Here is a 57,671-nt window from a genome sequence, read left to right as displayed (position 1 = left end):
CTCTTCATGTTTTCCTTTGATTTCCATTTTGCGCTGAAGAACATTAAGCGCCATTTTTCTGATAAAAAGATCTTTGTCATTTAGTTTCCAATAAGAATCTTCATGAAGTTTTTTCGGCTGACGGATCAGATAGAATTCGGTTTCCCAGGTATCTGCATTATGATAGAATTCGATGATTCCACAATGTTCAGGGATAAGAGCTGCGTCTACCATTCCCATGGGGAGCAAAAAACTAAAGGAATTGCATACATAATCTCCGCAGGAAATTTTATCATGTTTCAGAAATTTTTCTCCGGTATCTTTGTTCAGGTAAGATTTTTTGAAATCATTTTTAAAATCACTTTTTGAAAACTTGATCTCAATTTCATGACTTCCGCCTTCTGAGTCTATGATTAATATATCCGCTTCCCAATCTGCCTGAAAATAGTTAGTCAGTACAATTTCTTTTTCAAAATCGCAGTGTGAATGGATGTAGGCATGTATAAGTTCTTCTATTTTGATCATGGGTAATATTGTAAACGCAAAGTTCACAAAGTTTTTATTTACTTGCTGTTTACTGTTCGCAAAGGCGTTTCACTCAGCTAAAGTCTCAACCTATTTTATTTATTGTGATTATACAAAAATTGACAAGCGAAGCGAATTGACTATTCACAATTGTACTCTTATGTCCAAAATCATCAACTCACCAGCAGGCTGCATCCTCGGATATCTGAATGATCTATTCTTCCCAATACCTGAAATTTATCACCTACCTTTTTCCCTAAGTCCTGGGTTGCAATAAATGAGCAGGAATGTGTATTGGCAAGGTCAATAATATTAATAGCCCCTGTTCGTCCTTCTTTTTCGTAAGCCAAAGGATCTTCTGCATTCCGAACCATAATTCTCATCCAGTTTGGACATTCATATTCATTATTTCCAAGAGAATAAGCCTGTGAAAGCAGTTCTGTCATGGAATATTCTGAATATATTTTGTTTGTCTTAAGACCTTCCTGCAATATTTTCAACAATTCATCCTTGGTCATTTCTTCCTTTCGTCCTTTCATTCCACCGGTTTCAATTACGATTAAGTTTTCAGGGAAGTTCAGGGATTCTTCGCTTTGTTTAGCATGACAGTAATCAAGAAAGTCTAATAAGGCAAAGGAAACTCCGAAAAGAATAACTTTTTTGCCCTGCAGTGTATTTAATAACTCAAAAAGCTCAGCATGATTATAAAGAAAATATCCGTTTTCCTGTTTGGCAGACTTCTTCATCAGATAGTCCACCATATAGATCAGTGATGAGTTTTGCCTCTCAAGATAGCTTGGAAGTAGTCCAAGAAAAATAAAGTCTTCCGGTTTTCCGATAAATTGTTCAAAACTTTTATAAATACTTTCTTCATAAAGTTCCGGATCTGCGATGAAATGTTTGGAAAGATTCATCTGGGTTGTTCCTGAACTTTGAAAGAAAAGATCAGTAGCCACATTTTTATCCAGGATCTGATGATTTTTAAACATTTCAATAGGAAGAAACGGAATTTTCGCCAGACTGTCGACATCATCGGGATTAACTTTAAGAAAATCAACAAATTTCCGGTATATTTCAACACTTTCATATTGATAACGAAATGTTTTCAATGATGCATTCAGAAAATCCTGTTCAGTCTGTATGTTGAATATATTTTTCAATTCCATAATTTTTGAATTTCTTAATCCCTTACTACAAAGCAATTACAGAGATAAAATATTGTTATTTAATAATTTTTTAATGTATAAAACCTATTTTGGTAGACTTATTGCAATGAGTTACTTGGAATATGGATTAAAAACAAGAGTGGGTTTTTCCACCCGTTCGAAAGTTACCTCTTTTTAGGGGTAATTTTTTTTGCTTTATTTCTCAAAAGTCTTGAGTTCAAAATCTTTTTCAAAAACCCCGTAAGTGAAATAGGAAATCCAGTCTCCAAGGTTGATATATTTTGCGTTTTGTTCCAAATCCAGTACCATTGGCAGGTGTCTGTGCCCATAGATGAAATAATCAATCTTCTGAGTTTTCAGTTTTTCTTTGGAATAAATAATAAGAAACTCTTTATCTTCTCCCAGAAACGCTTTGTCTTCTTCACCGGAGATCATTTTATTTTTTTGGGAAAGGTATAATGCAATTTTCATCGCAATATCTGGATGAAGCCATTTGAAGAACCACTGTGCTATCGGATTGGTGAATAGTTTCTTCATTCTTTTGTATCCTTTGTCTCCAGGTCCCAAACCATCTCCATGGGCCAGCAGAAACTGCTTCCCTCCCATTTCAAAATATTGTTTCTGATAGAATACAGTACATCCGATTTCTTCTTCCAGATAATCTTTCATCCAGAGATCATGATTTCCGACAAAGAAATAAATATGAATTCCTCTGTCTTTAAGTTCTGCAATTTTCCCCAGCACACGAACATATCCTTTGGGAATAACATGCTTCCATTCATGCCAGAAATCAAAAAGATCGCCCATTAAAAATAAAACCTGAGCATCTTCTTTGATCTCATCCATCCAGCGTATAAATCTCTCTTCACGCACCTTGCTCTCCTTGGGTGTAGGAGCACCAAAATGCTGATCTGAAGCGAAGTATACTTTTTTTCCAGGTTCTAAATTAATTGTCGTTTTTAACACCTTCTGATTTTTGTGAAAAATTATTGATTATCTTCTGCAAACCATTCTCCATAAGAGTTTTCTGTCTCGTGAAGTTTAAGATAAGCTAAAGAAATTCCTTCGGGAAGTCTTGATTTTACTTTAGCAGCAATAGCATACAACATGTTTTCACAAGTCGGCTGGAAACTGCAATAGATTACTTTATGTCCTTTCTGCTCAAGGTCATCTCCCAGTTCTTTGTGTGGAGACAGCGCATTCACAAGAACCGCATGGTCCCATACATCAACGATCTCAGATTTTACGATACTTTTGATATCTCCGAAATCGACCACCATTCCATTTTTAGGATTTTCAATATCATTAATCGGTTTTCCTTTCACTGTTACAAACAGCTTATAGGAATGTCCATGCATATTTTTACACTTCCCATCGTAGTTGTAAAGCACGTGAGCCGTTTCGAATGTAAAAATTTTTGTAATACGTATCATAGTACAAAGATAAGATAAAACAGCTTAATAGAGAAAAGACTGTTTCTATTACAGCGATTTTAAAATATTCTTTTCACAGGTTTTCAAAAGTGACATCTATTACTTCCTGAAAATTAATTGATCTGTTTCAAAACCTAATTGATTCAAATAGTCTAGTCCATCTTGAACCGCTATTGAATTAACTCCCGACCATCCATTTTTTAATCCAAGTAAAATAAATTGTCTGATATACTTCGGCTCATTCATATTAACCTCATCTTCAGAATTTGTTATTTTATTTATCAACTTAACACCTGATTTTAAAGGCTGACCTATAATATAATGATCAACTGTTATAAACTCAATAATCAAAGGAATCTGTTTCTGCCCGCTTAGAAAAACTTTCAATTGTAGAGTATTAGTTTCAGTTCCAGCGTTCAACTGATCCGTAACCAAATACAGATATTCATTATTATCGATGACTATCTTTCTTAATTTGTTTTTCATTACCTCTCTTTATCTGATCATTTTTTCAAATCTACTAATGACTTTATACTCCTTATTTTTAATAACAATCTCATATTCTCCTTTATCCAGGATTAAAAAACGGCTGTCTTGGGAAGTTTTGAGCTCAATGATATCAGCAGGAATTCCTTTCTGCTCAAACTCTCCTTTTCTGTAGGCTAAAACCATGGCCGGATATATTGAAACTTTAGAAGCTGGAACCTTATAAAGCTTTCTGTTTTTGTTCAACATCCAATTGGGTCTGCCTTCAATGTATTTTGTAACGGGATGAATGATTTTAATATCTGTATACAAATCTTTGTCTTCACCATTATATATTCCCTCATTTTCATCTTTTAAAACAACAGGAACAGTATTATTTGTCAATCTTAAAAGCGGTTCATTATACTTCAGTTTACTTTTTTCTGAAAATTGAGTCTGATCAATAGTAAAAGGATTCACACCTGTTAAGTCTGAAAGCCTTCCCGCCATTGTTTTCTCCCAGGATTTATGAATACCTTCATAAGCGTGCTGATAACCGCAGTAGATGAGATATTTTCCCGCCTTATTTTTCTGCATAAAATCGAAGATGTTTTTTGCTTCTCCAATTTCCCTTTCTTTGTTATTTCCTTCAGCTTCGTAGGGGAAAAGTTTAAATCCAATTCTCAAAGCATTGTAGATAAAATTTCCGAATTCCGTTTCTTTGGAGTAATATCCACTGTTAAGAGCAGCAAATTTTGTAGCGTTTAAAGAGTCACTCGCTAATGTTTCGAGCCCCAAATATCTGTAGCCTTTATCATATAATCCCTGAAGTAAGGAAGAGGCAAAATTTCTATGACTGGCATTATGATGAGCTTCGTTCATGATTATAATCTTTTCATTGACAGCTCTTTCCAAGATATAATCTTTTGCATTGACAGGCTGTAATTTTATGAATTTCAAACTATCTGCAGTACTCAACTTTTTTACACGTCCAAAAGTCTCATCCCAACTTTCCAATGCCAGTTTATATTGTCCGCTTATTGAGTAGTATGTTGCTGCCATCTGGCTTCTCCAGGATTGACTTTGGGTAGAGTCTGCCACCTTTTTTTTGATATCATCTGTAAACCAGTAAGGATTTTCCTGACCATAGCCTGCCATGCTTACCAACAGTAATGCCAGTGAATATAAGAGCTTCATGTGTATTTAGTTTTTGATTTAATGGTATGCTAAAAAAACTTCTCCAGCCAGTCGTTTTCCAGACGTTTTATTTTTTTGGTTTCAGGATCAAACAGAATCCAAAGCGTACTTGAATCTACCACAAGTTCATCATTACAATAGAATTCAACTTTTCTTGGCTGTTTGGCTCCTTCGGGAGTCAGAGGATAAGTTCTTACTGTAATGATATCCCCTAGATAAACCTGTTTTTTATATCGGATATGGTGATCCAGAAGCATCCAGGCATCGTTTGCATATTCTGTTTGCTGTTTCAGAAGATCCCAGTGTTCCGCTGCTATTTCTTCCACCCAGTGCACATACTGTACATTATTTACATGATTGTTCTGATCAATATGTTCTGCTGTTACCTTTATTTGTTTTTCGTGCATTAAATTCATTCTGCTGAAAGTTTACTCAAATGTATCATTTTAAAACAAAACTTTCTTCATTCAACCCCACACTTTTATGCACAAAAAAACGGAATCATAAGTTCTGATTCCGTTATAATATTCAGTATATTGAATTTCTTATTTAGATTTTCCAGCAGGTTTTGCAGGCGTTGCTGTAGCTCCTAATTTAGTTTTTACAAGTGCTGTGATATCTTCACTTCCATCCGTGTAAACCAAATTGTTAGATTCATGAAATGATGTATCGAAGATAAAATTCAATCCTCTTTCTTTAGCGACAGCAGAAATAACGCTCTTTACCTTTTGCTGTAAAGGTGTGTATAATTCACTTTGTTTAGCTGAAATATCTTTAGCCGCCTGTGCTCTTGAATCTTCTATTTTTTTACCTAAAGTCTGCAATTCTGTTTGTGCGGCCATCAGTTCTTTAGTTACAGCTTCTTTGTTGGCTTCACTAAGAGTCTTTTCTTTAGCCTGTGCTGCTTTCAATTTAGTCTGATAATCACCAATCATTTTTTCAATTTCAGCCTGCTTAGCTTTAGTCAGGTTATCAATAGTAGTTCCTATAGTGGTTACTTCAGATAAGCTTGCAAAAATATCCTCTGTGTTTACACTTCCAACCTTCTGTTGAGCATTCGCAGCATTTGCAGTAAGCGTTAATCCTAATGTAATAAAAAGTACTTTAATTAAATTCATTTTTAATAATATTTTTTCAGCCCCAAATATAATTCAAATTTCAATTACTTATCATGTAGTATCTATTTCTTTATTATTTTGAAATATTCATATTGTAAAAACAGGTTTAAATACTTTTAAATCAAAGAAAAACCTTCTCCGAATGAGAAGGTTTAACATCAAAAAAATATGGAAAATGATTAATGGAATTGTGCAGTTTCCGTAGAATCTTTCATCGCTACAGTAGCTGAGGAGCCGTTGGTCACAATATTCTGTACTTCATCAAAATATCCGGTTCCTACAAAAGACTGATGCTTCACTGCCCGGAATCCCTTCTGCTGTAAAGCAAACTCACGCTCCTGAAGTTCTGAATATCCTGCCATTCCTCTTTCTTTATAAGCTAGAGCCAATTCAAACATAGCTGTGTTCAAAGCATGGAATCCTGCAAGGGTAATAAACTGGAATTTGTATCCCATTTTAGCCAGCTCTTCACGGAAAGTAGACATTTCTTCTACACTCAGTCTCGCTGCCCAATTGAATGAAGGTGAACAGTTGTAAGCAAGCATTTTCCCTGGAAATTTTGCATGAATTCCTTCTGCAAACCTTTTGGCTTGTTCCAGGTCGGGATTTGAAGTTTCCATCCAGATAAGATCTGCATAGGGAGCATAAGACAGACCTCTGTCTATTCCCTGTTCTACCCCATTTTTTACTACATAAAACCCTTCAGAAATCCTTTCTCCCGTAACGAATTTTTTATCTCTGTCATCAATATCAGAAGTCAGTAAATCTGCTGCATCTGCATCCGTTCTTGCAATAATAAGACTCGGAACTCCAAGTACATCAGCGGCCAGACGTGCAGCAATAAGTTTATTGATTGCTTCCTGAGTAGGCACCAATACTTTTCCTCCTAAGTGTCCACATTTTTTGGCAGAAGAAAGCTGATCTTCAAAATGGACACCAGCTGCTCCTGCTTCAATCATCTGTTTCATCAGTTCAAAAGCATTCAGGTTACCTCCAAAACCCGCTTCTGCGTCGGCAATGATAGGCACTAGATATTCTTTATTTCCTGTTCCGCTTACAGACTGTACCTGATCTGCTCTCAATAAAGCATTATTAATTTTCTTTACCACAGAAGGCACTGAATTGGCCGGATACAATGACTGATCAGGATACATTTCCCCTGATAGATTAGCATCTGCAGCCACCTGCCACCCTGAAAGATATATTGCTTCCAGACCGGCATCTACTTCCTGCACTGCCTGATTACCGGTCAACGCACCAAGTCCTGCTACATAATCCTGAGTATTTAATTTATCCCAGAATTTTTTGGACATTTCCGTAGCAATGGTGTAATCTATGGTATAAGAACCACGAAGTTTTAAAACTTCTTCTGCTGTATAAGGTCTTTTTACACCGTTCCAACGTGGATTTGTCAGCCAATCTTGCTCCAGAACCTGGATTTGTTCTTGTCTTGTTTTCATAATATTTGGATTTTGTTTGATTAGATTTTGGATTTCGGGATACGAGGTGAGAGGTTCGGGGTGAGAGTATGATTCTCAAACTTTCGAACATTTACACTCTCAAACTAGATAAAAGGATATGCTTTAAGGGTCAGAAATTCTTCAAATTTTTCAGAGAAAATCAATTCATTGAAAAGTTCTTTGGCGAGGTTAAATTTTCCGTTTTGGAAACGGGTTTCTCCTACATACTTTTCAATATTGTCCATTTCTTCTTTTTCCCACTGCAATACCATGCTTCGGGTTAATGTTCTGTCGTCACTCAGAACCGCTTCGTTTTTCAGCCATTGCCAAATTTGTGTTCTTGAAATCTCAGCAGTAGCGGCATCTTCCATCAGATTATAAATGGCGGCAGCACCGGTTCCCATCAGCCAGCTTTCCAGATAAAGAATTCCTACATTGATATTTTTTCGGACTCCTTTTTCAGTAATATCTCCTTTAGGGATTTCCAGCAGCTGGCTTTCTGTTATATGATATTCAAATTTTTTATCGATCTGGTTTTTGGTTGGCATATACTCATCAAAAATTTCTTTTGCCACCGCTACTAATGCCGGATGTGCCACCCAAGTTCCGTCATGACCATTTTTCACTTCCCTTTCTTTATCATTTCTTACTTTTTCAAAAGCCTTTCTATTGGCTTCGTCATCGTCTTTTACAGGAATCTGAGCTGCCATTCCACCAATAGCATGTACATTTCTTTTATGACAGATTTCGATCACTCTTTTTGAATAAGCACTCATAAAGGGAGAAGTCATGGTTACCTGATCTCTGTCCGACACAATAAATTCGGGAAGGTTTCTGAATTTTTTAATGTAAGAGAAAATATAATCCCATCTTCCACAATTCAGTCCTGCGCTGTGTTCTTTTAATTCAAATAAAATTTCATCAATCTGAAATGAAGCAGTAATGGTTTCTATTAAAACAGTTGCTTTAATGGTTCCCTCCGGTATTACAAGATAGTTCTGGGCAAAAACAAAAACTTCATTCCACCATCGTGCTTCTTTATAATGTTCCAATTTCGGAAGGTAAAAATAAGGACCACTTCCATTTTCCAAAAGCTGTTTTGCATTTCTGAAAAAATAGATTCCAAAATCTGTCAGCGATCCGGAAGCTTTTTCTCCATTGATTTCAATATGTTTCTCCGGAAGATGAAGTCCCCTTGGACGAACCTGTAAAACGGCTGTTTTTTTATTAAGAGTATACGCTTTTCCTTTTTCGTTAACAAAATCAATATTCCGGTTAATGGCATCAGAAAGATTAATCTGACCCTGGATACAGTTTTCCCAAACCGGCGAACTGCTGTCTTCAAAATCAGCCATAAACGTAGATGCTCCGGAATTAAGGGCATTGATAATCATCTTGCGGTCAACAGGTCCGGTAATTTCTACTCTTCTATCCAACATATCTTCAGGAAGAGGAGCACATATCCAATTGCCCTTTCGGATCTCAGCTGTTTCTTTTAAGAACTCAGGAAGATTTCCTCTGTCAAAATTATGCTGTGTATTTTTTCTTTCTTCTAAAAGTTCAAGTCTTTTATGATTAAAGTTCTGATGAAGCGAAATCAGAAAATCTGCCAAATCAGGAGTAAATATTTCCTCAAACTGCTTCTCTGACTTTATTTCTAACTGAGTCTTGGTTTCCATAACGTATTGATTTTGTGATTTGATATTACAAACATAAATAAAAATTTTCACAAATAGCGAACGTTCGCTAAATTTATTTAAAATTTATTATGCGAATAATCGCATCTAATTATTTATATTTGAGTAATGAATTCAGAAAGCGACTTTATCAAAACAGTTTTCGGGCTAAAACTGAAACAGCAGAGACAAAAGAAAAACTGGTCTCTGCAGGACCTTGCCGTAAAGACAGGATTATCAAAATCTTACCTCAACGAAATTGAGAACGGAAAAAAATATCCCAAGCACGATAAAATCATTCAGCTTTCTGAAGCACTGAGTTGTACTTTCGATGATCTGGTTTCTACCAAGCTGGATAAAAGTCTGGCTCCTTTCAACGAAATTCTTCAGTCTGATTTCTTCAAAGAAGTTCCGTTGGAATTGTTTGGCATCAATAAAAACAACCTTATCAGCATCATTAGCGATGCACCCAAAAAAGTAACTGCTTTCATCAATGCACTGATTGAAATTTCGCAGAATTATAATCTTGGAAAGGAAAGATTTTATTTTGCCGTATTAAGGTCATTCCAGGAATTGTATGATAATTATTTCCCGGAAATTGAGGAAAAAGTAGAGCTGTTTACTGAAGAAAATCAATTACAGATAGAAAAAAACTTAAAGTCTGATGTTCTGGAGAAAATTCTTGAAGAAAAATTCAGCTATACCATTCAGTCTGAAAATTTTGAAAAATATGGAACACTGGATAACCTACGTTCTCTTTTTATTCCTGAAAAAAAGCTTTTACTTCTGAATCAAAAACTGGAAAAAGATCAGAAAACGTTCATCCTTGCAAAGGAAATCGGCTTCAATGTATTGGAATTAAAAAATCGCCCCAATACGTATTCATGGCTGGATTTCGGAAGTTTTGAAGAAATACTGAATAACTTTTACGCCTCTTATTTCGCAGGAGCTTTGCTCATTTCAAAAGAACCTGTGATTGACAAGACTTCAGAATTTTTCCAGCAAAATAAATGGGAACCTAAAAATTTCGAAAGTCTGATTAATAGCTTTACCCGATCACCGGAAACATTCTATTATCGCCTTACGAATATTCTTTCAGCTGAGATGGGAATCAAGGATCTTTTTTATTTATGTCTGGTAAAAAAGAAAAATTCGGATAAGATTCAGATTTTAAAAGAGCTTCACCTGAATCATCAGCAGGCGCCTCATGCCAATGCAACCAACGAGCATTATTGCAGAAGATGGATTGCTGTGAAAAATCTTGGTGATTTAAAAGAAAATGAAACCCTGACGGATGCTCAGATTTCTCATTATAAAGACCAGGGAATAAGCTATCTGGTTATTTCTACTTCACAAAAAAATCCTTTTTCGGATGGAAGTAACAGAAGTTATTGTCTGGGAATATTACTGAATTCTCAAACGATAAAAAAAATAGGGTTTATCAAATCTCCTTCTTTAAAAACCATCAATGTAGGAGTTACCTGCGAATCCTGTAGTATTGCAGATTGTGAAGTGAGGCAGGCACCTCCTGTGAGACTGGAAAAGGAGCATTTTAATATGAGTATGAAGAATGCTGTAGAGAAGATTAGGAAGACGTTTGAAGATGTTTAAAAGTGATGAGGTTCGGGATGCGAGATTCGGGTTTGTGAATAATAGATTTGTTGTTAAAATTTACAGGTAAGTTATTTATCTAAACGCAGAGTTCGCAAAATTTTTCTATACTATTTATAACTTTTCCGGTCGCTATGGCGTTTCACTCAGCAACGGAAAAGGTCTTCCCTCTTCTTAACGAAATATTCTTATGAACGATATATGAGATTAGCTGACAAACCTTTACGAAAGTCATCGTTAATAATAATTCACTATTGACTTTGCAACGCAAAAATTGACGATTATTTTATATCTTAGTAAAAACACACTATGATATTAGACTTATTGTTTCCAAACCGTTGCATTCATTGTAACAGAATCATTGATTCTGAACTTTTGGTTTGTGACCTTTGTTTTCATCAGATTCATTTTACACACTATGATTATTTTGAAAATAATCCGGTCAAGGAAAAATGCAGTTTATTTTTTCCGGTTGAAAACGCTTATTCTTTAATACAATTTGAAGAGGAAAGTTTAAGCCGGCAGATTATCCACGAACTGAAATACAGAAGCAGGGAAAAAACAGGAAAGATTCTGGCAGACTGGACTACAGAACGTCTTAATTTCAATAATAAAAAACCTGATTTACTAATAAATGTTCCTCTTCATCCAAGGAAACTCAAAGAGCGCGGATATAATCAACTTCATTTATTCACAGAAACTTTGTCTTCATTTTATAACATTCCTTTCAATCATCAATTAATTAAACGAAATTACTATTCAAAAGCTCAGGCTTTAAAAGACAAAAAACATAGGCTGGAAACCATTAATACATTTTCAGTCACCCAACCTGTTTCCGGAAAGCATATCCTCCTGATCGATGATGTTTTTACTACAGGAAATACTGTGTCATCGGTTGCATGGGAGATTTTGAACGCCGGAGACAATAAAGTAAGTGTATTGGTGATGGCTGTGGATATTTGATATGGGGTGCGAGGTACGAGTTTCGGGATGGTGAGATACGGGATACGAGTTTTGAGATACGAGGTGTGGAATTTTGGGCATGGATGATATTCAAAAATATTTCCAAACCTAAATGCATCTAAACTCTCTCAAACACCCACTTAATCTATTTTCATGATTCAATTCTTTTTCCTAATTTTCCGGAAACTAAACCACTATGCCAAATCTGCTTTTACTGCACGGAGCCTTAGGTCACAGCGACATTTTCAAACCTTATTTAAATACTTTATCCCAATATTTTACGGTACATACTCCTTTATTTTCAGGGCATGGAGATCAGGAACTTCCGGCAGATGGTATCACTATTGAAAAATATACTCAGGAATTATCTGAGTATTGTAAGGTGAACAATTTGACTGAAGTATCAATTTTCGGACATAGTATGGGTGGTTATGTTGCGCTTTGTTATGCAATGAGAAATCCTGACCGTGTAAATTCTATTATAACATTAGGAACAAAGTTCGACTGGACTGAGGAGCAGGCTTTAAAAGAAAGTAAGATGCTTAATCCTGATGTTATTCTTGAAAAAATTCCGCAGTATGCCCAACTTTTAGAATCACAGCACGGAACAAAATGGAAAGAACTTCTTCCGGCTATTGCTGATTTAATGATCGATCTGGGTAAAAATCCTCCTTTGGAAAATAATTTTGCCACGATTACTACCCCAACTCAAATTATGGTGGGAGATAAAGATAATATGGTCACTATTGAAGAGAGTATGAGAGTTTACAGAAGCCTTCCAAACGCAAAATTGGCCGTACTCCCTGATACAAAGCATCCTATGGATAAAGTACGACCTGATTTATTATTGAATTTAATAAAAGATTTCTGGAATCTTTCTTAAATTATCTCTGAAGTTTTTCTCCGTAGCTTAAATCTCCGGCATCTCCTAATCCTGGAGTGATATATCCTTTTGAAGTTAAATGTTCATCAATAGCTCCGACCCAGATGTGCGCTTCAGGATAAGCATTCTGAACCGTTTCAACTCCTTGTTTTGATGCAATGGCTGCTACAATATGAAGCTGGGTTGGATTTCCATTGGTTAGCAAATCTTTGATCGCTTCAATTAAAGAAGCACCTGTTGCCAACATGGGATCCGCTACGATCAAAGGTCTTCCTTCAATGCTTGGGCAGGTAAGATAATCCTGTTTGATTGAGAAATAATCATTGGCATCGTGTTTTCTGTAAGCTGCTACAAAACCGCAGTCCGCTCGGTCTAAATAGTTCAGAATTCCTTCAAACAAAGGAACACCGGCTCTTAAAATAGTTGTAATAACCGGCTGTACAGCAATTTCTCTGCTTTTTATTGTATCTAAAGGAGTTTGAATTTCAACTTCTCTGTACTCCAGTCCTTTACTGATTTCAAAAGCGGCAATCTCCCCGATTCTTTCCATATTCCTTCTGAATCTCATTCGGTCATGCTGGATAGTAACATTTCTAAGTTCGTTAATCCATTCGTTGACCAGAGAAAAGTGTTGCGATAAAATAGTAAGCATGAAAATTTTATTTTTAATTTCAGTTAATTGATATTAATTGCTGCAAAATTACAACTAAAAAACGAATTGAAAGATTGGGCTTAAAGAGAAAGTCTGCTCTGAAGATATAAAAAACTCCGGCAAGCAAAGCTTGCCGGAGTTTTTGTGAACAAAAGTTCTTATTATTTTTGTCTGAAATAAACTTCAATTGGAACTCCGGTAAACCCGAATTGTTTTCTCAACTGATTTTCAGTAAATCTCTTATATGGTTCTTTCACATATTGTGGAAGGTTACAGAAGAATACAAACTGTGGTGAAGGCGTAGGAAGCTGTACACAATATTTGATTTTAATGTATTTCCCTTTCAATGCCGGTGGTGGTGTCTGTTCGAAGATCGGAAGCATTACTTCATTCAGTTTTGAAGTTTTAATTTTCTTCTTACGGTCTTCATAAACCTCCATGGCTACTTCTACAGCTTTTAAGATTCTTTGCTTAGTTAAAGCTGAAACAAATAAGATTGGAATATCTTGGAACTGACCAATTTTATCTTTGATTGATTTTTCGAAATCACGCATCGTATTGGTCTCCTTATCCTCAATCAAATCCCACTTATTCACAAGGATTACAATTCCTTTTCTATTTTTCTGAGCCAATCCGAAGATATTCATATCCTGAGATTCCCATCCTTGTGTAGCATCAACCATGATGATAACGACGTCAGAATACTCAATAGAACGGATAGACCTCATTACCGAGTAAAATTCAAGATCTTCGTTTACCTTAGACTTTCTTCTCATCCCTGCCGTATCTACCAATACAAACTCATGTCCGAATTTGTTATATAAAGTCTGGATACTGTCTCTGGTAGTTCCTGCAATATCGGTTACAATATTTCTTTCAACATCCAATAAAGCATTGGTCATTGTAGACTTTCCTACGTTTGGACGACCTGCAATGGTAATTTTTGGAAGCCCTTCAAAAGGATCTTTATATTCTGTAGTAGGGAAATCTTTAACGATATCATCTAACAAGTCTCCTGTTCCTGAACCTGTAGCAGAAGAAAGTGTGTAATATTTATCAATTCCTAACTGATAGAATTCTGTTGCAGGAAGTTCTTCCTTTGCAGAATCTACTTTATTGATAACGATATAAATTGGTTTGTTGGATCTTCTAAGAAGTCTGTAGATTTCGTAGTCTGTGTCAGTAAGTCCTTCTTCTACATTCATCATAAAGATAATAGAAGTGGCTTCATCAACCGCTAATTGTACCTGTTTACGGATTTCCTCTTCGAAAATATCATCTGTACCTACATCATAACCTCCGGTATCAATTACCGTAAAGTCTACTCCATTCCAGTCTGATTTCCCGTAGTGACGGTCTCTGGTAACACCAGCTGTAGAATCTACAATAGCTTCTCTTCTTTCTAATAAACGATTAAAAAGCGTGGATTTTCCTACGTTGGGACGTCCAACGATTGCGACAATATTTGACATAAAAAATGTTTAATAATCCTTTTACTTTGCTCAAGGATATGTTATTAATGGGTTACTCCAACTTTTGGAGCCCAATTTTTTGCAAAGATAGGGTTTTATTATTTAACAGATGGAGGCCGGGAGAAGGAGGCTGGATTTTATTATCCATGGGAGAATTCATAATAATCACTCTCATTAAAATTAAACAGATAGTATCTATAATTCTCCTATTTTCCAGTAGAAGCAGATTATTTTAAAATTTTTATTGAAAAATAATTATTTGGATATCAATACATAAAGCGATCCACTCACCTATTATGTTAATTAATCTTTAATTTCGATTTTCATATTTAAAATAATTTCTATAATTTCGCGGCATAGAAACAGACCCATGGTGTAGCGGTAACACTACTGATTTTGGTTCAGTCATCTGGGGTTCGAATCCCTGTGGGTCTACATAGTAGGAGAAATGATTATTATTATCATTTCTCCTGTTTTTATTTTGTGACAATCCATTGTTGATCTGAAAAATATAGTGAGCTATAGCATTAATTCTTGTGGTTCGATAATGATTTTCGTCAAATTCAAGTTTTTCAGGAAAAATCGAACCGATAATTTGGCGCTTGACTGCAATATCCCCTTCTGTATAGACTTTCCAGATATTTGTAAGCGTTTCTAATGCTTTTTCCAGTAGCTTTGGTATATCTACTTTATTTTCTATCGGCTTATCATTTAATTGTGTTTCCAGTTTTTCAACCTGCTCTTTATATTCTTTTTTTATTTCAAGATATTCTTCATCGGTTATTACTTCGGAAAGAAGTTTATTTCTCGCCAGAGAAATCCTTGAATTCATCCTATCTATCTCATCAGATATCTTCTTTCTTTCATCTTGTGGAGTTTTTATAAACTTCTGATAGTTATCCAGAAATACTTTTTCCATAAGCTTTTTTGCAGGCTCAGTCATTTCCAATTGCTTTAATCCTTCTTCAAAAACTGAATTGACCAATTCTGCTCTATGGCGGAATCCACAAACTGCATTGCAATGATAATAGTAGTATTTGTTATTTCTCCCTTTTGAAGCGCTTGCCGTAATATTTTTTCCACATTTAGGACATACCAAAAACCCCCGTAATGGAAAATGCTCACCGGAAAGAATTTTAGTATTAGGCCGCTGGAGTCTCCTTTTACCATCCAGTATTTCTTGCACTCTGTTGAATAGCTCCTCACTGATTAAAGCTTCATGCTGACCATCTACAAAATGTGCTTCTTCATCTTTGTGTTTTTCTAAAAATACTTTCCCATAGTATATGGGATTTCTTATTGCCACATGAAAAGATGTTCTGCTCACCTTTTTAATTGTTAATTCATTTACCCTTTTTCTGATTTGATTAGAGGCTAATACCCCTTTTGAGATCTCATTAAAAGCCCAGCTCATTGCTGATGCTTCAGGTTCTTGCAGTACAATATATTTTTCACCATTTTCCCTACTTTTATTAGCATAGCCAAATGGTGCTTTTCCCATAACTCTTCCTTCTTTTTTTGCCCTACGCATTCCATAAAACACGTTAAGCGCCCTTCTGTCATTTTCGACTTCAGGCGCTGCCAAATAAATTGCGAGCATCATTTTATTTTCGGGAATAGAAAGGTCCAAAGGCTGGTCAACGGCCTGCGGTTCTATTCCCAATTTTGCAAGTGTACTTATCATTTGATATGCGTCCCCTGCATTACGGCTGAAGCGGTCCCATTTAGTAAATAGAATAAGGTTTGTCTTACAGCTTTTCTTTTTAAGTGTAGTTAAAAGTCTTATCCACCCGGGGCGGTTAAATGATTTTGCAGAATGGTCTTCGTAGATGATTTGTCCAATAGAGATATTGTTAGATGAACAATATCTTTTTAAACGATCCTCCTGATCTCTTTGTGAATATCCTTTGTCTGCCTGTTCATCAGTAGAAACACGGATGTATAAATCTGCTACCTTCATAATTTTCATGTTTAGTAAATATTAGAGGATAGCTTTAGAAATACATTATTCAGAACCGAAGTACTTTCTAATAACAGCCAAGGTAACAGAATAAAGAAAGTCCATGATTAATTCTGCCTCTTTCTCTGTTATTTCCATGCCTTCGTTTTGAAAGAATTCTATCACCTCCTCAATGGGTATTTTTTTTATTTTCTTATCCTCCAGCACTCTGTATAAATTTCAAATAAAATTATCAGCGAAATTGAATAATAATTTTATTCGGCTTTGAAGGAATGTCTATGTCTTTTAATGGCTTTATTGTAAAGCTCGTATTTTCCGCCCACAAAAGAATTGGAGGTTTCACCTTATCTACATTTCAATTGGATTATTATCCATCTACAGCCATAAAGAGATTTCATCAATCTATTCCTTTTCGAGCAAAGAGATTATTGTGATTGCAGTCATCACTTTGGTCAAGAATTAAAGCCTCTTGCTTTATTTCCAACATTTCTCTAAGGGGTTTTATGTTTATTGCCAGATGGATTTTTTCTTTCATATCAAGATAAAAAAAAGAAGCCCACGCCGTTGTATATTACTTCTAAAGTATTTAGTGAGTGCTTTTGACCTCACCCTGCGGGTGTACAAGCACCCTCATTATTTTTTTAGCTATCCAATGATTAATTCAATACCAGCTTTTTCCGCTTTATATTTTATTTTGGTCTGTAATTCATAGTAGCTCCAGTTGCGAAGCACAAATTCATTATCTTTTGCAATCCCAATCTTATCTTCCTGATTTTTAAGAATAAGTGTTCCCGCCTGTTGTTTGATGCAGAAATCGATAAGTTTCCGGCTGTACATATGAAGCCGATGGCTTACATATCTACTTTCAAGGTTCTCTGTTTTATACAATGCCTTCTGTTTGCGTTTGGCACCTTTTCCAGAGCGCGCATAGACTACACCGTCTTGAATCCTTTTTTGACTTGCCTGAATGGCAAGCCTGCGATATAAAAACTCTTCTTTTGAACCAATACTGATTCTCACATTGCCAGTTTTTGCTACGATAGGATGCTCCAAAGACAAGGAAGCTTCTGCGATTATTTCAGGTTGTAAAAAATGTTTTTCTTTTTCAAATTCAAATACTGCAAGCCAATAGATTTTTCCGTCTTTAAGTTGGATCTGTGATGTACAAAGCTTTATTTCACCTCTTAAAAGACGTTCCATTATAAGGCGCTTATCGGAGAAGTCTCTCCCTAAATACGTTTTAACCGGAATAGCAAACATGTTGAAACAAAATGCTTTCTTTTCAGGATCGTATCTCATTTTGCTGATGCATTTAACCGGGAGCGGAATAGGAATATCTTTTTTAAAGTTTCTCAAAGACTTTAAGCCTTGCCAGTAGTCGGCTTTTTCTTTAGAAAAAATAGCTTGAATCGTATTATTAACACATCCTAGAATATCAGTAGGAATTTCTCCTTTAAATCGGTCAAAAACCATGCGTGCAGTTGTGTTTGTTTTCGAACGGTCAAACATTCCCATCTGATCTTTTTTTTCATCAGCTAACTTGTATTGTATTTCTTCGGTGAGGTAAAAAAAATCTTTGATCATTTCCTGAACATACAAATGGGAAGCTATTAAGTTTGCCGCTCGGAAACATCTATTCTGATAACGGTAGAGCTTTCCCCACATTTCGTTTTTTTCATTGGAAGGAACGTCAATCAGCAGCTGAATTTTTCGGGTAAGGGTAATCGTTGATTTTTCCATTTCAAGTAGTTATTTCAGAGTTGTTTCGGTTCTGTAAATATTGATAAGCGTAAAGAAACTCCCGATGAACCTGCCTTTCAGAAAGTTTAAGTTCCTTGGCAATTACTATAAAAGAAGATTTTTGTTCGACCCTTCTTTTCATAATCTCAACCTGTTGACTGCTTAGTTTATTTGGTTGCTCTTTATTATCGGAAGGTTTTCCCTTTGGTTTTTCAAAAGAACTTCTATTAAGAATTTTCCGAAGATCATCTATCGCTCTGTTTACTTCATTACTTATGGCAGTCACACTGCTGCCCATTGCATCCGCAATGGGTTTGTACTGAAATCCATATTCAAGGCAAAGCTTAATCAAGTGTCTTCTTTTGGGACTTATTACATTTAAAACCCTATTAACTTCATCAAATTTCTTTTGATCAGATTCCTGACGGATAAGAAGCTCTTTATCCTGCATTGGATCATAACCGATAAGATAATCCTGATAGTTCTCAAAACGTTCAAGGGAAGTGGTTAAGCGGGTGAATTTATTTTTCGGAGCATTGAAATAAGATATACAATCTCTTTTTAAAACAAACCGTAAAAAGCCAAGGATGTGATTCGGAGTTTCAATGGAATCACGGTGTAACCAAAGTTTAAGGAAAGTGTCCTGCACAAGTGTCTCCACTACAAAATCATCCTGAAGCATTTGTCTGCCAAGCCAGAAAAGAAGTCTTTTGTAACGTAGATAGATATGTTCTAAAGAGGTCGGATTACCTTTTTTCAGCAGTTCATATAGCTGATGATTATTCAACATCCGGGGTAATGGTAATGAATCTGTTGGTTTCATAAGCAGTGTATTTTAGCTAATTTATTGCTGGAAGAAACTGCTTAGATCAATAAGATTAATTCACTACATCACCCATAATACTAACTCACCACATTTTGCCCAAAAGAAAGGCGTGGAACTCAACTTATAGCATTAGAGGCACTGGTATACCCGTGTACGATAAGAGAGCCCACGCCGCGGTCGTGAGCAAATTTACTTATCTTCTCGTACACATAAAAATTACCAGTTTTCTAATGCGAGATTCTAAGCAATTGCCTCAATATTTTAATTCTATTGGAATAATTGCATTATATTATCTACAAATATACCAAAATTATTTATGTAATCCAAATGGATTACATAAAAGTTATGATTTTTTGCAAAATTGCATTATGGCTGGACTCAACGAAGAAGATATATTGCTAAAAAATAAAATTGCTGATAGAATTAAGTTTCTTCGAGCTAATACTGGTTTGTCTCAATCTGAATTTTCTAAAAAATACGAAATTGACAGGCAAATATTAAATCGTTGGGAAAGTAAAAACAATAAAAGAGGGTTGACAATTTATACAATAGCAAAATTTTGTCATCTCATAGGAATTTCTCTAAAAGACTTTTTTGATTTTGAAGCATAAGAGAATAGAAAATTACTCTGAACCATTTTTTTTAATAAGATGAGAGTATTTGGGATTTAAAGAAATAAGGTCTTTATATGATTCTCAAGGAAAAAATAATCCTATGGATGTGTATTTTTCCAAAGAATTTGGAGCTACTAAACTAATTCCTCGATGACTAATTATTTTTTCAAAAGAAAAAAGAAAAAAGAAAAAAGAAAAAAAGAAAGCCCAAAATTTATTATGAAGATATTAAAAAGCAAGTTTATGATGAAAAATACGACCTGCAAGGTGGAGATTTTTTAGTATATCCTTTGGACCTGAACTTGCCTTTTTAATAATCTGATACAATACCTTTGTTTTCTTTTATGAATTTTTGCCAGCTCTATTGTGGCCTCTTTATATTTTTTCTTTTTTGTTGAACCTGAATATTTTCGGTATTATATTTTATCCCATGATTATCAAAATTCAATAATGAAAAGATTTCTAAACTGCTGTCAGGGTTTTTAAAAATCTCTTCCAGTGACGAAAAAGGAATATTATTTTCTTCAGAAACTTTTTTACAAATACTGTCAACTATTGCTATTATTTTTTCTTTAGTTGTATCAAATAACTTAGGCTGTTTAAATTTTTCAAACTGTATGGCCTTTATAATCGTATCCTTCACTGAATTGAAATAAATCTCTTTTTCATTTGTATACACTGTGATGTTAGATAGAACACTGGACAGTTTGTTTTTTAATAGTGAAACTTCTTTGGTTAACTCAATATTCTTTTGTTGAAGCTCTGTAATTATTTTAGTTTTGGATTGAAGAATTTCCTTATTTTTAAGCAGTTCTGTATTATATGACTTAAAAACTCTCTCGTAGTTTTCAATCGTTTTATCTGTTTTGATCTTCCTAAAGCCTAAAAAATTATTTTCCTTTACGATAAAGTCTTCAAACTTTTTAGAATTAAGCTCTGCCTTCATTTCAGTTATTCTATTGTTTAGCAGCAAAAGCTCTTCTTCTTTTTTTTGAATTTTAAATTCTATGGCTTCAAGCCGCCCTCTAGAGCCCGAAATCCCTCTATCCATTTCCAGACATTCAGCGGTAATATCCTGCATTTTTGAATAGTGAAATGATTGATGTTTCAACGTCTTTCCAGTTTCTAAATCCTGCCAGTCGGCTATTAAATGAGCATGGTAATTGGACTTCCATTCTTTAGAATCTTTATCATAATGTCCTTCATCTCTATGAATGGCAATTTGAAAAATTCTTATTCTTAGTTCTTCTTCAAGCCTTTTAGAAAGCTTATGCAAATCCTGCATCGTTGTATTTTCTTTAATTACAACTACAGCTTCACGAATTGGTAATGCATTCTTCTGTAACTTTCTTCCGGATTTGTCCTTACAGTAGGCTTCTATAGACCTAAATCTATCTGAAATTTTATTTTCTACCCAATATTCATTTTTTTCTGTAAGATCCTTTTTTATATAATCAAAAGTTTTTCTCCTGAAATTATGCGCTTCGGAATCTGTTTTAACCGCCTTAAAATTGATAGATGTTTTCACGGCTATAAAATAATCCACATAATCATTATTTTTAGATAATAAGACTTATTGGGCTTCTATTTTCACTTATTGGCTTCATAAAATAAATCCACATCGGTTAGATACGGATTTATGTATTAGTGAAAAATGAACTTGATACCAATAAGAGCATTGAGACATAATACTCAATAAAAGGGTGTTTTTTACTCTCCTACAGAGAATAATTCATCTAATTGAAAATTTGTATTTCTTAAAAAATACCCAGAGTCACTGCTACTTCTTTACTTTCTGTTCTTATTATCTTTTTCATTAAATGTATCATTTACCATACTCTCAATAATATCATTATATTTATTTTGTTGTTCCAAATTTGCACCATGTTCAGTATCTAAGTCATACCTAGTCTGAAAAGCACTATATTCAACAAAATTCTCATCATATAATTTTTGAAAATTATCATTAAAATCTTTTGTGCCTTTAATTTGGCTATTTATAACATTTTGAAGTTTATCAGCAAATACATGAGCAATGTCAAAATGCCTTTGTTCATGATTCAGGATATGACTATTAGCAATATATTTTTTATTAATCCATGATTTTTCAGGGTAAAATATCGCATATATTTTTATTTTGATCTTACCAGTCCATATTGAATTAGAAACAATTTTATAATCCATTCCAATGTATGATTCTGCACCTGTATTATTATCTTCCTCATGTGTAGGATGAGCGAAATCTTTAAAATCCAACTTTCGATCTGTTGACCATTGGATTGCTTGACTTAATAAAGTTTGAGAACTTAATAAAAAAACAATAAAAATTTTATACACCACATTATTATATTTTAATTTACAATTTAATATTGTTGAATTCTTTTAATTCAAAATAACAGTTCTCACAAATCAGTGTTATTCCCGCGAATTTTTCAGACTCTTCAGTCCAACCATCATTCTCAATTCTAATTTTTTCGCAGTCGCTACACCACGCCTGAAAATCATCATCTTCTTCCAACTCTATTCCCTTATAAGTATCAAATGCTTCTTCAAAACCTTTGGGCGCTTCAAGATCTAAATGTTGGCAGACAAATGCGGGTCTTGAATATCCATGACTACCACAATCAACTTTCTTCTGCTTCATCATTTTTACTTCTGATGAATATTCGCCAACGCCATTGAGGATTAACATATATTTCTCTAATTCATCACTGTTGACTCTATATACACCAATACCTTTCAAAAATTCTAAACAAATTGAAGACAATTCCCATCCGGCATACTCATCACTAGCGAAAGTTCCTGTATAGAGTTTTTCGTAATTATTTTCAATGCCAAATTTCTTTATTACCAGAAGTTCATTTTTATTCTTTTCAATGGAATGAGTGTTATACCAACTCCACATCCATGTCTTTGATTTTAAGGAATAGGTTCCTACTGGAATGTATTTAAAATAGACTTCATCATTATCATCATTATATAGCCTTAAGAGTTCCAATTCACTGTCATAAAACCAATTTACATATGAATCAATTCTATAAACGTCTTTGAAATCATCTTGGACCTTAATTAGTTTATTTAATCTTGGTTTACTATATTCTTCGTAATTCATTTTCTAATACTATAATACTTGGCTACATTAAGCACATCAATAACTTCTTAATTCAAAATTTCTTTTATCCATTTCGATGATTTTAAAAACCGTTTTGATACATCATCGCCCCATTCTGCTCCATAATCGAATCGGTAGATACAACTATCTTCATTCCTCATAACAGTCTCAACAACTAGTAAAAGTTCATTTTCATCTATAGATGATGATACTTCTTGGAATTTTCTATTCCAGGCATGAGTTGGGTTAGCACTTCTAGCTGAATCGAAAAAATGAATCAGTCGAACTTTAATTTCAAAGTCTTTCCATTGATCTTCTGAAATCTGCAAATTAAAAATATCATTAATAATCTTATAGCAACCCTGATTATTCACTACTTGGAATCCTTTCAAATAGTGAATTAACTCTACATCTGTTGCCAAAACTAATTTTAAAATCTTTTTAAAACAGATAATATCATGGTGAAAGTCTTTCTGAGATACGATGTACAAGATATTTTTCAAAGTTTCAAGCTTAGTACCAGCAGAACCTTGCCCTATAATACCACGAACATTTTCTATTTTAAGAATGTCCTCCAAAAAATTACTGTTGGGCGAAATAAAATAGTTCTCTCTAAGATAAACAGTAACATATAAAAAATCTTCCGGAGAGTAGACAATCATCCTATCCTTAACAAGCTTAGATATCAAATTATCTCTAAGTAAAGCTCCAATCCTTGCTACATACAATGACCTTAAAAAAGCATCATTAAAAACATTGTTATAGTTTAACAATTTTGGGAGAATATACTTATAACTTTTCCTTGTGATTTTTGAAGAAATTAATTCGTTAAACTTGGTTTCCAATTCAGCTTCTGTTTTCAATTGTTCATCCTTATTACTAGACGCCTCCTGATGCTTCAGAAGCAATAACTCAAACCAAGTTTGAATACTCATGAAATCACTTTTGGAAATATTTAATTCGTTAGCTAAAATTGTTGATTTTTCAAGTTCATCCTTCTTAAAAATCCAATATGGATTGTTGGTCATAATTTTTTGAATATAATACGGCAGGCGGTCTGACATTTCCTATCTGATCAGTATTGTTGCAAATATACCCATTTAATAAAATAGCACGGATAATAAACCCGTACTATAATTTTCAAGAACACATACTATGCTCTTCTATTCTTAATCTTCTATTAATAGACTTTCATCAAACCATATATCTTCATACCCTTTACTATCTATCAAAAATCTATTTCCTGCTGGAAGTCCTAAATATTTGATTACAAAAGAAGCATTGTCCAATAAATGATGGGTATGTGATGGGCTAAAAAAATCAAATTCTTCTGGATTGAAATCTTCGCCTGACCATATATACCAGCCATTCAGGGTTTCTGTACGCGGATGTCTTAATCCGTTTATTTGTAGAGAGGGATCAAAATTTTTCCCTAAAGCTATTAATGAATCAAGACTCACCAAATCTTTATCTTGCGAATATCTTCCACATATCTCCTCTTGTAACTTAAAGTATTTATTGTCTATCATATTTTGAGACTTAACACGGCAATGTGGAAGCATCTTCACCTATTTCCGTTTCTTCATCATCAAAGAAAATGTGTAAACGTTTCAATTCAGTTAACACATGACTATCCATAGTTCTTCAGCTCCTCGCTTAAGTCCTTAGAAAACTCTGTCAAATCAACAACAAATCCGGTTCTATCAAAAACTGGAAAAATATTAATTAAACAGCCATGATCAGCGATAAAATCAATAATTTCATCTTCTAGATCATCTAAGTCTAGCTTTTTAATATCGTAATTTTCCCACCCATTAACTTTACAAAGTTCTGCATATTCCTTCGCACTCCATAAAGGAAATAATTCTTCATCGTCAATTCTTGATACTATATAATCTCCGTTATCGTCTGTGAGAGTATAAAAAATCTCAGAATCAGCCAGTTTTTTTATAAAGTACTTATACCTCTCTTTCGGCTCTAAAGCAACAACGTTATCAATTTCTTTTTGATTCATTATTCATAGTATTCTAATTCTTCTCGTAAGTCTGTGCAAAGATCATTCGGCGAAATTACCGTTCCTTTGGCATTTGGAAAAAGAAAGACATTTACTAACGTTTTTGTCATTAGTCATACCTGGAATCCATTTTTCTATAAAGGTATCTAATTGTATTGCCTCAGGTTTGTTATTTCTCCATTGATCAACTGCGCAAAGTACTGCAAGTTCTTTCTCTGGTCATACGGGAAATATTCGATTATCATCATTATCTCCAAGTAGAGCCCCCAACCATCATCATTTAATCCCCAAAGATCTTCAAAAATCTGTTACTTTTCTGATGAAATAGTTATACCTTTCATCTTCTGACATTCTTAAAATGTTCTCTATTTTCTTTTTTGTACCCTCTATACTTTAAGTCAACTTAAGTGTGATTTTGAAATTTAGGGTATTAAAAAACAATACCCTAAATAAGCCACACGCTTGTAAATTTATCTTTTATCGGATTTTGCAAATTTCAGAAGCGAAAACATCTCCTTCAAATTGAGTTTCAATAATAGCACATTTTCCTTCTATCTTTTTGATTGTACAAAGGTACCCACCATGAGTATAAATATACTTGTCAACTTCGTCATGCTGGCTTTTGGTAAGATCTAATAGTAATGTAAATTGACAATCATTCTTCCACAATATTTTATAGTATCTATCCTTCTGTAACTTTATATTTGTAGATAGATCAAAAACCTCTTCTTTCTGAAAATCTTTGGATTTTTCTATAAGATACTTTTTATTTGTCTTCTTATTTATTAGCACAAACTTTCCATTTTTAAAATCTCTGCAAGATAGTTTTCCAGAAACAATTTCTTTTGGATTAGCTAGTAATGACAGAACAAAGGGAAACATTATTAAAAGCTTCATAATTTCTTTAGATCTATAATTAAGAAGTAAGAATTTTAATCATTTCATCATCTCCAATTTGTTTTGCAAAGTCTAAAGGAGATTTATTATTGTTATTTTTCGAATTTGGATCTGCACCAAATTCTTTTAATAATTTCACAATATCATAATAACCTCTAGCATTAAAGACTGCAACCCAAAGTGGATTATTACCATACTTGTCATTCTTATTGATCTCGATAAGCTTATTGTTTAATAGCAATTTAGTTGATTCAAAATCATTATGAGCAGCGCTAAAGTGCAAAGGAGTTTTGCCATTTTGATCAGAATGATTAATATCTATTTGACAATTTAGTAAGAACTTTACAATACCAATTGCTTCAAAGGCAATTGCTTCTTGTAGAAGATTTTCACCAAAACTGTTAATAAATTGATTAACATTAACAGAATTAATTTCGTTTTCAACATTATCCAATTCATTAAGTCTTATAAATTGAAAGACACTATGAATATTATTGTTGTTCATATTTTCTCCTGTAATTTTATAAGTAGTATTGGCACTTAAAATTTAGGGTATTAAAAATAATACCCTAAGTAAGCAAAACATTTACAAATTATCTTTTATCATTCTAATTGGGAGTTACTCCTCCTCATCCTTATATATTCCAATATTCCCATCTTTCATGATAAATCTGTATCCAAATGGTATGGCTAAATACTTTAAAATATCAGGACGAGCAAAAGCAACATGATAAAAATGCACCATTTTTAATGACTTAATATCGTCATTATAGTCATCCGTGATAAGGTACCATCCACTCTCATCTTGAGGTGAGTCATATCTAATTCCTTCAATATCCCTTCCTTCGTAAACACCATCTGATATAACAACTGACTGGTTGAAGTTTGGAAAAAGAGGAATAAGATTTTGTTGCCAACATATTTCTCCTTGCTGTCTAACAACCGAAATTGCCGTATCACAACCTTTATTAAAATCGCTGCCGTCAGCGTTTGCTTCATATAAATCATAGCAGTTATCTTCATCCAGCCTAAATTGTAAAAGCCATGAATAGTATCCAATATTTTGGTTTTCAGAAATAGTGGGTTTACTATCGACAATATAATCTATAATATATTTAATAACATCTATGTAGTTTTCCAGCTGATTTTCACCAATGCTAACTCTAACTTCTTTGTTTATATAAGAATTTAACTCTTTTGTTTCTACGTAAAGATTATCTACTACATTTATTTGAATTCCTTTGTACGTTATCATATATTTACTCTATTTACTTATTTTTGGTAATAGCCCCTGTTTTTTCATTCCTCCAATTATCCCACCTTGACTATTACTACAATATATGCAGTGTGGATAAAAAGTTTGTGGCCATCCATTTGGAACCAAAGCATTTGCAGGCTGATGATCTAAAACAAAATTACCAGATTTAGTACCTGGATTTTTTTGACCACAAGTATGACAACCAAGAGTGTAACCTTCCTCCCTAACTGCTTTTTTTTCTGCTGCCGTGAATTTTCTGCTGTGCCCATTCACAGCGGGATAACCTTCCCCAGCAAAAGGCCCTTTTGTTAATGTACCATTTTTACGAACAGCTTCTTTTGAAATAGCTTTTGCCTCTGCTTTTGCAATAGCTTTCGCTTCTGCTTTTGCTTCCGCTTTTAATACCATGGCTGCTGCCTTTACTTCCACTTTTGCTTGAGGAACCAGGTTTAGCGCCAATAATTTTGCAGCATCTTTTCTATCAGCAGGATTACCATCAAGATCGCGACCAGTAGCTATTGTGTAAAGCTCTTCAACAGGAGTTACTGTTTTAATAACTACCATAAAGGCTTCGCTATTAGCTTTTCCATTCTCTTCTTCCGCTCTTGCTTGAATGCCACCCTTTGACTTCATATACATCCTGAAGCGAAAATCCTCAGGCTCCAAACCTTCTAGCTCCCTAGCATCTACAACTCTATTTCCACTGAATGCATACGTTGACCAGGTATGATACTCTTCTGCTAACGGATCAACATTAAAGAACCTTCCCATTGAAGCATCATAGTTCCTCCATCGGTAGGAACTCCAGCCTGTTTCTGTTTGTTTCTCCTGTCCTTGTGAAGAATATTTATAGTCTGGAGTAACTGAATTTGAAGTACTCCAGTCTCCACCAAACTCTAATCCAAAAGGATAATAGTGAGTTGTTCTGTCTATTTTTACGTTACCGGAAGCATCTTTGTAATACGCTAATCTGATGTTTCCTTGATGATCTGTATAGTTGTAAATATACAGATTTTTAACAAAGTCATAATACCCTTCTGAGGTTGGAACAAAACCTAATACATCATTGGTATACTGAAATCCATCCAGATAGTCTGTTTTACCAATGGTTTCAATTTGTGTCCTTCCTGCTCCTGAGGTATAGATTTTTCTTAGCTTGGTTCCCGCAGCATTATACAGGTATTTTGTATTGACGTTATAAGTGTTAGCAAAGTCATAAGTTCTGTATAATTTATTAAATTTTATGTAATTGGGAAGATTAAGGTAATTGTAATCTATCTGTAACATGCCTCTATCTTCATGGCTGGTCATGTTTCCGTTACCATCATAAGGAATTGCTATTGGTACAGAACCGGGATAGCCTGCATAATTCCCTGAAGCATCAGTCACAGTACTAAGCCTGTTCCCTGCATATATATAACTCAAGTCATCTATCTGCTGTGTTCCGATCCCCGTCAAAAATCTATTCCTTTTTAGGGTCTGGATATTCCCGTTTACATCATAGGTCAGCGCTTCATTATAATAATTATTCTGAGGAACTGTGGCATTGGGTTCAGAATAAATGCCATTTTTTAACCTGTCTAATCCATCATATTGGTAATTGTACCTGCTAAACGGTCTGCCATCAGCTGCCTGCCAGTCTATTTCTGCAATGTTCCCATTATATTTTCCCGTAGAAACTGTAGAATACACGGGGTTATGGTATTTAATCTCATAGGCAAAAAGCTTCCCGTTTAAATTCGTAGGATCATTCACTTTGGTAATCCAGCCCCGGATATTGTAAGTCTGGTCTATAGACTGCAAAGGTGTACCGGTAGTATTACCCGTTTTCTTATTGATAAGCTGTCCAAGATCATTATATGTGTTTTCTGCCAAGAGTTCTTCTGCCTGGCTGTTTACCTGGTGGTACTGTTTGAGCAGTCTTTTCTGGTCATCATATACAAACCTTTCTTTAATGGCAACCTCTGTATCCGAAGCACCCTTTTTATGGTAAGTATAGCTTTCATCCACAGAACCGGAGAAATCAAGTTTAAATTCCTTTTTAGTATATCCTCCTAAATGATTCCAGCTTTTCTCTGCTATCTTTCCCCCTTTGGTATTGTAATAGAAATAAGTTTTGGTCCAGTTATCATCTTCAATATTCTTTACATAAGACGCTGTTGGCAGACCTTGGGTATTAGCACCTCCATTAAGAGCCTTGTCTTCGTTAACTACAAACTGATCAAGGATTTTCGTTGGGGGGAATTCCTTCGTGTCCCTCGGATAAGAATCGTAGTAATTAACTGAAAGAAGAGTCTCAAAATTTGTAAAAAGAGTATTGGTGTAATAAACTACAATCCCATTTTTGCTAAAACCTGTAGCAGTAGGTGTTTCGCTGATAACAAGATTATTAATCTGCCCTTGTAGATCCGCCCGGCTTCCTCCGGTGATAAGTCCCGTATAGGCAACACGACCCAAAGCATCGTATTTGGTAAGAATCCATTGCCCTTTATTCTTCAGGTTTACATCCTGGGTAAGTATCGGGCGGTCTGCAGCATCATACACCACAGATTCCCAATCATCCCTTCCAGGAAGTCTTTTTTCTACCTGTCTATCCAAGCCATCATATCGGTATTGGTAGCAATAGGTGTTCAAAATATCTGTAGTAACAACGTTATTATTCTGCTCAATCTTCTTTACTGCCAGAGCCGGAATCACAAATGCCTTTTGCCCATATTCATTGTAGACGTAATAGGTATCAATATTCTGTGTTCCGTCTGTTCTGCGTACCAACACTGTCTCACCTCGCCCATTCTGAAATTGAATGACAGGCGTTCCGTCTTCATCGGTAACCGTATTTTTGTATAATATCCCTGCATCATAAAAGCCACTTCCTGATGCGATAGACACTGAAGAAATTGTTTTATTATCTGTTCCTATCGTATTGGTAGTTGTATTGGTAATAAATTTCTTAACCTCTGTCCCAAGGTTTACCTCATATTTAAATTTTTGGGTGTGTCCGCTGCTCATCTTCCAGGGATCACCCGGCTGAGCCACTTGCTTTATCCTGTCTAATGGAGAATTTTCAATCTCCTTTTCTGTGTAGGCATTGGCTGCTCCATAATAAGAGTTAGCTGTACTCTCATTTACAATCCCTGTATGGATTGCTGAATTGAGAGAATTAGCCGGAACAGGAAGAATTTCCTTAGCCTGTCTTCCGAATGCATCATAAGTGATGGGAGTAACAAGATCTTTCCCTGTTGCAGTCGCTTTTACACTGACAATCTGCTTGGGTCTTCCCAGTCCATCGAAATAGGTAACGGTCTCTGTTTTCTTAGTACAGTCACCGCTTAGACAGGTTTTGGATTGTATATAATTTTCTGTTGTACTTTGCGCATAGGTTGCCATCGCTGTAAACAGCAGACCTAAAATTCTAATTTTTTTCATTGGTGTTTACTGCTTATAGTTATACTTAAATTCTTTGACCACCTTAAAACTGTATGTTCCTGCATTATCTCTTTCTCTTACCTGAATTTGCTTCAACCGCTTGGCGCTGTCGTAGACATAGAGTTCCCTGATACCTGAAGGTGGCGTAATAGTAGTTACCCCCACCAAAGGATCATAGGTATACTTGGTAATCATTCCCACGGGTTGGAAGGCATCAAGAGCTGATAACAGCTCGGCTTCCTTGGTAGGATCAGCTGCATCTTCATTGGACTTAGCTACGATATTAGTAATCAGACCTTCAACCTGGTTGTAAGAGGTTCCTACAATTTTTGCAATCGGTCTGGTTTTGTTATACCCCCAGACAATACTTACAGGGGTGCCATCTTTCTCCCTGTATTGCAAAATATTTCCGTTCTCATCATATTTTTCATAGGTAACATCCTTAGAAGAAATAGTAGGGCTTAATGTATCATAAGAATATTCAGACAACGGAAGTACTAAATTCCCAGTAACCGCGTGAGGGAGAGCGGTTGGATAGCTCGTTTCTTCCCTAGATGTTACTTTGGTGATATTATTTGCTGTCTGCTGTGTTTTCATTTCTAATGGAATACTCACCATGTTTTTACCAATCATTAGCTGATTGTTTTTCTCGTGGGCATACTGGTATGTTTTTTCCATATTGGAAAGATCTGGGAAAATTGTCTTCTCACTAGTCAGTTGATGGTGTTTGGGATTGGCGTAGAAATACTGGGTTTCCGTTTTCATCACATTTCCATTTAAATAATCTGTTGTTTTTTGGGATTTCAGATACTCAAAATGAGAAATATTCTTGTACTGCATAATATCAAGATTATCCAGTTTATCCTCATAGGTAATTAGACCTACAGGCTTACCAAAACAAATATCATTATACGTTTGAGTCGTATTTTGAGCACCTGCTGCCTGACAGTTTTTATAACCATCTACTGCATTATATTTGTGAGAATGACTCGCAGTACAATAGTTGTATGAAATGGTTTTTACCACATCCTCAGCTGTGCATAACTTTGTCTCATTCTTGGTTACAGGATTATCATAATTTTTTCTGATCGAAAAACCATCTACCTGATATTTTCGGCTGTTGTCTTCTTCATAGTTCATTTCCACAGTACGTACCATATTATTACCCGCATCAAGGTATTGAGTCAAAATTTCTCGCCCGTTATTCCAGCCAAAGTTGGTCCATACAGAATTACGGATATTGTCTCCATGAATTACTTTACCAAAATCATCTGAACTGGTAGAATATTTATGGATAATATTGGATTTTCCCTCTACAATTTCCTGAACCGTTTTATAAAATACATTGGGATGAGTAGCAAACAGCTGATTGATATTAGTAGAAGTTACCATCGTATAAGGAAATCTTTCTACCCCTGTAGGGACTGACCCACTTGGAAGGTTAGGATTATTTGTACTGCAAGTTCTTGTAAAGAGAAGCTGTTCCTGAAATGCGGGGGTTCTCAATACAACGGCTTCTGTATTTTGTTCATTCAAATCACGGTAAACAAACTTTCTGGTTGTGGCCACCCCATTTTCTGTAGCATCTACAATTTTGGCAATTCGCAGACCACCAATTGGTCCTTCTTTATCTCCGTAAACAGCCTCTTTAGTGGTATAACTTGCTGATGCGGTAGAACGGGTACAGACAAATAGCGTCCAAAGCTTAAGGGTTAAAGGCTCATCTTTCTGAACATGGGCAAAAAGACCTGCTCCATTATTGGTAGGAAAAGTAACCGAATTACCTGCACTGGTAACAACCCCGGTAGAACTTTTAAAATATAATGGGACAGCCTGACCATTAGACTTTAACAATGAAACAATTGCCCTGTGTTTCCCAGTAACCTGCTCGGCAGGGTCACAAGCATTGTTAAACTGGGCACTTCCTCCCAAAGTAATGTCTTCTGTTCGGAGCGGAGTAAAAGCTACTGTATTTTCAACATGACCATTACCATCATCTGCCGTGGCTTTGATCTGAGTTCCGGTTCTCTCAGATGGACTGAGCATTACATTTTTCTCAATTGCAGTGTGATTTTCATAGAAAAACTCAGTAGACCCCTTAGTAGGATAAATAATCTTTTGAAGTATTCCAATAGCCGTATGCTGTGGACTAACCTGCTGTGCTGATCTGTCGTAAGAACTCCATAGGGCTACTTCAGGAATGGAAGGAATCAGATTGGTATTGTCGGTCATCCCGTTATAGTAACCCCAGCTATCTCTGCTAAAAGAAAGTCTTTGAGGAAATACATCAGGTAAATTATACTGAAATCCATAGGTCGTGTTTAAAACACTATCCACAACGGAAGTAAGAAATAACCTGTTGTTGGCCGTTAGATTGTAATTAAGGGTAACATCATTGATGATATTGCCATTAACCTTTTTAGTAACTTTTTGCAGTCTTTTATAATCTCCACTTCCTCCCGATTGCAGATAATCAAAAATAATTTCGCCATAGGAAGGATTATTACTATAAATTCGTTTGATCTGTTTTCCGGTAACGGTCTGATTATGACTGATCAGTTCACTGACCTGCGGATAGCGGATAAATGCAGGGTTTCCACAACTAGACGTCATAGGACCTGCGTTAGGTGATGTATAAGATAAAGTTTGGGATTGGCTCATCGTTGCGGTATACCCACCATCCACATTTTCAATAAATACCATTTCTCCACTGGTTACATCCTCAATTTTTGTCAGATACCACGCTGTAGTAGAAATGGATATAAGGGAATGTCCAGCTCCGGCAGTACGATTGGAAGTGGTTTCTTTATCTGTAAAATAGTATTTGGTTCCATTATCTACCGTTATGGTAAAAGAATTCCCTCCACTGCTTCCCTCAATGACCATATCTTTTTGGGAATAAACAATTGGGATTCCTTTTTTATCAAATACGAATTTGATCTGCATCCCTCCAAAACTAGCCATATATAAATCCTGTTCTGTATCTATATCATCGAAGGAGGCATCCTGGAAAAACTGCATGGCTACTGTAGTATTAGCGCCCAGATCACCGATGTTGGTCGGAATATTTATATTGGACTGATTGTCTTCATCAGGAAGATCCCTTATTACCCTTGTTATCACACCTCCTGAAAGTAAATTCCAACCTAATCCGGTAGAACCATTCATATCGTCTACTTTGATTCCATTGGAAAAATAATTGAGTCTGACTGGAATACTAATACTTTCTGTATTAAAGGATGTAACAGGGATATCTACATTGGCATTCCCTGTAAAAAGGCTTACCGGAAGATTTCCAAAAGCGCCAAGTTTATAGGACTCCGCAGAGGGGGGAATAATATTAGGAAGGGTTGATTGTTTGCTTCCCGTAGTTTGCGCGAGGGCCACGCCCATTGACAAGCAAAAAAATAAGCTTGTAATATTTCTTTTCATTATGTTTTTTTATTTCTTGATTAGTTTGGCATTCGCCGTTTTGTTGGTATCTGTTTTTATAGTCACCAGATAAGCTCCCTGAATCAAAGCCTGAGTATTGATCTTAGTCACTCTGTTCTTTGTTTTAATACTCTGAAGCTGTCTTCCGGACATATCATACAAGAGAATATCTGCCTCTTTGAAGTCGTTGAGTCCTATTTCTACATAAGCATAATCCGAAACAGGATTTGGATAGATTTTGATATCGTATTTTTCTATTAATTGATCAACCTGTTTGTCACCCAGTTTTACAATCTTCCAGTTTTCTTTACCCAATTCTTCTGCACTGGTTCCGGCTAGAACAATTGAACCGTCTCTGTTCAGCTTTAAATCGGAAAGTCTTTCTTCTCTTCTTCTCGATTCTCCCGTGATGTGTTTACGCCATTGTTCATTGCCTATCTCATCGAGGTATAGCATCCAAAAAGTATTGTCCTCTTTCTCCACTCTTCCCTCTGAAGGCGTATAACCTCCTAATAGAATTCCTTTGGAGGACTTATCGTCAGCTGAATGCAAAACACTTATGCTCATTAAGACATCGCGATTCCCAAAATTGTATGACTTCTGCCACTGCTCATCACCTTTTTCATTTAAAGAAATCAGCCAAAGGTCTGTTCCTTCTTGGGTGCCTACCGTTTTCGTTTCCGATCTTTCTGACCTGGATTCCCCACCAATAATAAAACCTGTTGAAGTTAAAGCCAACGTTCTGATATGATCATCCGCTTTTCCTCCAAAGTTCTTCTCCCATTCCACTTTATTATCCTTGGAAAGTTTTACCATCCAAAAATCTCCTTCTCCATAATTTTCCGTTTTCTTTGTACCTCCGGTACTGCTCCGGGAGTATATTCCGAGTAATGCGCCTCCGTCTTTCGTTGGAATCATTTTCTCTACTTCATCTAATCCTTTTCCACCTAAAACAAGTTGGGATAATTCTTTTCCATCTTTGTCTAATTTGGCAATTAATACATCTTTAGAACCGTAACCTTTAGGGGAATTCTGTACATTACCGGCAATAAAGAATCCTAAGTCTGTTGTTTGAATAACGGTTCTTGCTTCTTCGTCTGCAGCTGTTCCCAATGTTTTTTGCCATAATTCATCACCAAATTCATTGATTCTGATCAGCCAGATATCTGAGCCTCCTTTAGAATCCTCTTTTTTATCTAATCCTTTTCCTGAATAAGATGTTCCGGCCAAAAGAAATCCTCCATCTTGTGTAGTAACAGTAGCAGACAGATAGTCATGATTTTGTCCTGAGAAGTATTTCTCCCAGACTTCTTCTCCTAACTGGTTCAATTTTACCAGGTGGAAATCATAACCATTGTTCTGTTTACTGGCTTGTTGTAATTTATCGCTCTGAATTGAGCTTCCCGTGATCAGATACTGCTGATCGATTGTTGTGGTGACCTGGCTTAAAAAATCCTGTGTAGAGGATTTGATGTCTTTCTGCCATACCACTTCCTGAGCAGAGATGCCCAAGACTGTGTATAAAGTGAATACACAGAGATAATTTTTTTTCATAGGCTTGTGCTATATTTGAGGGGATAAAAGTATTATTAATAATTTATACGCATACTCCGTAAAAACCCCATATTTTCATTCATTTTTGTAACATATGTATTACCAATTAATGTTATATCGAACTACAAAAATATAAGCTCACTACGACAGAACTTGTCGTTTTTTATTTATTGAGTATAATATTTAAATAGCACTGAATTATTAAACTTGTACACTTATTTACAAAAAGAAATCCTAAAATAAAAGTGCTGTAGATTAAAGTCACAGTAATAAAAAAATAAAGTTTAGTTTAGCAATAAAGCTTCTCAACAGCTTCCAAAACCAACAATTTTATAAACGAAAATCTATCAAAATACTGAACAAAAAAGTCTCACGGAGCGAAGCAGCAACTTTGTTAGGACGTAAGGACTTTCAAAGTTGCGAATGAGCTCCTAACTTCTTCGCGTAGTTGGTGAAATCGCACGCATTCTTGTCTTCCTGATTTTTAAGAACGAGTGTGCCCGCTTGTTGCCGGATGCAGAAATCTATAAGCTGCCGACTGTACACGTGAAGACGATTGCTTACGTATCTGCTTTCCAGATTCTTTGTTTTATCCCGCTTTTTGTTACCTATCTACTTACGTTTTAATTGATAATGTTTGTGTAATACCTAAATCTTCTTGTCGTATTGGTTGATAATTATTAGACAGATCTATTTTAGCCGAAAAAGCCTGCAATTGCAGGCTTTTTCGGCTAAGCAATTTTATTTCTTTGTCCTATAGTTGATTGTCCATATAATTTTTAGATAATCGTTCATAGTTGATAATTAACTGTTCGTACTGGGTTATAGTGGATCTTATAAGATCTGAGAAAGAACGATACATGTCTAGTAGTATGTGTAAAGTTCTGCATGGACAATTGGTAAAGTTTTGAAAGCAGACATCCTCGTTGGCAGAATTGCGATTTAATGTTACACTCAAAGTCTCTTTCATAAATTCTAAGTCTTCTCTTAAAAATCTATTAAATGGAAAGTAGTAATATGGAAAGAATTGTTCTTTCTTACTATGTACCTCTTCAAACCAAAGTAGATTATATTTTGTTGATAAAAGAAGCTCCGACATTTCTATGTCAATTGTTTGACCCTCGTCGGTCAAATATATTTTCATCAAAACTGGGACTATATCTTCCCAAGTAGAAAGCTGTAAATCTTCGACCTTAAGTTGTGTATTTTGTAATAGTTCAAAATTTTTATTTAAGTTGCGAAATGTACTTTCAACAAATCGATTCAATGCGTAAATAGCCTCTCCCTGCTTTTCTAGGTTTGTATTTGTTGGACACATACTGATATAGTCGTATGTATTAGCTGTTACCGAATCAGTTTCTTCAAGTACTAATTTCGTTACGTCCTCAAAGGATTGGAACGATTCGATATTCGAGAAATCTATATAATAAGGTTCGTTTGTATTGGAAAGGTCAATACCGCCAGCGTAAAATGGCAGACCTATTAAAGATGTACATACAATCCCACCATTCCACTTAAAGTTTTCATGAAAGTTGTCTATAATACTTTGGTCTATGTTTCGGTTTCTTGTATACAAAAGCAGACGTCGCGAGTAGTTGCAATTCGATAGACCTCTTAACACTTTTTCAGCTAATTCAGGATCAAACCCAGTTGCTGATTCTTCTGATAATCTGAGTACTTTGACATTTTCCAAGTCTTGAAAATAATATCGGTGATATGAGAATAAGCAGACGGTAGGATCATTTCCTTCAACAAAAGATCCGTTGCCTAAATATATGATGGCATGACTATACTGCGAACCGCAGTTTTCTCTAATCCTATTACTTTCTTCAACTTCCGGAAATCTTACTAGAATAATATCAAATTGTTGTAGATGATTTCTATTAAATAAATACATGGTTAAAATTTTTATTAGTAATTATAAAGATATATATAATAAAGCCGAACTTCCGAAATATTTTAAGCAACTCTATTTTTCAATGTAATAAATCAAAAATACTAATCGTCCACTGTCAATTTAAGTTAACTATATTTAATAGTAAAACTGATATTTTTGATAAAGATGATCTGTGGTACGCTTAGATGTATTATCAGCAAACAACATTCATGAAAACAGAAGTAAACACGATTATAAAATCATGAAAGGTGATTTAGAGGAAAACTGGGAACGTCGAATTGCCAACTCAACAGTAAAAATGAAAGAACGTATTAATTTGACTTTCCGCTTGATTAATATAGATTAAATTTAATACCTTGAATAAGAAATACAATGTTTTACGAACAACGATATATAAAAACACCAAAGAGTAATTCAGAAATACAGCTTATTGATGAACAAAGCAAAGATACCCTTTCTGATATTTTGGTTAAAAATAGTAGAATTGTTTTACTTGGAAATCCAGGAATAGGCAAGTCAACCGAACTTAATATTTTATTTGATCTTTTAGAGGAAAAAAAAGGGGACAATTTGAATTGTCCATTCAGAATTGATCTGAAAAACTTTCGCACAGTTTCAAAATTTGAAGATTTAATTCATTTAAAAAAATGGGAGGAACTTCCGTGCATAACCTTTATTCTTGACGGACTAGACGAAATTGCTGCTATTCAAGATTTTATTTCAGAGCTAGAAAGCTTTCTAAGTAAGAATGAGGATAAGAATATAAATGTTGTTATTAGTTGCAGAACAAATATTTATGAAAAATATTTGATTAATATTTCAGGATTTAAATACTTCTATCTTGATGGATTGACAGACAGGCAGATCAATAGCATACTGGAAAAACGAATTTCCAAACTATTAAATAATGCTGAGCTGAATAAATTCAGAGTATATCTGGAAAATCCCTTTAACTTAAATTTATTTTGTGAATACTATCATAGTAAAGGGTCTTATCCTGAAACTCAGGAGGAATCATGGGATTTATTTATTGAAAATGAGTTGAAAAAACTAACCAAAGATAAGCTCAAAAAAAGGCGTGAAATTGATATTCCCCATATTAAGAAATGTCTGAAGAAAGTTGCGTTCACTAGTGAATTAATGCAGCAGAATTATATTTCAGAAGATCATGTTTATGACCTTTTGGGTAGGGATGATAAATCGATTTTCGAGCAGATATCATTTATAGAAAAGCTGCCGGATTCTGAGAACTATACTTTTAGACACAAGAACTATCAAGAGTTTTTTTCTGCTAAGCTCTTGGCTGAGTTCAGTGCTGAACAGATTATTTCACTTATTAAAATTACTCCCGAAGAAAATATAACTAAGCCGTCATTGTTTAACACGATCACGTTTTTATTGAATATTGTTGAAGATGATAAGCTGTTTGACATACAAGAATGGCTTTTAAAAAATGAACCTGAAATTTTATTTTTAGCAGAGAAAGAAAGGCTTGATGACGCTACACAGAAGCTGATATTTAGGAAATACTTTTATGAGATTGCTGTAGAAAAAACGTTTTGGTTTGGAAAAGACAAAAGGTTTTCAATTGACAAGGTTGCAGAATTTGCGGACATTGATTTTTTGATAGAAATTATTAAAAAAAATGATCATTTTCGAAGTGTTATTTCAGCGCTAGATGTTCTGTCCTTCACAGATTCAGATAGTAGAGATACTGAAATTAAAAATATCTTTAAAAGTCTTATATTTTCTGTTGGAAGATATCAAGATGTAGCTTTGCGGTCATTTAGATCGAAGGGTTTCCATAAAATTGATACGGAACTTTTTAAAGAAATCGCAAAGCATTTCTGCGACGACTTTTCACCAGAAATTAATCATCAGATTATTGGAATGATTGCTGACTTTCATAATACAGACGAACATTTTGATATTTTCATCAATTCGTTGTATAAGCTTTACGAGATTAGACCTGAAAGAATCAAAGACAATATGATGCGTGGAACTAAATACCTTTTAGAGAAAATAATCTTAAAAATTAAGAATCCCGAGAGTTTTTTAGCAGTATTAAATGTAATTTTTAATTCCAAATTTGATTTGAAGATCTCTGATTTCTATAACAAAGATTTCAGAGAAAAACTTATAGAGAAAATTCTACTATTTGTTAATAAAGAAAACGACTTTTTATTCAGAATAATTGATGCTTTTTTACGACCTGAGGACAGCTTTATATATAGGAAGGATAATATTTTAGTTGAAATAATTAATCGTACACCTAAAGAGATCAATGCTTTTAGATATATCGTCAATACTTATGGGCTTTCTGATAAAAATTTTCTTCTGCTAAGTCTGTTTACTAGTAAAATGTGCGTTAATTTCTTATTAGAAAAATATAAAAGTAAGGAACTGAAAATTCAGAAACCTACAGATATCAACTACTTAAGACATAGGTACTTTGGAAGCTCATTTGAGTTGGGGTATTATTATGAAAAAGTCTTCAGAGAAGCTGGATATGAATTTCCGGGTGATTTACCAAATGGAAAACAGATGGCTGAAGAAGAGACGAAGAGACGTGAACTAGTTCAAAATAATTTTGAAATTCTTTTCGATAAAAAAACTATGGCTTTGAAAGTGGCAGAAGTTTTCGATAAAAATAATATCGATGACATGACATGGAATATGATTCATGATATCGAATGGAAATGGTATATAGACGAGGATGTTCATGGGATTCAAGACTCAGTTTTTAAAACGATTGCAGCTTCAGTGAGAAATATTGAAAGCAAGACTAAGGAAGATGTGATTAAATACGTTGATAATGATTATTTTTTGCTTTTCCAGATAAAAGATAAAATCAAAGACAGAGAAAGTGAGGGTTTTGAAGTAAAAGAAGAACATATTTCATATATCAAAACTCATGTGCTGAAATTCGCTGAAGAATTTAAATTTGATAAAGTAATCAATATTAAAAGTGATGGGAACTTAGGTCTTTATTTTGGTTATCGATTACTAAAATTGTTATACTTTTTTGATAAAAAATATAATATTCAATATTCACAGGATTTTTATTTAAAGACATTGAGATATTGCAATATTTTCAGTAATGCCGAAGGTACTATAGAATTTGTTAAAAAGAGAGTTGGTAATCTGAAGCTATTTAATGAACAGGTTATTTACAATCTGAACAATCAGGTCCTGGATTCCGGTTCGTTAAAAGATCATATCGAATATGCTATAGAAAATAAACTGGAAGAAACTTATGATGTAATTGAAGAGAATTTTTTAAACGATAGGTTCATATATTCACACAAAGATTTTCTGTCGAAATATATAGATTTAATAGCTAGAGCAGAACAGATAATTTTTCTGGAAAAATGCTGTATTGAAATCGATTCTTATTTATGTTGGAAAGCAGTTGAAGTAATGATGGAAAAAAACATCAATGAAAACTTCATTTTGGCTATTGCTAATCAGTATCTTGCTGAAAAAAAGGATCCTTTTGTCTTTGCTTCGGATGCTTTGAATGTTCTTTTTTATTGCAATGCGGAAGGTACTCTATTAACATATTTGGGATTACTTCGTGCTTTCAGCCAAACTGTGCGGGAAGACTACAGGGATGATTATAATGTTAAAGATGTCTCTAACTATAAACGTTCAGATGAATTACCTATTTTGGTAGAGATTTTTGAGATCGCTTATGATGAAACAATAAAGAAAGATACTTTTGATTTTTATCATTCACAAAACGTTCTTAAAGCTTTAATTTCTAGTTTATCAGATAACGAAAATGGATATAAAGCGATTCAAAGTACACTTCATGATTTAAAATCAAAAATTTCTGATGATGATAATAAATTCTTTTATGTTAATATGCTAATTGATGATTCTCAATTATCATATTATACTTCTATTTCAAAGCCATTTACATTTAAAGAAGCAAAAAACTATTTAGAAAATATAGAAATCAACAATAAACAAAAAGCGATAATTATGGGCGATACTTTTAATTTTAACGGTGGTAATTTTAAGAATTCTCAATTTGGGGGATCGGGCAATACATTAAATGTGTATTCAAATAATGATGATTTTAACATGGCAAGAGAGATATTAGAAGAATTTAAACAACTCAAAACTGATAATGAAGAATGGAAGAAAATTTTCACAGATGGTCTTGTTGATTTAACATCTTTATCGGAAGAACAGACGGAACCTGAGCAGGAAAAGTCTAAAACTACTTTAAGAAAAGTGCACGATTATATTCTAGATATTGGTAAAAGAACCAATGATTGGAAAAACATAGCAGTTCTTCCAGTTGAATTTCACGATAAAATTCCAAAACTAATGCAGTTAGGAGAAAGTTTGCTTAAAATTCTCCATTTGAAGTAAGTAAATAATAATTATTTTGGAATTGCAATTTATTTTTAAAAAGCAGTTATCTTATTTTTCGAAATGAGATAACTGCTTTTTATAAATTTGAGCGTCAAGTTCGAGATTAATCAAAGTTCTCCAATATTAGAAAATCATTAAAATCGTCTATACAATAATTACTAATGGCGTAGAGTCCCCATCTGTAATTTTCATTATCGTAGACTTCTGAATAAATAACATCACCTAATATCTCCATGTTTTTAAATGTTGTTTTAATGATCTTGCTCAGGTATTTTTCAACATCATAGTTAAGATTTTCTTCTTCTAAAATATTTGGTAATAAATTGTCTTTGGAAAATAAGTCCCTAATTGGCATTCTCATATAAAGTTTTCCAGACTCTCTAATTAGCATAATATCTTTTCCTTTATGAATAATACTGTCTCTTATTTTTTTAATATCGTCTAAATCTGATTGGATATATTCTAAATATCTAATTATTTCAGAAGGTAATTTGTCTGCATTATTTGGTTTTTTAGCATAGCTTACCAAGGTATTTATGGAATCTGTTCCCGGATATTGTTTAAGCTGTTTTTCGTCAAGACAAATTTTAATAAAATGGTAGAAGAAATCATACAAACTTCTTAGGTTGGTAAAAATATTCTCAAATATTGACTCTAAATAAATATTACCTTTATAAATACCAATCTCGGTATTATTATTAATTTCCTTAAATAAACCGTAATTAATAGATATATTATGAAGGTCATTAGTATAGCCATTGAGTGCTAATCTAATTTTACCAAATTCTCTTAATTCTTGTTCCGAATAATCTCTTAAAGGCTCACCGGCACTCGAGTAAGTTGAATAATACCAAGAGGACATTACGGATAGAAGTACTGAGGAAAAAATATCTTCACCTACCTTAAAACTTTGAGGACCGATCAGAATCGTGCCCTTGATTACAAGTCTTTTTTTATCCATATTGAAGTTTAAAGATTCATTTTTAATATTAAATCAACACTATCGTAATCTTAATTTCAATTGTATTGATTCATCTAAATATTTATCCAAATGAATAAAACTTTCTCCAATTTCATTAAGGGTAAATTCTAATCGATACAAATTGATTTCACCTCCGCCAGTATTAACTGGTCTTATTTCGTTTGAAGGAGGCCGTACATCACGAAAATTCTCACGAGCTCCAACGTAGCATTTATCTTCTGGATCCCAAATTCCATAATTTTCCATGAAAGAATCATATTCATCATCATAATAAAAATCATCATCGACGATGAACTCAGACCAAGGATATATAAGAGCTAGCTGCTCAATATAGCCGATGGAATTTGATTCGGAGTTTGATATTTCTATTTCATCATCATTTTCATCTATTTCAAAAATTTTGGAACTCATACCATATCCAAGCTTATTGCACCAGTCTTCGATCTCAATCATAATACGCCTTCCTTCTTTAACTTTGTTGATTAATTCTTTTTGGATAATTAACCTTTGAAGTCGTTTGTTATAACTTGATTCATTTTTAATTGTGCTAAATTTATCAATATTCGATGAGTCTAAGATATTAGTTTTAGGAATGGATATTTTAAAACCTTTTGACAATAGTTCACAGTTTTCTTTTATAATCTGTTCAAAGATTACAATATCAGTGGAGGGATTACATAAAACAATAAAGACAGGTAAAGAGTGGTTTGTCCAATAGTTATAATGATTAATATCACCTCTGTATATTGTACAGTCGCCCTTTTCTTCATCGAAATAACTTTCTCCTGTTTTAATTTGCAGAACAAATAATTGCCCAGTTGCTTTTTTATTATCAACAATCTCTACTTCCATGTCAATACCAACATCTGATTGTAGAATTGTTCGTGGAATCCAGCCGAAGACTGAAAGAATTATAGACTCAACTTTATTGATACCTATTCGATCTATATTATTAAACTGCGTCATTGAAAATGTATAGTGAAAAAGATAATTTTCATAAGATCTTTTGTAGGAATTCAGATATTTCCCGAAACTGGAACGTCTTAAGAATTCTGTATATGACAATAGTGTTCAATACTTTAATCACTGTCATACTATAAGCCATTTAGTTTTTTCCAAACCTTTTTATAATCTTCTCCGGATAAAGAAGAATCTAGAGGCTTAGCTTCATTCCAAACATGGATTGTTTGGGTACTTAACCAAGTGCCGACAGAATCAGAAGGTTGATTAAAAATATTACCTCCGACGCTGGCTTGGTAAAGTTCACCTAGCTTTTTAGCAATACTTCTGGGGACATTATTTTTTCTCATCAACACGCCTTCGTCGGTATTAACTCCATAATGAAGATAAGCTGGCAAATTAGCCATCTTTTTCTTATCTACTTCAGACATATTTTCCCAATCCAAACCACTTGTAGGCATTTTTTGCAAAGCAGCCAATCCCCAAGTTGCAGAATTGGCAACAACCTTATATAGAGCTTTTGTCGCTTTTTGTATTGCAGTAGTTGAATCTTCACCAGGATAAAGGCGAGCAGCTATAGATGACATATCTTTTCCATTAACCCAATCTATTACTAATCTAGCAATCGATGTTTTGTCAAGAACTTGTTCGCCACCATTGAGTTCATCCATTGATTTTCTTATTTCATAGGTGTTAAGCATAATCCCAACAAGTTTTTGCATCGTCTGATTTTGTTCAGAAAAAAGTTGAGTTTTGTTCCAGTCATTAGCTGTAATTTCACTTCCTCTAAGCCTTCCAATCATCTGTCGCACAGAGACAGATGAAAAGCCTGTAGAATCTGCGAGATTTGCTTCTGCAAGGCTTAAATTTGAAGCATATCTCCGCAAATGATCGCGTAGAAATACTTTTTTATCTTGGGATAACTGTCTATAACCAAATGTGCTTTGAAGTTTAAGTTCAAGCTGAGCTAAAAATGTTTCTCGCTGAGTAGTCTGTTTTCTCAAATGAGAGATGAACTGCAATATTGCAGACCAACGTTCATCAAAATATAGCCATCTGTCAAAGTCCGCATCTGCGTATCTCAATGCGACATCAATGGCATTCACCAACTGAGAATGAAGTTCATTAGATGCTTTTTGAACATAGTTTGTCACCTCAATAAGATCTCTTTCATTTCTAACAGCCATTCCCACCCAGCCCATGCTTTCCTGACCAGCTCTGCCAACTCTACCTGCAAGATTCCAAAAGTCTCGAACTGGCATAGCCCCCGAAAAAGGATAGTTATATGATCCTACTATAACTGCCGAAACAGGAAAATTTATGCCCTGAGCTATCGTTGTAGTGGCAATAATTACCTGAAGCTTCTCATTAGCCATTAAGTCTTCAATAAGAAACCTTATATCATCAGGAAGTGCTGAACTATGAACTGCAATTCTTTTTTCTAAATATCTGGCAAGCGGGAAGTCTTCTCCTAATTCGCTCTTAACGAGTCGCAGTAGCAAATCTACATCTTCGTCTTCCTCATCAATAGCAGGAGAATCATTATACAGTTTCTCTGCTATATTATAAGTTTCGCTTGGACTAGAAGCTAAAATAATAATGGGGGCATTAACATCAAGAATACCTAATGCAAGAGAAGAGGAAATTCTTGACTTTGATCCCGTAACTTGTGTTTTAGTTAAACTGGCATTTACGTATTCAACCATTTGTATGGTTTCTCCAATTTCATAAGTACCCTTATCAGTATGTAGTGGCCGTAGTGTTATATCATAATTCCTGCCTTGACCTTTAACTTCTACTGCTCCTACAACTCTTTCATTAGGCTGCCACCAGTCTAATTCTAGATTGATGACATGGCCTCGGTCACCAGCAAGCCAAGAAGATATTTCTGCAGAATTGGCAATGTCTGGAGTCATTAATAGGAAGTTAGCTTCCTCACAGTCATTTTTAATAGTTGAAAGTAAAAACTCTAAATTTAAACCTCTAGATGCCTCCTCTATATTATGTGCTTCATCAACAACTGTAAGTACCAATGATCTCTCGGGTGAAGTACCAAGCCCTTGACGAATCAAAAGGTTCATTTTCTCGTATGTTGTAACTAGGATGTCAAAATCCGTATGATTTCCATTCTCCTCGACTAAATGCTGTTCAAAGCCATCTAAATCTATTGCGCCACTTGCTTTTTCAACTTTTATTCCGATTGATCCGAGATCTCTCTTTAATTGATTAAAAACTTGATTTACTAAAGCTTTCGTAGGTGCCAGGTAAGCTACCCAGCCTCCTTGTGCCTTAAATTGATTTAGCGCTTGGAGGATTTTGTACTCAGCTATTAGGGTTTTTCCACTAGAAGTTGGTAGATTAATTACCACCGCTCGATGCGCTGGATTTAACAGCCCTCCTTCAATAATAGACTCCCTTTGAGGATATAATAGTTCGAATAAACCATGATCCTCTTTTCGAGAGATGTAGTTATTAAATCTCGTAACCCAATTATTAATTCCACGAGTTGTATACCATATTGTATTTCTTATAATTTTTTGAGCGAAAGCATCAAAAAATTGATATAAAAGATTTAAGCTAATGTTTCCCGATTTTTGAGCAAATTCTCTTGCAAAATTTAGGTGATATTGAATTTCTGTCTCAGGTTCGAGTGGGCGACCTTCCAATAAATATTTTGCCAGAATTTCAACATTTTTTGCAAAATGATATAAAGAGACTAATTCAGCTGCTCCATAACCACGCCCCTCTTCATTTATTTCGTTTAAAAAAGAATTTTCAAATTCCGCTTGCTCTTCTCTAAGTTGGTTTATATAAGTTACACCAAGATTTATTTCATGCCATGAATCTTTTTTTACCAAATGCACTAATGCTTTAAAAGATAATGTCAAGATTCTCAGACTCCAGTTTGAGTCTGCTTCTAAAGCGTTGAATACTTCAATATTTTTCTTTAAATACTGCTTTACAAAATGCCAATGTTCACCTAAATAGCCGAAAGAAATTAACTTAAACTGCTCGTAGATAAAATACTCATCTTCATTTGAAATAGGAAGTTGGCTAGCTATGTCAAGATAAGTAGAACATAATGCTTTGAATTCAATATTGTCTGTTCTTTCATCCCAAATTTCGATAATTCTCAATTCGCATAACTCTTTAGCAATGGATAAGCGGTGTGAGTTTTCCTCGCTCATTGCAGTATCAGTAAAACGAGCAGAAAGTTTTGTTTGCTGAATGAGCACGCCAATAGATTCAAGCATATCTGGATATGCCTTTTCTAAATAGCTATATTTTAAATTGATACTCATTCTTTTATTCTTTTATAATGGTTTCCCACTCTTCTTTACGAATCGGCAAATATAATGCTAAAAGCTTGATCCCATTCGGTTCCAAAATATGATTTTTTAACCTGTCATAACTTATTGATACATCTCTAATATCTGATTCAATATCTCGTACCAATACTCCATAAAGCTGAAAATTAGATAGTCCGGAATAATAACTACGCTCACTTGCATCAAAGTCTATTTTGAAAGGATGTCCATCCGGATAGTGTCGCATTTTATTTTTGAGGTAAGAAATAAGTATAAACCTTTTATTTCGATTACTATAAAGTTCACTTAACTGCTTTTCGATGCCATCCGCATACGTCATGACTTGCGGAGGGCGGTTAGCTGTCTCAGACGAGGTTTTGACTTCTCCAAAAAGAAAAACTACTTGTCCATCAATCTCTGTGAACCCGACTAAATCTGCTCCGGTTTTATTTCCTTTGGGATTTCTCGCATCGCGATTTTCATTCCAATGAAACCTGCAGACAAACTCTTGTTCAAGCATGATTTCAGCATAAGCCTCACCAATGCGAAATTGTTTTAATTCTATTTGTTCGTCAAGTAAACTTTGAATATCGGCTATTAAATCCGCGTTGGCAGCAAATCCCGTTTCTTCTTGGAGAGCTCTAAGGCGAGCAAGCGAATCATGCCACTCCTCCCGATCAAGTAAATTGTCCTTTACACTTGTTTTTAAGTGTTCGCGACATTCATTTTCATCCAAGGATATGCCGTGATAAGATCGATGATCAGCATCTATCTGTTGAAAAATAACATTCATTAACGGTTTCTAGTTTATAACGCAATTTACAAATTATAAACTTTAAAAATCACGGTTTTCCGTAATAATGATGAAACAAAAAAAAAAAATTAAAAACAATAGAATCCTTACAATACTTTAATAAAATTAATAGTAAATCAAATTTATATATCAAGAAAGAACTTACCATTATCTGGTCTAGAAAATATATCATTAAATTTGTACCATATTTGTATCATTTAAATGTAACTAGTTGATTGTTAGATTCTATTATATTAGAAAAAAGTAAAGCAATTGCTATATCGATATATAAAAAATATACAAATTGTATAATTTAATTATACAATTTGTATATTTTTTATTATCTTTGATGTAAGAACATTATTGAATGAAAGTAAAAATTTATGATGTCGAGAACCAAGTTGATATTGATGCAAAAATTGTAGAAGCTAAGGATTTTAAAGGTAACTTACCATCCATAACTGACAATTGGAGATTTAGTTTTAATAAACTTTCAATAGGAAAAAATACTATAACTTATGTACTGGTTGCCGAGCATTCGGACGAAGTTATAGAAGGGTGCTTAATTTTCAAAATGTTAGAAGGTAAGGAGCCATACATGGCTTACATTGAAATTGCTCCCCATAATAAAGGTAATGAAAAGCAATATGATAAAATAGCTGGTTGTCTTATAGCTTTTGCAAGCAGATTAAGTTTTATTCATGGAAAAGATTATTATACGGGGTATCTTACATTTCATGTTTCTGAAGAGTCCGAAGAAGATCAAATAAAGTTAATGGCACTATATTCAAAAAAATATTATGCCATAAGATTTGCAGAAACAGATCTAATGCTAATCAAACCAGAGGATGGCGAAAAGTTAATTGAGTTTTATTTAAATAAATAGTTAGACATGAAAACAAAAAAGGAAGTAACGTTAGAAAGTGTTTTTGATGAGTCTAAGAAAGCTTTACTTAAAGATTTTATCAAAGCAAGTTCAAAAAAACAAAGTAAAGAGCGATTGTTAAGAAATCAACTTTTATCTATACAATATAGAATTGAAGATTATATTGCAGTTGATAGTACAAATGAAGAAAGCTTAAAGCTTTTAGATTTTGTTAAAATGTATCTTCGTACATTAAATATAACTAAGAAAGAATTTGCGAAATATTTAGATATGCAAGATTCTAATCTCCATAAATATTTAGTAGGGGAGAGGAAGTTGAATGCTGAAGTAGTTCTTAAAATTAGCTACTTTACACATACTAAACCTGAATACTGGTATCGAATTCAAATTAAGAACGAAATAGCAGAATTACGAAAGGAAGAGAAGAGAAGTAAAGAGTATGAAAAGTATGATTATGCTAAAATTTTAGAGTTTTAAAATAGTGTAGTTGAGTAGCCAGCTTTATCATTACTCTAAAAAATATACTTTTATATTCAACTGTATTTTTATTACAAATTGCTTTATAACATCAAATAAAATCCCTGTTAATACAGGGTTTTTTTTATGTCTTTTTATTTACTTGATTTTTCTACAGAAACTTTTCTAAATTCTTTAAATAATTTGCTAAGCTTCAAAGCTGACTTTGCTTAAGAGAAATTACTGGAGAATTAACAGTTGTAATTGTTTTTTAGTAGTACTAAACTGTAAAGGTGTACATTTTAATTCTCTCACAACTACTATTTAATTGGAATTTATTTGTATTAATCAGTATTTAAACAAGTTGAAATTTGTGATAAAACCTAAAAAATGATGATTTTGTAACACTTCAATGTGTACACCTTTTGTACATCTTTAATGTTGCAAACTACTATGAATAAAGAATACCTTTCAACATGTTCAAAAATCATCCTGAAAAATGCTTGGAATTACTTCAAAACATAGATTTTAGAGATAAACCTGATATTCAAGATAGTGGATATTATGACAAAGAACCAATCCAATTAATCCTTGCAATTTATAGTAAATTGGTTTCAGAAATAATTAAAAATAAAACTTTAATTAATCAAGCTTTAGATATTTTTGATGGTATTGAAATATAGACACCTTAGAAATAATGCTAATCAAGCAATAGAAGCATTAAAATAATTAAATATGTGTTACTACAAAAAAGATGAATTAAAAGTTTCGATAAAATTAATATTCACCAAAATAAACTGATGCTTAAAGTAACCGAAAATTTAAGGCTTTGGGTTCTAATATTTTCATTTTGTTGCAATTTCTAATCTATTTAGATAGTTACAATGTTTAAATTGAATTACAAATCTCTGTGACAATTATTGAGTTTACCGATTTTAAATCTTCAATAAAATGTTTCGAGATTTGTTCGTTTGAGTCTACAAACCATCCTTTTTTAAGGATGGTTTTTGTTTTTTGTTCCCTTTTGAAAAATAAAAAAGGTAGATACTGAATTGGTCATAAAAGGGGATCAAACAAAAAAGTTGTGGGCTAAGCAAAAGTTTGATTAAACTAAAGAGGAAAAATGTTCTATCCTTTACCCCTCTATGCTGTATTCTGAAGTTTTTGATTTTAGCATTAAAAGTTTTAGCAAAAGCATTAGTGATTCTTTTATCAAAAAAGACCAAGATCTCTCTATCTCTCTATTAATGATTCATTATTGTTTTTCTTAAGATAGATTCTCCAGTGGTTTTATCAATCCATTTCCTCCTTTTGATATGAAGCAGAACCCGTTTTCTCTCCAAAGGAAAATCTTCAACAAGAACCGAAGAGTGGAAACCATTAGAATAATACGGACGATGGGTGAATTCTTGGGGAATGATATTCTTGTCCTCAAAATCGATATAAAGTACTCTATCTACTTCTTCTGCTTGTATGATATCAAAGTACTCTACTAAAAATCCGGAAGTAAGAGTTTTACTAGTTCATCAGGAACATACATATTCCAAATTTAAAAACTTAACACTACATTCACAACTTTTGAGACTGATCCCATTTATCGTACTCATATAAAATATTATTTTGATGAATTGATTATTAATTCACACCGTCTTATTTCAGTTAAAAATACTTCTTACTGCAACTACAGAATAGCAAGGTCAAAAAACTTTTATAAGGACCAAAAAACAATGAAATTTGCACTCTAAAGAATGTAAATGATCATTGGAGGCAAAAAAAATACACCAAGAAAACAGCATAGAAAAAGTGTAGTTAATTTAAAATAAAATTACAAAAAACATTGCAAAAATATAAGTTTTCTAAGTTGCAACCATATTAATAATTCACTAATTGACAGTACGATAAAAGAGGGCGGAAATCAATAATTATTCAAAAAAAATAGAATTCTATTTAACTACAATAATCTATCTAGAATAGACTTTCCCTCAAACTATCAATTTTATAAAAACTAATTTCCAATAATAATGAAAGTACCATTAAAAACAATATTTAGCTGGTTTGAAAAGGGCGATATACCCACAGAACAGCAGTTTCAGCAGACCTTTTCTTCATTCCGTCATTTAGATGAAAATATCAGGATGGATGAAGTAACGGGTTTAAATGAAACTTTTCAAAAAACGGTATCCAGCACAACTTTTACAAATCATCTGCAAGATGAAGGCGCACACAATTTGGTGCTCGCAAGACTTAATGCATCCAATCTTACTACTAGCAATATAGAAGAATGGAAAGAAAAATTAAAGATCAAACTAGCAGCCACTATAGACGATGGTGAAGAGACCGGAAATGTCTATACAAAGGAACAAATCGAGGAAATTGTAAATATACTTCAGGCAAAAGATAATGAAATGCTTGAGCTGACTGCAAAAATCAGCGAAATACTAACCTCGAATGATGATAATCTTGATAAACTTCAGAAAATCGTAGACTATATCAAAGAAAACAGGGAGCAGATAGAATTGCTTAAAGGTTCAGGAGCAAATTCTTCCTTTGGAGGAATTTTAAGGCCTACTGATCATATTATTGTTAAGCCGGGATCAGCAAAATGGTTTTGGGCAGGGAGTGGAGTTTACGAAAATGCTTCAGGAGTTAAGATTGAAAATTTCGGAATAATTTCCTTTGATGGTTTTGTTTGGTCTGTTCTGGAGGTTAATATGCCTGGAGGTGGAACAGATGGTTTTATTGATTTAACACAAGAAGATTAAAATGAGATATACAGGAAGAATTTATTTTACAAATTATGAAAGATCAGATAAAGAAGTTGCAGATAACTTCATTTATCCCGTGATGTTCTTCATTAAAAATGAAGATGGAAAAATCATTAAACAGATTGCATATTCAGCTTTAGGAGAAAAGTCAGAAAGTGAGTACGGAACTGGCGGTGGAACCGGAGGAGCCAATGGAATTGTTTTTCGCGCAAAATCTGAAATACCGGCATCGTTCGTAAAAGCATTTGGAAGTGAAGTTAGAATAGTTTTTTCGTGGTCATCCATCGACAGCGTTGATGGTAGTGAGACTGGCGGAGGAACTGCGAGTATTTTAAAAGGAAACACGATCCTATTTAATAAAAACATTAATCAGGGAGCCAATGAGATAGATATCACACCATATATTTTGGCAGGGGATAATACAATAACGCTTAGTATCACCGATAGTTATGGTAATAATAGGAAATTAAAATATGATATTCAAACAATAGCACTTGCTTTAAGTACTACCTACGACAAAACCACTATTAATTCGGGACCAATCATTTTTCGATATATTCCAACCGGGAATGTCGAGAAGACGATTCATTTCAAATTAAATGGATCAGATCTTCCGCCAGTGGTTACTTCCATAAATAACAAAGAGCTTCTTTATGAAATTCCTGCACAGTCTCACGGAGTTCATATTTTAGAGGTGTATATGACCGCTGATTTGTCAGGAGAGATCATTGAAAGCAATCACTTATTTACAGATATTATCAGTGTTGTTGCTGGTAATTTAACACCTCTGGTTTCTTCAGCAAATAATGTTGTTGCTAATCAATATGCTCCAGCTTCGATTGAATATCTGGTGTATTCACCATCATCAAATTATAGCGATGTTGAGATTTTGGTCGACGGACTGAAGGTTTCAAAATTACTTGTAAATAGAAGTTTGCAGAAGTTCACCTATACATTTACGGACTCAGGTGCGCACACTGTAACTTTTAAATGTGGCAATGTCACGAAAAATACTTCAGTAGTTGTAGCAGCATTTGATATTCAAGTTGAAGCCGAAACGTTAGGCCTGGAATTATTTTTAAGCAGTCGAAACAGAAGCAATTCAGAGATTAACAAAAACGAGTGGAAATACAAAAACCTGTCATGTACTCTTACTGATTTTGATTTCAGCACCAATGGATGGATTCAGGATTCAAAGGGTTCTGTGGCACTTAAAGTGAGCGGAAATGCAAGGGTTGAGATTCCTTTCAAGATTTTTGAAAATGATTTTAAAACAGGTGGTAAAACATTAGAATTTGAATTTTCAACTTCGGATATAAAAAACAGTGACAGTACTATTTTTTCTTGTAAAAATGGAAATGTTGGATTTGTTGCTACCTCAAATTCGTTTTCGTTCAGTTCTGAGCAGGACGGTACGTCCATATTTTTTAAAGAAGAGGAAAGGATTCGTGTAAGTGTAGTCGTTACAAAGGTTGCAGATCAAAGATTGGTATTTGTGTATATCAATGGAATTATATCTTCATTATATCAGTATAATTCATTAGACAGCTTTTTACAACAAGCTCCTCAAAACATTACCATTGGAAGCAGTGATTGTACTATTAATCTATATAATATTCGGGTTTATAATAATAATCTAAACGCCGATCAGATGTTGTCGAATTTTATTGCTGATATGGATAACCTGGTTGAAAAAGTCAACATTTATGAGAGAAATAAATTGTACGATGCATTCGGAAATTTGTCCTACGATAAATGTTTACAATCAATTCCATGCTTAACCATTGTTGGAGATCTGCCGACTTATAAAGGCGATAAAAAAACAATTGTTGGAGAGTATGAAAATGCTCAAGATTCTACAAAATCGTTTTCTTATGTAAATGCGAGTATTGATGTTCAGGGTACATCATCACAATATTATCCCCGAAAAAACTTTAAAATTAAATTTAATGGAGGTTTTAAAAATGGTGAAATAAATTCTTCAAAATACAAACTTCGTGATAATTCACTGGCGGAAAAGACATTTACTTTTAAAGCCGATTTTATGGAGTCTTCCGGTACTCACAACATTGGTTTGGCGAGGCTTGCACAAGATTCTTTAAATCAATTGGGTTATTTAGTTCCGCCACAATTAATTGATCCTAATATCCGTACTACGATGGACGGGTTTCCAATGCTTATATTTCACAGAGCGACACCAGACTCGGAGCGTATTTTCTTAGGGAAATATAATTTTAATAATGATAAGTCAAATGAAGCAACAACGGGTTTTACAGGTGGTCAGGAATGCTGGGAATTTTTAAACAATACGTCAGATAATACATTATTTATTGCTACAGATTTTCAAAGTGTAGACGGAAATGGTAAGCATTTATGGAAGAATGATTTTGAGGGAAGATATCCGGAAGATAATGAAGATACATCGAATCTTGAAGCTTTACATACATGGATCGTGAGTTGCAAAAATAATCCTGCAAAATTCAAAACGGAGGCTCCAGATCATTTTAATATTCAGTTTTTACTCTTCTACTATGTCTTCACTGAGTTTTTTGCAATGGTTGATCAGCGCGCTAAAAATCAAATGTTTACGATGTATCCGGATGCACAAGGAAACAACCGTTGGTATCTTATTTTTTATGATAATGATACAGTTTTAGGTCTTAATAACGAGGGCCACAATGTGTATGATTATTGGGTGGAAGCTCACGACGAAGTAGGAAGTGGTTTTGTCTGGAATGGCGCGCTTTCAGAGCTTTGGAAATTGGTTGAAGTTGCTTTTGATACTGAAATTACCGCTTTGTATCAGCAAATGAGAACTTCAGGAATTCTGACTTATGATAAGTGCAATACTTATTTTAACACATTAGAATCTGACAAATGGGCGGAAAGTATTTTTAATGAAGATGCGAAATATAAATATATAGATCCTTTGGTGGTAGCCGGGAACGGGAGTTACTTATACCCCGCACAAGGCTCAAGAAAATCGCACAGGAATTATTGGTTATTAAATAGATTCAGATATATGGACGGAAAGTATGACACGTCTACTTTCTCATCTGATTATATCACGATGCGACTTTATACACCTTCGGGCACGCCTGCAATTCCTCCAAATGCTAATTTTTTATTAACGGCTCAAAAAGACGGATACACTAAGATTAAATTTGGTTCCTATATCAACCGTGCAAGGCTTAGAAAAAATGTTTCATCTTTAGTTCAAGCTCCGGCTATTACTTTTAACGATACAGAAACCATTATTTATGGTGCATCTGCAATTAAAGATCTTGGAGATTTGTCAGGAAAGTATCTAGGTACTTTAGATGTTTCAAAAGCGATGAATTTGTCGAGGCTTCGAATTGGAAGTCAAGTGGTGGGGTATTCTAATCAAAATTTGAGAAACCTTTTTGTGGGAAATAATACGTTGCTGGAAGAGTTGGATATTTCGAATTGTCCTAATCTCAAGCAGGCTGTTGATTTATCAGGCTGTACAGCGATAAAGAAGGTGTATGCATCAGGAACAGGTGTTTCAGCTGTTTTACTGCCGAAAGGTGGTTTACTAAATTTATTAGTACTTCCTGCAGTGGCAAATACGCTTATTTTAGACAATCAAAATTTTATTTCCAATCAAAATTTATTTTTTACACCCACCAGTATTACAACGCTTTATATTAAAAACTGTTCAAAAATAAATGTAACTACTATTGTCAATAATTTAACAAAAATAAGTAGAATTAGTGTCAATAATTTTGTAGGAAGCAGTGATAATAGTGATTCTTTTTATAAGCTTATCGCTGCGAAAGGAATAGATGATAGCGGAAATACGCTCCCTCATTCAGTGGTAGAAGGTACATGGAATTTCAAAACGATTTATGCTGATGATAAAGTTTTTATGGAGAACAATTGGCCTGATTTTCATTTTACATTCCAAAATATTACTGAATTTATCCAATTTTCTAGTGCAACAAGAAAAACTTTAATTTTAGAGAAGTATGATAAAAATGGTGATAATGAACTCAGCTTTTCCGAAGCTCGACTTGTGACTAAGATTGATGATAATGCTTTTAATGCTTCCGTTAATCCAAGTTATAATACTGCTTTTTCTAATGCTTTTCCTGAGTTTAGATTTTTTACCAACTTGGAAGAAATAGGCTTTAGAGCATTTTATGGCATTAACTTTGGGCCGAATGTTATTTTCCCGCCTAACATAAAAAAAATAGGAGCTAATGCCTTTCCATTATATTTTGTAGCACCAAGTATTGCTAATACAACCAATCCATTTGAAAATCTTGAAGAAATTGGAGATGGAGGCTTGGGGAATATTAAAGTGGATATTAGTTGGTTCAAAAATGTTAAAATATTAGGTGTTTATGTTCTTACAAAATGTTATGTAAAATCAGGAGATGATAATAAGATCTCTTTTAAATATTTAAAAGAGATAAAAGCTAATTTGTTGTTTGAATCTGCTTATAGTCCGATGAAGGATGAAAATGATGTACAATTGACTTCTTATGATCTTTCAGAATGGACTGCACTTACAATAATAAGAGCTGATTCTATTCCTCCTCCTGCCAATATCGTTACACCATTTTTTGAAGTAAAACTCCCTGCATCAGTTGAATATATTGAAACAAGACCATTTGTTATGGGTGTTTTAAATGGGAAGTATTTGAAATTAACAATTTTGGCCGTAATTCCGCCAACCCTTATTTCTAAAACATTGTGTAATGATCCGAGTAATGATTTAATAAAAATATATGTACCGGCAGGTAGTGTAAATGCTTACAAGACAGCAACCAGCTGGAGCTATCATGCCGCACGAATTTTCCCAATCGAATAAAAATGAATATAGAAAGTAACATAATTACCGCTGAAGCAGGTAAAATATTTAGAAGAAAAATAGATGGAATGCTCTTTAGTGAAGAGATATATCTTGGTTTAACCTATTATTTAAATGGCGTTAAGCTCGAAACTCCAATTCAGGAAACTCCTGATGATTTTGAAGAAATTGATATTGAGGTGAAAACAGAAGAAATTGATTAAAAGATGATAAATTTTATGACCAATTTCCCAAACGGAAATTTATAACGAGTACTAATAATATGCTCAAAATACGACCGAATATAATGACGAATCAGTTAGAATAATACTATAATTACGAATATGTTTTTATGATGTTAGCTTTGATAGAACTATAAGGTCTTCAACTATTTGGTTCGACATTTGTTCGCTTTTGACTACAAACCATCCTTAAAAAGGATGGTTTTCTTTTTTTAATCTAAAATGAAATATGAACGTGATATATAAAAAAGGCAGCCATAAAAGCTGCCTTTCTCTATTTTCATTTTTATTTATTAAACCAGATCAAACCTGTCCAGATTCATCACCTTCGTCCATGCTGCGACAAAGTCTTTCACAAACTTACCTTGTGCATCAGCACTTCCGTATACTTCTGCTATGGCTCTCAATTCAGAATTAGATCCGAAAACAAGATCCGCACGTGTTGCTGTCCATTTCGGCTGACCTGTTGAGCGGTCAGTTCCCATGTACAATTCTCTATCGTCTGACATTGCTTTCCACTGCGTTCCCATATCCAGGAGATTCACAAAGAAATCATTGGTAAGAACTCCAGGACGGCTGGTGAATACGCCATGTTTTGAACCGTCAAAGTTCGTATCTAAAGCACGCATTCCTCCTATCAACACAGTCAATTCTGGGGCAGTAAGAGTTAAAAGCTGTGCTTTATCAATCAATAAAGATTCGGTAGACACCGTGTATTTTCTTTTCAGATAATTACGGAATCYRTCT

The 57,671-nt window shown here is 34.1% G+C and carries 44 protein-coding genes, 1 tRNA gene and 3 pseudogenes (1 of these 48 running past the window's edge); 12 read left to right on the top strand and 36 right to left on the bottom strand.

Annotated features, from left to right (window positions below):
• The 10 genes from REB14_RS08805 to aceB all read right to left on the bottom strand — a co-directional run.
• A protein-coding gene (locus REB14_RS08805) for a hypothetical protein (protein ID WP_309521997.1) crosses the window boundary here: on the bottom strand, nt 1-504 show its 5' portion. It extends 42 nt beyond the left edge of the window; 504 of the gene's 546 nt are visible here — the first part of the coding sequence; its start codon is at nt 502-504; its stop codon lies off the left edge, out of view.
• 173 nt (nt 505-677) lie between these two features.
• Complete coding sequence (locus tag REB14_RS08800; protein WP_185116998.1) at nt 678-1,670, bottom strand: LuxE/PaaK family acyltransferase; 993 nt, start codon at nt 1,668-1,670, stop codon at nt 678-680.
• Between the two features lie 195 nt (nt 1,671-1,865).
• On the bottom strand, nt 1,866-2,636 hold the full coding sequence (locus REB14_RS08795) for a UDP-2,3-diacylglucosamine diphosphatase (RefSeq protein ID WP_079243019.1): 771 nt from the start codon (nt 2,634-2,636) through the stop codon (nt 1,866-1,868).
• 20 nt (nt 2,637-2,656) lie between these two features.
• Entirely contained in the window at nt 2,657-3,103 is a 447-nt protein-coding gene (locus REB14_RS08790; RefSeq protein WP_034696824.1) for a 6-pyruvoyl trahydropterin synthase family protein, read from the bottom strand.
• A gap of 99 nt (nt 3,104-3,202) precedes the next feature.
• Nucleotides 3,203-3,589, bottom strand: a complete 387-nt coding sequence (locus REB14_RS08785) for a hypothetical protein (RefSeq protein WP_309521996.1) — start codon at nt 3,587-3,589, stop codon at nt 3,203-3,205.
• A gap of 9 nt (nt 3,590-3,598) precedes the next feature.
• On the bottom strand, nt 3,599-4,765 hold the full coding sequence (locus REB14_RS08780) for a hypothetical protein (RefSeq protein ID WP_309521995.1): 1,167 nt from the start codon (nt 4,763-4,765) through the stop codon (nt 3,599-3,601).
• Between the two features lie 29 nt (nt 4,766-4,794).
• Complete coding sequence (locus tag REB14_RS08775; RefSeq protein WP_309521994.1) at nt 4,795-5,181, bottom strand: acyl-CoA thioesterase; 387 nt, start codon at nt 5,179-5,181, stop codon at nt 4,795-4,797.
• 129 nt (nt 5,182-5,310) lie between these two features.
• Nucleotides 5,311-5,883: an OmpH/Skp family outer membrane protein gene (locus REB14_RS08770; RefSeq protein WP_079243024.1), complete on the bottom strand. Its 573-nt coding sequence runs from the start codon at nt 5,881-5,883 to the stop codon at nt 5,311-5,313.
• Between the two features lie 179 nt (nt 5,884-6,062).
• A complete protein-coding gene (aceA, locus tag REB14_RS08765) occupies nt 6,063-7,343 on the bottom strand; it encodes an isocitrate lyase (RefSeq protein WP_309521993.1) in 1,281 nt (426 codons plus the stop codon).
• A 104-nt stretch (nt 7,344-7,447) separates the two neighbouring features.
• Nucleotides 7,448-9,022, bottom strand: a complete 1,575-nt coding sequence (aceB, locus tag REB14_RS08760; protein WP_309521992.1) for a malate synthase A — start codon at nt 9,020-9,022, stop codon at nt 7,448-7,450.
• A 126-nt stretch (nt 9,023-9,148) separates the two neighbouring features.
• Here aceB and REB14_RS08755 point away from each other — a divergent pair, with 126 nt between their 5' ends.
• The 3 genes from REB14_RS08755 (at nt 9,149) to REB14_RS08745 (ending at nt 12,476) form a co-directional block, all read left to right on the top strand.
• On the top strand, nt 9,149-10,630 hold the full coding sequence (locus REB14_RS08755) for a helix-turn-helix domain-containing protein (RefSeq protein ID WP_309521991.1): 1,482 nt from the start codon (nt 9,149-9,151) through the stop codon (nt 10,628-10,630).
• Nucleotides 10,631-10,939: 309 nt separating this feature from the next.
• Entirely contained in the window at nt 10,940-11,593 is a 654-nt protein-coding gene (locus REB14_RS08750; protein WP_079243028.1) for a ComF family protein, read from the top strand.
• Between the two features lie 196 nt (nt 11,594-11,789).
• Complete coding sequence (locus REB14_RS08745) at nt 11,790-12,476, top strand: alpha/beta fold hydrolase (RefSeq protein ID WP_079243029.1); 687 nt, start codon at nt 11,790-11,792, stop codon at nt 12,474-12,476.
• A gap of 1 nt (nt 12,477) precedes the next feature.
• Here REB14_RS08745 and upp read toward each other — a convergent pair whose 3' ends face one another.
• Complete coding sequence (gene upp / locus REB14_RS08740; protein WP_062676151.1) at nt 12,478-13,128, bottom strand: uracil phosphoribosyltransferase; 651 nt, start codon at nt 13,126-13,128, stop codon at nt 12,478-12,480.
• A gap of 161 nt (nt 13,129-13,289) precedes the next feature.
• Nucleotides 13,290-14,600 (bottom strand): ribosome biogenesis GTPase Der, encoded by a 1,311-nt coding sequence (der, locus tag REB14_RS08735; RefSeq protein ID WP_034696809.1) that lies wholly within the window; start codon nt 14,598-14,600, stop codon nt 13,290-13,292.
• Between the two features lie 364 nt (nt 14,601-14,964).
• On the opposite strand from der, the gene REB14_RS08730 reads away from it, so the two are divergent.
• Nucleotides 14,965-15,035: transfer RNA gene (locus REB14_RS08730), tRNA-Gln, on the top strand.
• A 589-nt stretch (nt 15,036-15,624) separates the two neighbouring features.
• Here REB14_RS08730 and REB14_RS08725 read toward each other — a convergent pair.
• From REB14_RS08725 to REB14_RS08710, 4 genes and pseudogenes are all read right to left on the bottom strand, one after another.
• Nucleotides 15,625-16,560 (bottom strand): annotated as a pseudogene (locus REB14_RS08725) (recombinase family protein); the annotation flags it as partial.
• Nucleotides 16,561-16,605: 45 nt separating this feature from the next.
• Nucleotides 16,606-16,767, bottom strand: coding sequence for a hypothetical protein (locus REB14_RS08720; RefSeq protein ID WP_309521990.1), 162 nt, complete (start codon nt 16,765-16,767; stop codon nt 16,606-16,608).
• A gap of 438 nt (nt 16,768-17,205) precedes the next feature.
• Entirely contained in the window at nt 17,206-18,300 is a 1,095-nt protein-coding gene (locus REB14_RS08715) for a hypothetical protein (RefSeq protein WP_309521989.1), read from the bottom strand.
• 1 nt (nt 18,301) lies between these two features.
• The gene (locus REB14_RS08710; RefSeq protein WP_309521988.1) at nt 18,302-19,123 is read right to left on the bottom strand and encodes an RNA polymerase sigma factor; all 822 of its coding nucleotides are present in this window, start codon (nt 19,121-19,123) and stop codon (nt 18,302-18,304) included.
• Nucleotides 19,124-19,356: 233 nt separating this feature from the next.
• Between REB14_RS08710 and REB14_RS08705 the strand changes: the two genes are divergently transcribed.
• On the top strand, nt 19,357-19,737 hold the full coding sequence (locus tag REB14_RS08705) for a helix-turn-helix transcriptional regulator (protein ID WP_226798688.1): 381 nt from the start codon (nt 19,357-19,359) through the stop codon (nt 19,735-19,737).
• Between the two features lie 364 nt (nt 19,738-20,101).
• Here REB14_RS08705 and REB14_RS08700 read toward each other — a convergent pair whose 3' ends face one another.
• The 14 genes and pseudogenes from REB14_RS08700 to REB14_RS08640 all read right to left on the bottom strand — a co-directional run bounded on the left by REB14_RS08700 (nt 20,102) and on the right by REB14_RS08640 (nt 37,330).
• Nucleotides 20,102-21,286 carry a plasmid recombination protein gene (locus REB14_RS08700; protein WP_309521987.1) on the bottom strand — a complete coding sequence of 395 codons (1,185 nt, stop codon included), beginning with the start codon at nt 21,284-21,286 and terminating at the stop codon, nt 20,102-20,104.
• Nucleotides 21,287-21,528: 242 nt separating this feature from the next.
• On the bottom strand, nt 21,529-22,080 hold the full coding sequence (locus REB14_RS08695) for a DUF922 domain-containing protein (RefSeq protein ID WP_309521986.1): 552 nt from the start codon (nt 22,078-22,080) through the stop codon (nt 21,529-21,531).
• Nucleotides 22,081-22,096: 16 nt separating this feature from the next.
• Entirely contained in the window at nt 22,097-22,852 is a 756-nt protein-coding gene (locus REB14_RS08690) for a DUF6882 domain-containing protein (RefSeq protein WP_309521985.1), read from the bottom strand.
• A gap of 47 nt (nt 22,853-22,899) precedes the next feature.
• Nucleotides 22,900-23,880, bottom strand: a complete 981-nt coding sequence (locus REB14_RS08685) for a hypothetical protein (protein ID WP_309521984.1) — start codon at nt 23,878-23,880, stop codon at nt 22,900-22,902.
• Between the two features lie 141 nt (nt 23,881-24,021).
• Nucleotides 24,022-24,381, bottom strand: a complete 360-nt coding sequence (locus tag REB14_RS08680; RefSeq protein ID WP_309521983.1) for an immunity protein Imm33 domain-containing protein — start codon at nt 24,379-24,381, stop codon at nt 24,022-24,024.
• Nucleotides 24,382-24,482: 101 nt separating this feature from the next.
• Nucleotides 24,483-24,866, bottom strand: a complete 384-nt coding sequence (locus tag REB14_RS08675) for a DUF2750 domain-containing protein (RefSeq protein WP_309521982.1) — start codon at nt 24,864-24,866, stop codon at nt 24,483-24,485.
• A gap of 42 nt (nt 24,867-24,908) precedes the next feature.
• A pseudogene (locus REB14_RS24205) lies at nt 24,909-25,073 on the bottom strand (DUF2750 domain-containing protein); the annotation flags it as partial.
• A gap of 270 nt (nt 25,074-25,343) precedes the next feature.
• Nucleotides 25,344-25,763, bottom strand: a complete 420-nt coding sequence (locus REB14_RS08670; protein WP_309521981.1) for a hypothetical protein — start codon at nt 25,761-25,763, stop codon at nt 25,344-25,346.
• A gap of 19 nt (nt 25,764-25,782) precedes the next feature.
• A complete protein-coding gene (locus tag REB14_RS08665; RefSeq protein ID WP_309521980.1) occupies nt 25,783-26,268 on the bottom strand; it encodes an ankyrin repeat domain-containing protein in 486 nt (161 codons plus the stop codon).
• Nucleotides 26,269-26,382: 114 nt separating this feature from the next.
• On the bottom strand, nt 26,383-27,018 hold the full coding sequence (locus tag REB14_RS08660) for an immunity protein Imm33 domain-containing protein (protein ID WP_309521979.1): 636 nt from the start codon (nt 27,016-27,018) through the stop codon (nt 26,383-26,385).
• A gap of 9 nt (nt 27,019-27,027) precedes the next feature.
• Nucleotides 27,028-30,447, bottom strand: coding sequence for a DUF6443 domain-containing protein (locus tag REB14_RS08655; RefSeq protein WP_309521978.1), 3,420 nt, complete (start codon nt 30,445-30,447; stop codon nt 27,028-27,030).
• Nucleotides 30,448-30,453: 6 nt separating this feature from the next.
• A complete protein-coding gene (locus REB14_RS08650; protein ID WP_309521977.1) occupies nt 30,454-33,879 on the bottom strand; it encodes a hypothetical protein in 3,426 nt (1,141 codons plus the stop codon).
• Nucleotides 33,880-33,888: 9 nt separating this feature from the next.
• A complete protein-coding gene (locus REB14_RS08645; RefSeq protein WP_309521976.1) occupies nt 33,889-35,433 on the bottom strand; it encodes a T9SS type A sorting domain-containing protein in 1,545 nt (514 codons plus the stop codon).
• 754 nt (nt 35,434-36,187) lie between these two features.
• Entirely contained in the window at nt 36,188-37,330 is a 1,143-nt protein-coding gene (locus REB14_RS08640) for a hypothetical protein (protein WP_309521975.1), read from the bottom strand.
• A gap of 372 nt (nt 37,331-37,702) precedes the next feature.
• On the opposite strand from REB14_RS08640, the gene REB14_RS08635 reads away from it, so the two are divergent.
• Nucleotides 37,703-41,713 carry a hypothetical protein gene (locus REB14_RS08635; RefSeq protein ID WP_309521974.1) on the top strand — a complete coding sequence of 1,337 codons (4,011 nt, stop codon included), beginning with the start codon at nt 37,703-37,705 and terminating at the stop codon, nt 41,711-41,713.
• Between the two features lie 106 nt (nt 41,714-41,819).
• Here the strand turns inward: REB14_RS08635 and REB14_RS08630 are convergent, their stop codons facing one another.
• From REB14_RS08630 to REB14_RS08615, 4 genes are all read right to left on the bottom strand, one after another.
• Nucleotides 41,820-42,677: a hypothetical protein gene (locus tag REB14_RS08630; protein WP_309521973.1), complete on the bottom strand. Its 858-nt coding sequence runs from the start codon at nt 42,675-42,677 to the stop codon at nt 41,820-41,822.
• 39 nt (nt 42,678-42,716) lie between these two features.
• Nucleotides 42,717-43,664 carry a DUF4365 domain-containing protein gene (locus tag REB14_RS08625; RefSeq protein ID WP_309521972.1) on the bottom strand — a complete coding sequence of 316 codons (948 nt, stop codon included), beginning with the start codon at nt 43,662-43,664 and terminating at the stop codon, nt 42,717-42,719.
• Nucleotides 43,665-43,792: 128 nt separating this feature from the next.
• Complete coding sequence (locus tag REB14_RS08620) at nt 43,793-46,960, bottom strand: DEAD/DEAH box helicase (protein ID WP_309521971.1); 3,168 nt, start codon at nt 46,958-46,960, stop codon at nt 43,793-43,795.
• A gap of 4 nt (nt 46,961-46,964) precedes the next feature.
• On the bottom strand, nt 46,965-47,759 hold the full coding sequence (locus REB14_RS08615; protein WP_309521970.1) for a hypothetical protein: 795 nt from the start codon (nt 47,757-47,759) through the stop codon (nt 46,965-46,967).
• A gap of 367 nt (nt 47,760-48,126) precedes the next feature.
• On the opposite strand from REB14_RS08615, the gene REB14_RS08610 reads away from it, so the two are divergent.
• From REB14_RS08610 to REB14_RS08600, 3 genes are all read left to right on the top strand, one after another.
• Nucleotides 48,127-48,645, top strand: coding sequence for a hypothetical protein (locus REB14_RS08610; protein ID WP_309521969.1), 519 nt, complete (start codon nt 48,127-48,129; stop codon nt 48,643-48,645).
• 6 nt (nt 48,646-48,651) lie between these two features.
• On the top strand, nt 48,652-49,122 hold the full coding sequence (locus tag REB14_RS08605; protein WP_309521968.1) for a helix-turn-helix transcriptional regulator: 471 nt from the start codon (nt 48,652-48,654) through the stop codon (nt 49,120-49,122).
• 455 nt (nt 49,123-49,577) lie between these two features.
• Nucleotides 49,578-49,784, top strand: coding sequence for a hypothetical protein (locus tag REB14_RS08600; RefSeq protein WP_309521967.1), 207 nt, complete (start codon nt 49,578-49,580; stop codon nt 49,782-49,784).
• Nucleotides 49,785-50,345: 561 nt separating this feature from the next.
• Here the strand turns inward: REB14_RS08600 and REB14_RS24200 are convergent.
• Nucleotides 50,346-50,588: pseudogene (locus tag REB14_RS24200) on the bottom strand (ISAon1 family transposase N-terminal region protein); the annotation flags it as partial.
• Between the two features lie 534 nt (nt 50,589-51,122).
• Here REB14_RS24200 and REB14_RS08595 point away from each other — a divergent pair.
• From REB14_RS08595 to REB14_RS08585, 3 genes are read left to right on the top strand one after another with little or no spacing between them, the layout of a single operon-like run.
• Complete coding sequence (locus tag REB14_RS08595) at nt 51,123-51,863, top strand: hypothetical protein (protein ID WP_309521966.1); 741 nt, start codon at nt 51,123-51,125, stop codon at nt 51,861-51,863.
• Between the two features lies 1 nt (nt 51,864).
• Nucleotides 51,865-56,703, top strand: a complete 4,839-nt coding sequence (locus REB14_RS08590; protein ID WP_309521965.1) for a CotH kinase family protein — start codon at nt 51,865-51,867, stop codon at nt 56,701-56,703.
• Nucleotides 56,704-56,705: 2 nt separating this feature from the next.
• A complete protein-coding gene (locus REB14_RS08585) occupies nt 56,706-56,906 on the top strand; it encodes a hypothetical protein (protein WP_079243051.1) in 201 nt (66 codons plus the stop codon).
• 311 nt (nt 56,907-57,217) lie between these two features.
• Here REB14_RS08585 and REB14_RS08580 read toward each other — a convergent pair.
• Nucleotides 57,218-57,671 (bottom strand): peroxidase family protein (locus REB14_RS08580; RefSeq protein WP_309521964.1); only part of this gene is annotated, 454 nt, incomplete at its 5' end.

Origin of the sequence: Chryseobacterium metallicongregator, assembly GCF_031324065.1 — a bacterium.
In the GTDB taxonomy this organism is placed as follows: Bacteria; Bacteroidota; Bacteroidia; order Flavobacteriales; family Weeksellaceae; genus Chryseobacterium; species Chryseobacterium metallicongregator.
Note: the sequence above shows the minus strand (reverse complement) of the source record. Positions and strands in the feature narration are given on the sequence as shown.

What these genes read in the sequence shown, in the direction of transcription:
- REB14_RS08800 (WP_185116998.1), bottom strand. Translation starts at nt 1,670, where the DNA reads ATGGAATTGAAAAATATATTCAACATACAGACTGAACAGGATTTTCTG.
- REB14_RS08790 (WP_034696824.1), bottom strand. Translation starts at nt 3,103, where the DNA reads ATGATACGTATTACAAAAATTTTTACATTCGAAACGGCTCACGTGCTT.
- REB14_RS08785 (WP_309521996.1), bottom strand. Translation starts at nt 3,589, where the DNA reads ATGAAAAACAAATTAAGAAAGATAGTCATCGATAATAATGAATATCTG.
- REB14_RS08780 (WP_309521995.1), bottom strand. Translation starts at nt 4,765, where the DNA reads ATGAAGCTCTTATATTCACTGGCATTACTGTTGGTAAGCATGGCAGGC.
- REB14_RS08775 (WP_309521994.1), bottom strand. Translation starts at nt 5,181, where the DNA reads ATGAATTTAATGCACGAAAAACAAATAAAGGTAACAGCAGAACATATT.
- REB14_RS08770 (WP_079243024.1), bottom strand. Translation starts at nt 5,883, where the DNA reads ATGAATTTAATTAAAGTACTTTTTATTACATTAGGATTAACGCTTACT.
- aceA (WP_309521993.1), bottom strand. Translation starts at nt 7,343, where the DNA reads ATGAAAACAAGACAAGAACAAATCCAGGTTCTGGAGCAAGATTGGCTG.
- aceB (WP_309521992.1), bottom strand. Translation starts at nt 9,022, where the DNA reads ATGGAAACCAAGACTCAGTTAGAAATAAAGTCAGAGAAGCAGTTTGAG.
- REB14_RS08755 (WP_309521991.1), top strand. Translation starts at nt 9,149, where the DNA reads ATGAATTCAGAAAGCGACTTTATCAAAACAGTTTTCGGGCTAAAACTG.
- REB14_RS08750 (WP_079243028.1), top strand. Translation starts at nt 10,940, where the DNA reads ATGATATTAGACTTATTGTTTCCAAACCGTTGCATTCATTGTAACAGA.
- REB14_RS08745 (WP_079243029.1), top strand. Translation starts at nt 11,790, where the DNA reads ATGCCAAATCTGCTTTTACTGCACGGAGCCTTAGGTCACAGCGACATT.
- upp (WP_062676151.1), bottom strand. Translation starts at nt 13,128, where the DNA reads ATGCTTACTATTTTATCGCAACACTTTTCTCTGGTCAACGAATGGATT.
- der (WP_034696809.1), bottom strand. Translation starts at nt 14,600, where the DNA reads ATGTCAAATATTGTCGCAATCGTTGGACGTCCCAACGTAGGAAAATCC.
- REB14_RS08715 (WP_309521989.1), bottom strand. Translation starts at nt 18,300, where the DNA reads ATGGAAAAATCAACGATTACCCTTACCCGAAAAATTCAGCTGCTGATT.
- REB14_RS08710 (WP_309521988.1), bottom strand. Translation starts at nt 19,123, where the DNA reads ATGAAACCAACAGATTCATTACCATTACCCCGGATGTTGAATAATCAT.
- REB14_RS08705 (WP_226798688.1), top strand. Translation starts at nt 19,357, where the DNA reads ATGCGAGATTCTAAGCAATTGCCTCAATATTTTAATTCTATTGGAATA.
- REB14_RS08690 (WP_309521985.1), bottom strand. Translation starts at nt 22,852, where the DNA reads ATGAATTACGAAGAATATAGTAAACCAAGATTAAATAAACTAATTAAG.
- REB14_RS08685 (WP_309521984.1), bottom strand. Translation starts at nt 23,880, where the DNA reads ATGACCAACAATCCATATTGGATTTTTAAGAAGGATGAACTTGAAAAA.
- REB14_RS08680 (WP_309521983.1), bottom strand. Translation starts at nt 24,381, where the DNA reads ATGATAGACAATAAATACTTTAAGTTACAAGAGGAGATATGTGGAAGA.
- REB14_RS08675 (WP_309521982.1), bottom strand. Translation starts at nt 24,866, where the DNA reads ATGAATCAAAAAGAAATTGATAACGTTGTTGCTTTAGAGCCGAAAGAG.
- REB14_RS08670 (WP_309521981.1), bottom strand. Translation starts at nt 25,763, where the DNA reads ATGAAGCTTTTAATAATGTTTCCCTTTGTTCTGTCATTACTAGCTAAT.
- REB14_RS08665 (WP_309521980.1), bottom strand. Translation starts at nt 26,268, where the DNA reads ATGAACAACAATAATATTCATAGTGTCTTTCAATTTATAAGACTTAAT.
- REB14_RS08660 (WP_309521979.1), bottom strand. Translation starts at nt 27,018, where the DNA reads ATGATAACGTACAAAGGAATTCAAATAAATGTAGTAGATAATCTTTAC.
- REB14_RS08655 (WP_309521978.1), bottom strand. Translation starts at nt 30,447, where the DNA reads ATGAAAAAAATTAGAATTTTAGGTCTGCTGTTTACAGCGATGGCAACC.
- REB14_RS08650 (WP_309521977.1), bottom strand. Translation starts at nt 33,879, where the DNA reads ATGAAAAGAAATATTACAAGCTTATTTTTTTGCTTGTCAATGGGCGTG.
- REB14_RS08645 (WP_309521976.1), bottom strand. Translation starts at nt 35,433, where the DNA reads ATGAAAAAAAATTATCTCTGTGTATTCACTTTATACACAGTCTTGGGC.
- REB14_RS08640 (WP_309521975.1), bottom strand. Translation starts at nt 37,330, where the DNA reads ATGTATTTATTTAATAGAAATCATCTACAACAATTTGATATTATTCTA.
- REB14_RS08635 (WP_309521974.1), top strand. Translation starts at nt 37,703, where the DNA reads ATGTTTTACGAACAACGATATATAAAAACACCAAAGAGTAATTCAGAA.
- REB14_RS08630 (WP_309521973.1), bottom strand. Translation starts at nt 42,677, where the DNA reads ATGGATAAAAAAAGACTTGTAATCAAGGGCACGATTCTGATCGGTCCT.
- REB14_RS08625 (WP_309521972.1), bottom strand. Translation starts at nt 43,664, where the DNA reads ATGACGCAGTTTAATAATATAGATCGAATAGGTATCAATAAAGTTGAG.
- REB14_RS08620 (WP_309521971.1), bottom strand. Translation starts at nt 46,960, where the DNA reads ATGAGTATCAATTTAAAATATAGCTATTTAGAAAAGGCATATCCAGAT.
- REB14_RS08615 (WP_309521970.1), bottom strand. Translation starts at nt 47,759, where the DNA reads ATGAATGTTATTTTTCAACAGATAGATGCTGATCATCGATCTTATCAC.
- REB14_RS08610 (WP_309521969.1), top strand. Translation starts at nt 48,127, where the DNA reads ATGAAAGTAAAAATTTATGATGTCGAGAACCAAGTTGATATTGATGCA.
- REB14_RS08605 (WP_309521968.1), top strand. Translation starts at nt 48,652, where the DNA reads ATGAAAACAAAAAAGGAAGTAACGTTAGAAAGTGTTTTTGATGAGTCT.
- REB14_RS08600 (WP_309521967.1), top strand. Translation starts at nt 49,578, where the DNA reads ATGTTCAAAAATCATCCTGAAAAATGCTTGGAATTACTTCAAAACATA.
- REB14_RS08595 (WP_309521966.1), top strand. Translation starts at nt 51,123, where the DNA reads ATGAAAGTACCATTAAAAACAATATTTAGCTGGTTTGAAAAGGGCGAT.
- REB14_RS08590 (WP_309521965.1), top strand. Translation starts at nt 51,865, where the DNA reads ATGAGATATACAGGAAGAATTTATTTTACAAATTATGAAAGATCAGAT.
- REB14_RS08585 (WP_079243051.1), top strand. Translation starts at nt 56,706, where the DNA reads ATGAATATAGAAAGTAACATAATTACCGCTGAAGCAGGTAAAATATTT.